The organism is Ferrimonas sp. (genome assembly GCF_048263965.1).
GTDB lineage: Bacteria > Pseudomonadota > Gammaproteobacteria > Enterobacterales > Shewanellaceae > Ferrimonas.
Genome location: NZ_JBLXDO010000008.1, coordinates 1 through 56,651, shown reverse-complemented (window position 1 = coordinate 56,651; position 56,651 = coordinate 1). Strand labels below are relative to the sequence as shown.

The window sequence follows — 56,651 nt, the reverse complement described above, 5'->3', positions numbered from 1 at the left end:
CACAGAGGCATAGTACGGCGACTTCTTCAGCTTGGCGTCGCCATACATGGCCGCCAGGGAGAAACCGTCATCGCCGTTTTTCTGGCTGGAGGACTCTTCAGCGACGTAGGTGGCGCCAAACTTGAAGCCGCCCATGGAGGGGGTCATGTAGGTGACGGTCTGCTCCATCCGGTTTTCACCTTTGAACAAGTTCTTAATATCACCCGCCAGGTCGCCGAACAGATCAACCTTACCCTGGGACTTCTTCAGCATGGTGTCGTTACGACCCACGGAGATGGCACCGAAACCGCCACGCAGACCGACGAACTGGTTACGCGCCTTGAAGTTCTCTTTCACGTCATCACCGGTATCGACTTCGTACTCGATGGTGTAGAAAGCTTCCAGAGAGGGGCTCAGTTCAAAAGCACCCTTAACACCCAGGCGAGACGCGTTGGAATGAACGCCTGTGGTGCTCTCACCATCTACGTCGAAGCTGTCAACAGTGACGTTCATCTTACCGTATACAGTCACGGCATCAGCGGCAGCAGTCATGGGCAGAACGGCAGCCACCAGGGCGGCAATCAGGGTGGGTTTGGTCAGGTTCATCTCAGGTTTCCTTGTCAACAAATTGGGCTGTCTTGTTTTTTGATGGACGCAGTGTACGAGCCGGGTGTGACAGTTTTATTGCGTATTTACAGGGGCATATGACAGTTTTGTTGCACTGAAGCATCTGCTCTAAGCCTATAGGGAACCCTGTTCAGCCCCACTGATGCAGCACGCCTCTCTTTCTGTCCTTTGCTATCCCTTGCCCGAGAGGGGCGTTGCCAATACACTGGCGGGCCATTCCCATCCCATAGTCAGGACAACGCCATGTGGTTTAAGAATTTGCTGCTCTACCGTCTCACCAAACCCACCCAGTGGGATGCCGATGAGCTGGAACAGCAGCTGGAACCCTTCGTGTTCAAACCCGCCGGCAGCCAGGACATCAGCAAGCTGGGGTTCGTCAAGCCCCTGGGCAAGGTCGGTGACAGCCTGGTGCACAGTGCCCAGGGCAACCTGTTGCTGGCCATTGAGAAGGAGGAGAAGATGCTCCCGGCTGCGGTTATCCGCGAAGAGCTGGAGCAGAAAGTCAGCCTGATCGAGGATGAACAGGGCCGTAAGGTCACCAAGAAGGAGAAGGACAGCATCAAGGATGAGATCGTCCATACCCTGCTGCCCCGCGCCTTCAGCCGTAAAAGCCGCACCCGAGCGCTGATTCTGGCCCCGCTGCAGCTGGTGCTGGTGGAAGCCACCAGCCACACCAAGGCTGAAGAGCTGCTGAGCCTGATCCGCAAGGCGATCGGCTCTCTGCCCATCGCTCCGGTGAGCATGACCCGCCTGCCCGAGGAATCCATGACCGAATGGGTCACTCGTGGCCACGTCGGCGAAGGGTTCACCATGCTGGATGAAGCCACCCTCAAGAGCCCTCTGGAAGATGGCGGCAGCGTTGCCGTAAAACAGATGGCTCTCAACAGTGATGAGGTGACCGCCCACATCGAACAGGGGCTGGAAGTCACCAAGATCGCCCTGGAGTACCGGGATATCCTCTCCCTGGTGCTGGGTGCGGACCTGTCGGTGAAGCGCCTGAAGTTCAGCGAAGAGATCCGCGATCAGAACAGTGAATTCGACAAGGAGGAGTTGGCCGCTCGTCTGGATGCCGACTTCGCCCTGATGTGCGGAGAACTCACCGGCTTCCTGCCCGACCTGTTTGCCGCCCTGGGAGGGGTGGAGCAGGAGAAGGTGTAATACCACTGTCCGAGCCTTCACATGGTGAAGCTCTAAGGCAGAATCAGAAAGGGCGGGGATATCCCCGCCCTTTCTCTTTTTACTGCTCCTCTTTCGAGTCGAAAGGCCACTTTACGCCGGCCCAGGCTTCGAAGGCCCGCCTCTGGGCCTCACTGGCGTCAATCATCGGCTGCAGCTTCAGTTTACCCGCCTGCTGAGTGCCGGGTTTAATCGCCAGCTCCATCAATCGGTCACGACGGAACAGGGTCAGGGTCACCGGGGTATCCAGGGGCAACTCCGACAGGCGATCCTGCCACTGGCTGGGCAGCAGACGCATGCCGTTGATGGCCACCAGTTGATCCCCTGTGGTGACCCCGCCTTGCCAGGCCGCGCCCTCGCGCCTCACATGGGTGACCTTGGCCAGCCCTTTCTCCTCTGTGATCTCCAGCCCCAGATCCACCTGCTCGGGCTTCTCCTGAGGAGCTCGCTCCAATCCCAGCTGAGTCAGCATGGCATCGAAATCGGGCTGGAAGGGGGAATCTATGGTCTGTTGCCACCAATCACTGAAATCACTGCCGGTCACCGCCTTCAGCCCAGCCAGCACATCCTGCTCGGAGAAGGATTTTGGCAAACGGTGGTGCTCATACAGATAGCGGTGCAACTGACGGTAGTGGTGCTTGGCGTCACTGCGGCGAATCATCTCCAGATCCAGGGAGAGGGAAGCCAGGTAGCCCTCGGAATAGATGTTGACGCTGTGGTTGCGGGCGTAGTCACCGCCGGTGGCGATCCAGTTATCGACGCTGGCCTGGGCCACACTCTGCACCTGGGCGCCGGGTTTGGTCTCACTGCGCTCGATGCGTTTCGCCAGATCTTCGAGAAACTCCTGTGGGCTGATCAACCCGGCACTGAGAAGCAGCTGCTTCTGAAAATAGCTGGTAGAACCCTCCGCCAGCCACAGCAACCGGGTGTAGTTCTCACTCTGGTAGTCGTAGGGCACCAGCCCCTGAGGCCGGTAGGCCTTTACATTCCAGGTGTGGATAAACTCATGGGAGGCCAGACTGAGGAAACCCACATAGTCTTTGCGCTTGTGGAAACGGTATCTGGGCCGCTGGATCACCGTGGAGTTGAGGTGTTCGGTGGCACCACTGGCACCGCTGGTGGCGTGCACCATGAACACATAACGTTCGAAGGGGTAACCTCCCCAAAGCTTGCCCCCTTCGGCCACCAGCTTCTGCAGATCCTCGATGATCTGCTGCTGGTCGTAGTTGCCCTCACCCCAGAACACCACCTCATAATCGCGACCATCCTGCCGGAAACTCTGACTACTGTGCTCACCGGTCTCGATGGGACTGTCCACCAATACGTCGTAGTTGTCAGCGGTGAAACGGTGAGGCTCGGGGGACACCATGCCGGACACACTGCGCCAGCTGCCGGGAACAGACAGCGACACAGACACCGGCTGGTCACGCAACTCCGGGCTGTAAACGAAGGTGGCCGAGGCGTCCAGGTAGGCATGGCTGTCATCAATATGACGAGTGCGATCACCCAGTTCATTAGCATAGAGCTGATAGCGAACACTCACTTTGGTTGCCTCTGTCAAGGTGACAGCCCAGCGGCTGCGATTAACCTTGATGACGGGCAAGGGGTGGCCATCGGCGTCGGTGACCTCGAGACGGCGAATGCCATCGGCCAGGGGCAGCAACTGGTAACGCCCGGTTCGCCAGTCCGGCAATTGAAACTCGAAGTTGCCGGCTTGCTGCCGGGGAAACTCGGCAGTAATGGTGGCCAGATGGTGTTGAGGCTGGGTCAGTTCAACCCCGTACTGGACCTGTGCCTGGGCCGAAAGGGTCGCCAGTGCCAGGGTGCCAAGAACAAAACGCATTGATAATCCTTTTTTAACCGATTCTCTTCCTGGTGGGCGCCGGAGTATATCAGCGGCCCGGTGCTGAGGTGGAGACCTCAACTGTCAATCTTTGTGTCAAACTGGGAAACTTGCTGCATATTTATGCAGACATCATCCCTGACCCGGTGCAGCTCAGCCCTAAGCATAGAAGCTCATTTTTGCAGTTAGCGTTCCCTCGCTAAAACTGAGTTGTCATCTTTCCTTAACATTAGAATCGCCTGTAAATCACAGTCACACCCGACGAAATGTAGCGAAAATGTTATTCGATGAGCGGTTTTTCCTGACTTTGGCTCAACAAGAACGACACCGAATTCGCAATAACCAAATTTTAAAAAGTCTTTGGCAAAAGCCCTCTTGCACTTAAAAACAAAGCCGCTACGATACACACTGAGCCCTTCCAAAAACGAAACCACTTTTAAAACAATCACAGGGCTGGGCGGATTGAAGGTAGCAAACGCGAATGAATATGGTCACTGACGCCAAATCTCAGCTGGAGCATATGCAGAAAAAGCTAGATAAAGTACGCAAAGAGCAGCAGGATCTCGAAGACGTACGCGCCAAACAGCTTCAGGGACTGATTCAATTCTCCATGCGCCTGGGCCTGTGTTGCAAAGGGCAGAACCTGGAGCTGGACAACCGTCTGGCCAAAATCCGTCAACAACTTTCCGATCCCAATAATCTCGACAACGCCCTGCCCGAAATGGGTGAGCTGAGCCGGGCTCTTCAGACTCAGTACCAAAATACCCAACGGGAAATCGAGCATAACCAGCAATCGATTCAACAGCTGGCTCGCCAACTCTCCAGCCTGAGTGGCATCCCGGAAAAGCTCAAACGCGAAATCAAGTACTACCAGCAGGATATCCAGAAACCGATTCACACCGTGTGGGAGATCATTCCCCGGGTGGAACAGCTGGTTAAATACTATGAACAACTGCTGCAGGAGCGCCTCGCCAAAGAGGATCGCATCCCCACCACTCCCAAGCACCGCCAGCTGGCCCATGAACTGGCCCAGCTCCTGTCCGAGATCGAGTTCCCCAGCCAGTATGGCGAGGAGATCAACGCCATCAAGGCGATGCTCAGTGGTGACGTGCAGGTGGACCAGCTGCTGGAAGCCTACAGTCAGGTACTGAATATCCTGGTGGCCGAGATGGCCAAGGAGAAGAGTGCTTCCCAACAGTTCCTGGCCGCCATCACCGACTCCCTCTCCGTGGTTCGACAGGCCATGGGAGAGAATTGGCAGGCCACCAGCAACAGCTACAAGTCCAGCAAGGCGTTCAACCAGAAACTGAACAGCCACATGGGCCAGTTCAGCGACCAGGTCTCCGACGCCGGCGACCTGCAAACCCTGAAAGCCCAGGTGGTCAATGAGCTGACCTTTATCCGTCAGCAACTGGCCAAGCGCGATGCCCAGGAGCAGAACGAGTTCCTGGCAATGAAGCAGAGCATGCAGAAGATGCAGGCGGAGATAAACAGCCTCACCGCTGAAGCCGCCAGCTACAAGGACAAGCTGATTGAGCAGCAGCGCCTGAACCAGGTGGATGCCCTGACTCAGCTGCCCAACCGCGCCGCCCTGGATGAGCAGCTCAAGCGCGCCTACCGTCAGTTTAAGCGTTACGGCCATGACCTGTGGGTCACCGTGGCGGATATCGACCGTTTCAAGAGCATCAACGACAACTTTGGCCACACCACAGGGGACAAGACCCTGCAGGTGGTCTCCATGGCACTGAAGAACTCCCTGCGTAAAGAGGAGTTTGTCGCCCGTTACGGAGGCGAGGAGTTTGTGGTTTTGCTGCCCGGCATGGACAGGGAGCAGGTCCAGCAGGTACTGAACCGGATCCGCGAGCGAATCAAGGCGATACCCTTCAAATTCCGCGATGAAAGACTCTCCATCACCGTCTCCATCGGCGCCGCCAAAGTGGGGGCCAATGAGACCATTCAGGAGACCTTCGAGCGCGCCGATGCCGCCCTCTACCGGGCAAAACGTCAGGGTCGTGACAAGGTAGAGATGGACGACTAAGGGATAATAAATCCATAGCGCATTGAAAATTAAAGGCTATCCTAGTTAGACGGGTGGCCTTTTTTTATGGCCCCCTCCAGGACTTGGTGACCTTGGGTGGCAAGAGTTTGGCCAACCCCAAACTGCCCGCAGACACCGCCACCTTCAACACCCTCCAAGCACCTTGGTACCGCAGACGATAGACGTTGACGCCAAGCTAAGCAGCGAAGCTCAACGAACCCTAATAACAATAGGAGGTGCCCATGCAGGTACAGATCAGGCCCAGGGGAAGTCTGGTGCAGCTTTCACAGCTGGAAGTGGCGCGGTTGCAGGAGAGCGCCGCCTCGGACCTCTATCAGCTTTACCGCAACTGCTCCCTCGCCGTCCTGGCGTCCGGAGCCCACACCGACGACACCACCCAGCTGTTCGCCATGTTCAGCGAATTCAAGATCCGCATTCTTAGAAGAGAGCGCGGCATCAAACTGGAGCTGACCAACCCGCCCCCACAGGCCTTTGTCGACGGCCAGATCATCCGGGGGATCCAGGAGCACCTGTTTGCGGTGCTGCGGGACATCCTCTACATCGGTGACCGTCTGGACAGCATACGCCACATCAACCTGACCAACTCCTACCACATCACCAACGTGGTGTTCGAAACCCTGCGCAATGCCAAGGCCCTGCCCGCCGACGCGGCCCCGGACATGGTGGTGTGCTGGGGCGGCCACAGCATCAGCCGCAGTGAGTTCCAGTACACCCGGGAGGTGGGTTACGAGCTGGGCCTCAGAGAGCTGAATATCTGCACCGGCTGCGGCCCGGGCGCCATGGAGGGGCCCATGAAGGGGGCCGCCATCGCCCACGCCAAACAGCGAATCAAGGATGGTCGCTTCGTGGGACTGACCGAACCCTCCATCATCGCCGCGGAGCCGCCGAACCAGATCGTCAATGAGCTGGTGATCCTGCCTGACATCGAGAAGCGTCTGGAGGCCTTTGTCCGCCTCGGCCACGCCATCGTCATCTTTCCCGGCGGCGCCGGTACCATGGAGGAGCTGCTCTACCTCATCGGCATCCTGCTGCACCGGGACAACAACGATCAGCCCATGCCGCTGATCCTCACCGGTCCCGCTGAGAGCGCCGCCTACTTCGAGGAGATAGACCGCTTCATCGCCACCACCCTGGGGGAGGAGGCACAGAAGCTCTACCAGATCATCATCGACGATCCGGAAGAGGTGGCCAAACACCTCAAGCAGCAGATGCCGGTGGTCAAACAGCACAGGCGCCACATGGGCGATGCCTACACCTACAACTGGTCCCTGAAGATCGAGCCGGAGTTCCAGCTGCCTTTCGAACCGGACCATGAAAACATGGCCAACCTCAACCTGGTTCCTCAGAAAAACCCGGCCCTGCTGGCCGCGGATCTGCGTCGCGCCTTCTCCGGCATCGTCGCCGGCAACGTGAAGCCGGAGGGGATGGCCCAGATTCGGTCCAAGGGAGCATTCCAGCTCTATGGCGATCCCAACATCATGAAAAAGATGGATAAACTGCTCGCGGCCTTTGTCAGCCAAGGTAGAATGAAGCTCGAAGGGGAGTACACCCCATGCTACGAGATTCATAATGTCCGCCAAAGTCCTGCTCATTGACGCCCTCAACCTGGTCCGCCGCATCCATGCGGCGGTGCCCCAGGGAGACAGGGATGCCCTCTACGAGCGCACCCAGGCCGCCTGTCACAAGATGATTCGTTTCCATCGGGTCAGCCATGTGGTCATGGTGTGGGATGGGGAGAACAGCCACGCCTGGCGCCAGGGGATCCATCCTGAGTACAAGGCTCACCGGCCAGCCATGCCGGAGGAGCTGGCCCAGACCCTGACCAACCTAAGACAGGCACTGGACAAAATTGACATCCACTCCATCAGCGTCGAGGGCACCGAGGCGGACGACATCCTCGGCACCCTGGCCAGCAAGATACTCAGCGCCGGTGGCCAGGTGGTGCTGGCCTCCACCGATAAGGGCTTTTTCCAGCTGCATCCTATGGGGGTGACCCAGTGGAATCACTTCGATCAGTGTTGGCTCGATGGCGACTACTGCCTGGAGAGGTTCAACCTGCCGCCAGAGCGGATGCTGGAGTACTGGTCCCTGGCCGGTGACAGTGGCAACGGCATCCCGGGGATTGCCGGCATCGGCGCCAAGACCGCCAGCCGCCTGCTCAATGAGCACCCCATCGCGGAGCTGTTCAATGAGGGCGTCGTCTCCGGCAAGATTGGAGAGAAACTGCGGGCCGGCTACCCCATGGCCCAGCTAAGCTACAAGTTGGCAAAGCTCAGATGTGGGCTTAAGCTGGATACCAGCCTAAACCAATTCAGAATACCCAGAACGTTATCCGGATAAGGACTATCACATGGCCAACTTAACCCTGATCACCGGTGCCAACCGGGGCATCGGCCTCGAATTCTGCCGCCAGTATCTGGCCCATGGCGACACTGTCATCGCCTGCTGCCGGAACCCTGAGCACGCAGAGGATTTGCAGCTGCTGTCAGAGCAGTACCCCAACCAGCTGGAGCTGGTGGCCCTGGAGCTGGGTGACCCTGAACAGTTCCACTCACTGGCGGACTACCTGAACGGGCGCACCCTGGACAGGCTGATCCTCAACGCCGGCGTCTATGGTCCCAAGGGGGTACCCTTCGGCGACTACCAGCAGGAGCACTTCGAACAGGTGATGCGCATCAACGTCGCTGCTCCGATGCTGCTCACCCAGGCCCTGGTGACCAATCTGGGTCAGGGCAGCAAACTGGCCCTGCTCTCCTCCAAGATGGGCTCCATTACCGACAACGGCAGTGGCGGCAGTTACGTCTACCGCGCCTCCAAGTCAGCGGTCAATGCCATCGGCAAGAGCCTGGCCATCGATCTGCAGGACCGGGGCGTGGCCGTGGCGATCCTCCATCCGGGCTGGGTCCAGACCGACATGGGCGGCCCCAACGCCCTGATCACCACCGAAGTATCGGTGCGCGGCATGCGACATGTGGTCGAGCAACTGACCCTGGTGGACAGCGGCACCTTCTACAACTACGACGGCACCGCACTGCCCTGGTAAGACTCATTGTTAACAGAGTGTTTCCGAACGGTAGAAATAGCGCAACGAGCAGAGTAAAGTATTCCCGCTCTCTCTTTTAGGAAGTGACCATGGAACAGCGTCGTCCCAAATCCAGCAACATCCCCAAGATTATCGGGCTGATCCTCGGTGGCTATGCACTGTTTGCCGCCCTGGTGATCGCCTTCTACGACCCCGCCCCCGCCACAATAGCGGATATGGACTGGGATGATCGCCAGGTGTTTAACCAGAACACCATTGCCACCCTCTCTCTCGGGGATGGCAAGAAGCAGGTGATGGAGGCCCTGGGCGCCCCCAACTTCAACGACGCCCAGATCATCGACGGCGTGGAGATGCAACTGGTGCGTTATCGCACCCACCACGTCAAGAGCGATGGCGAAACCACCCCGGATGAGTGCACGCCGCTGCTGTTCGTTTCCGGCAAGCTGGTGGGCATTGGGGACCACGCCGTGGACACCTACATGAGCAATGGCCTTCCCAAGCTGCAGCAGGTCAGCGCCTCCAACTGATCGAATACCCCAAAGAAAAAGCGCACCCATGGGTGCGCTTTTTTGTGAACACTCAAGCCCGCTTTTTACTCTTCAGCCTTGCTCTTGAGGTAGGGCACGCCCTCGCTCCACCACTTGGGCGCCTCGGCCCCCTTGAGGTAGTGATCGAAGAACTGCTTCATCTTGACGCTGTAGTCCAACTTATTAGGGTACTTCTTCAGATGGTGGGGTTCCCCCTCATACTGCAGCATCACCACCGGCTTGGCGGCCCGGCGCATCGCCATATACAGCTCAATTCCCTGAGGATAAGGTACGGCGTCATCTTCGTCGCCGAACATGATCACCAGAGGAGTATCGATGCGATCCACGTGGAAGATGGGGCTGTTCTCGATGTAGAGATGGGGCGCCTCCATCAGGGTTTTACCAATACGGGACTGGCCGGACTCATACTGGAACTGGCGGGTCAGGCCGCTGCCCAGACGGATGCCGCCATAGGCACTGGTCATGTTGCTCACCGGTGCACCTGAAACCGCCGCGGCAAAGATGTCGGTCTGGGTGATCAGGTAGGCATCCTGATAGCCGGCCCAGGAGTGCCCCTGGATGCCGATGGCGTCCTCTTTGGCGATACCCAGGTCAATCACCTTTTGCACCCCGGGCAGCATGGAGGCCAGGGAGGACTGGCCTGGGTGACCCACCTCGAAGCGGATGTCCGGCAGGAACACCGCATAGCCGTCATTCACATACTGGGCGAAATTGGGCCTGTGGTTCAGGGCCATCTGCGGGAAGTTGTGCAGACGCTGGCTCATGAAGCGGTAGAAGTAGACCAGAGTCGGCAGAGGTTTCTCACCCTTATAGCCTGGAGGCGTGATCACCACCCCGGAGAGAGGCTTACCGTCATTGGAGCGCCAGTGCACCAGCTGCGCCTGTCCCCACGCCAACTCCTTGAGCTGGTCGCCGAGACGACTGACCGGCTTGAGGCTGTTCACCTGGCTGCTGGTGGCCAGCAGATCCGGATAAAGGTCATAGCGCTGCTTCTTGAACAGCAGGGTATCGGCATCCTCCGCCTTGGCGACGAAGCTCAGCTTATAGTCCCCCTGCTGTGCCGGCTTGAGGCTGACGTCAGCCAGGTTGAGGTGATACACCCCTTCCCGCTTGTCGAAGTCATTGTAACCGTGCACCAACACAGGCTTGGCGCCGTCCAGCAGATCGCTGCGCTCGTCGGTGTCGATCACCCGGTACTGCCATTTGTCCGCCCGCCCCTGGGTCAGGGCATTCAGCTTGCCGCTGCCATCCAGGCGCCAGATATCAAACTTGTCGTACACCAGCACACCGGAGCCATCCTTCAGCCAGGGACCAAAGCCGTAACCCGGTGCCGGCGAGGGATAATCATGATCCTCATTGGCAAACCCAAGTTTGGGACCACCGGCGACCTCCGAGGTATTGCCACTGGCGATATGGTGACGATAGAGCTGGCCGCGTACATACCAGGCCACCGCATCATCCAATGGCGACAGGCTGGGCTGATCATCGCTGCCGGACTGGGTCACCAGCAGGCGACGCTCGCCGCTGTCCATGTCCACCAGGTACCAGTCCTTGTAGAAACCGGCCCAGGAGATCATCTTCAGATAGGGTCTGTCACTGCTGGCCAGCAGGTAGCGGGCGTTGTCCGCCACCTCAACATCCGGCACCCTGGCGTCCGCCAGCTGCACGAAACGCTTGTCTTCCAGGTGCCACACCCCAACGTAGTTGTGCTTGCGGGCCTTGGCGTACTGCTTGATCTCATTGGTCTTGATGCGCGGGTCATCCCCATGCCAGACATTGAGCTCCACCCGGGAGAGCATCACCTCCATATCCTGGAGATCCCCATCCGCCTTAAGGTCACGGATCAAGCCCTCTTTGGCCAGGGGCAGCTGCCGGCCGACAAACAGACGCAAGCCATCACGGCTGAAGTGCAGCTTGCTGTGATCGGTGACCAGCATGCCATCTTCTGGCAGAGCCAGGGCATCGGCGGGTCTGGGCCCCTGGCTCAGCCACAGCTCATGAACCAGCTGATGTTCCTCTTCGGGCTTCAGGTAGGCGGTGGTAAAGGCCACGGCACCGCCAGACTCACTGATGGCCAGCTTGGCGGCGTGCCAATCCTGGCGCTGCCACAATACGGTGTCCTGACCTGTATCCAGGTACCTCTGGGTCACGCCATTGGCCACCCCATCCTGATGGCTGGTGGCATAGACCAGGACATTGGCGTCCCGGGCCAGGGCAAACTGGGTCACAGACTCCAACGCCAGTTCGGTGCCGCTTTTCAGATCCAGCAGCAGGGCGCGGCTGCCCAACTTGTCGGCGTCGATCGCCTCCTCGTCCGCTTTCTCATCCTTCTCCTTGTCGGCCTCTTCGGCCTTGAAGCTCAGCATCAGGAAACGGCCATCGGCAGAGAAGTCTGCCTTGGTGACCGATTCAAACACCCGCTGTTCGCCGGTGGCGGTGTTCACCAGGATGCGATCCACATCCATCTTGGCCGCCTTCTTCTTGCCGGCGTTCTCCCGCTTCCACAGGGGGGCTTTGCGCTCGAACAGGGCGTAGCCGCCGTCGGCACTGAGCAGGGGTTCTACCCCTCGCTCCACCTGCCACAGGCCACCGTCCAGGCCACGGACCAGCCCCCGGGGTTCTCCCCGATCTGGCTGAGCCACATAGGCCACCCACTGGCCATTATCGGCAATAACCGGATCTTTAAGGGTTTCAAAGTTCATGATCTGCTGCAGGGATAGGGGCGCCGCCGTAGCGGAGGCGCAGGCCAGCCCGACCAGGGCGGCAAGGGGATGCCAAATCCTCAAGAGTGACTCCTTAATAGTAATTATTCGCGCTTTCGACCTTTCTCTATCTGTAACCACAGCGTTAAAAAAGGTAAGATGGCGCCCGACTATGCTAACAAAGCCCCCGATAAGAGTCACAAAATAGAGGGGCAGGATCATTAAGACCTATGGAAGGATGTATCCATGTCTAAACGCAATATCACGGTAATTCCCGGTGACGGGATCGGTCCAGATATCATCGAAGCCACCCTGAAGGTTCTGGACAAGGCTGGGTGTGATTTCAACTATGAATTCGCCGATGCGGGCCTGATGGCCTTGGAAAAGCATGGCGAGTTGCTCCCCCAGAAAACCCTCAACCTGATTGAGAAAAACCGGGTCACCCTGAAAGGTCCTCTCACCACCCCTATCGGTGAAGGCTTTACCTCCATCAACGTTACCCTGCGTAAGAAGTTCAACCTCTACGCCAACGTACGTCCCGTACTGTCCCTCAAGGGCACCCAGGCACGCTACGACAACGTTGATATCATCACCATCCGCGAGAACACCGAAGGGATGTACTCAGGTGCCGGCCAGCGGGTCAGCAACGACGGTGAAACCGCCGAGGCGATGAGCATCATCACCCGCGAAGGCGCCGAGCGCATCTGCACCTTTGCCTACGAGCTGGCTCGTAAAGAGGGCCGCAAGAAGGTCACCGCGGTGCACAAGGCCAACATCATGAAGTCCACCTCAGGCCTGTTCCTGAAAGTGGCCCGTGAGGTGGGCGAGCGCTACCCGGACATCCAGTCTGACGAAATGATCGTTGACGCCACCTGCATGAAGTTGGTGATGGATCCCAGCCAGTTCGACGTCATTGTTACCACCAACCTCTTCGGTGACATCCTGTCGGATCTGTGCGCCGGTCTGGTTGGTGGTCTGGGTATGGCCCCAGGCGCCAACATCGGTAAAGATGCCGCCATTTTCGAGGCGGTTCACGGCAGTGCTCCCGACATCGCCGGCCAAAACCTGGCCAACCCCACCGCCCTGCTGCTGGGCGCGGTGCAGATGCTGGAGTACCTGGGCATGGCCGACAAGGCAGCCCGAATCCGCGACGCGGTTCGTGACACCATCGCCGCCGGCGAGCACGTCACCCGCGACCTGGGCGGAGAAGCAGGCACCACTGAGTTCACCGACGCCATCCTGGATCGTCTGTAATTCAGCGCAGTTGCTGGCGAACGCCATAAAAAAGGGGCCAACTGGCCCCTTTTTCATTGTCCATCCTCAGATGCGATACAGGTGGACGGTGATCTCTTCCCTGTCGTGGTAGAGATGCTTGGCCTGCAGGCCATAACGGACACCGGCCTTGCGCAGCATGGCGGTCATCTCAGCGAAACACTCCGCCACCGCCTGGTAGCGCTGTTTCATCGGCAGTTTCAGGTTGAAGATGGTCTCCTTGCACCAGCCCTCGATGATCCAGGTGGCCATCCGCGCCGCCACCTTATGGGGCTGATCCGCCATGTCACACACCATCCAGTGGATGCGTGGGTCTTCTGGGACAAACTTGAAGCCATCCTCGGGGAAGTGGGTCACCTGGCCGGTCTCCATCAGACTCTCTGCCATGGAACCGTTATCCACCGAAGAAACGAACATGCCGCGTCGAACCAACTGATAGGTCCAACCGCCTGGGCAAGCGCCCAGGTCCACCGCATACAGTCCGCCGTGCAGACGCTCCTCGGTCTCCTCCTCGTTGAGGAACACCAGGAAGGCCTCATCCAGCTTCAGGGTGGAGCGGCTTGGGGCATCGCCAGGGAACTTGAGCCTGGGGATCCCCATAAAGAAGGGGGAGCCGTTGTCGGAGCGGCTGTAACCCACATAGCCGTTCTGGTTATCGGTGAGGAACAGATGGATGCGTGGCATCTTCTCCCGCTCCTGGGCGGTCAGGATCCCCTGCTTGCGCAGCCCCTGACGCAGGGGCACGCTCAGCTTCTTACAAAACGGCAGCACCTGACGGTAGGCATCACCATCGGCGGACTCCACCCACAGCTTACCCGCCTTGGGCAGTGACTTGGCGTGAGCCAGTACCGCGCCGACGCGGTCACCCAGAGGCATGTCGGTGAGCTGCCCCACCACACAGAACCAGCTGCGGGCAAAGATCAGCCGGTGAAAGTCCAGTTCATGCATCAGCTTGTCGGCGTCACCATTTTGGTAACACTCAAACAGCACGAAGCCGGAGTCCTTCTCCAGACGGGGAAAGCCGTACACCTCCAGGGTAGCGGCGCTGTCCTGGATCTCTGCGGCGCACTCCTTCTCAAAGCCTGGGCGGCAATGCAGCAACAGGGTATTCATGACACTCTCTCCCAACGCCATACGGCGGCAAACAACAACATCCAGCCCACCATCAGCAGAATGCCGCCCATGGGGGTGATCAGCCCTATGCCCTTGGTACCGGCCAGCACCAGCGCATAGATGCTGCCGGAGAAGCCAAGCATCCCAAGCACCACCAGGCTGCCGGCCCAGACCAGCAGTCGGGAGCTGTTGCTGCGCATCCACAGGGCCACCGCCATCAGCAGCAGACAGTGGAAGAACTGGTACATCACCGCGGTATTAAAGCTCTCTACCAGGTGGGGCGGTGCCACCTTGGTGAGGCCATGGGCACCATAGGCTCCCAGGGCAGTGGCCATGGCACCACCAAAGGTCGCCAGGGCCATAAAGGCGCGTTTCATCATGGTTGTAATCCTAAAATAAAGGCCCGGCAGGCGGTGGCTGCGCTCTGGAGATTCTGCTCCTCGGTCACGCCACTGGCCTTCCTGGGTTTCAAACTGTGGTCACCATCGGTGACGTATTGCAGACGCACATGGTCTGGCAGGGCGATACCTTCAAGCTCACTCCGATTGCCAAAACTGTCCCGCTCCCCCTGGAGCACCAGAGTCGGCACCCGGCCCTCGGTCAGGGGCTCCAGTCGCCACTTGTCCGGCTTGCCCACAGGGTGAAAGGGGTATCCCAGGGCGATAACGCCCGCCACGGGGTTCTCCAGTGCCCAGGTGGCACTGACCCGGCCGCCGAGGGACTTGCCCCCCAGCACCAGGATGCGCTCTTCACGGCGGTACTCCTCGACCAGCTCGTCGAGGGCGTCCAGCAGGCGCGGCATTCTATCAGGGGGGCGGCGCTTGTTGGTAGCCCGAATGGTCTGCATATAGGGAAATTCGTAGCGCACCACGCAGAGATCCTCCCCGGCAATGCTCCTGGCCATGGTGTCCATAAAGGGATGATCCATGCCGGCGCCGCTGCCGTGGGCCAATAGCAGCCAATGGCGGGCGTCGCGGTTGCCATCGATTCTGACCATCACAACTCCTTAAATGTCGTAAGCCGGTGCCGGGATCGGGTCCGACTCGGTCTCCTGGCGGAAGGTCTCCACCATCCACTCACGGAACGCCGAGATCTTGCCGAGATCCGCCTGACTCTCCTGGCACACCAGGTAGTAGGCATTCTTGCTCGGCAGAACCTTATCGATGGGACACACCAGTCGGCCCGCCTCAATGTCCGGTCTGGCCAGCACCGAGTACCCCAGGGCCACACCATGACCGTGGATCGCCGCCTGCAGCACCAGGGAGGAGTGGCTGAAGATGGGGCCCTGACTCACATTGGGCAGTTCCACCCCGGCCATCTTGGACCAGGTCTTCCAGTCTCGGCGGGACATATCGTGCAGCAGGGTGTGGAGCTTCAGATCCTCAGCACTCTTGAGCGGTTTGGGGCCAGCGAGCAGCTGGGGGGAGCACACAGGCACCAGGGACTCTGCCCTGAGCATGTCCGCCCGAAGCCCTGGCCACTTGCCCCGGCCGTAGTAGATGGCCACATCCACATCGTCGGACAAGGATCCCTCATCCATATCCACCGCCTTAATCCGCACATCCACATCGGGATGAAGCTCGGAAAACTTGGCCAGACGGGGAACCAGCCACTGAATGGCGAAGCTGGGCGCCAGGCTGACGGTCAGGGAACCGCTGGCACTTCTGGCCAGCAGCCTTTCAGTGGCATCACTGAGTTGAGTAAAGAGATCCTTAATGTCCAGAAAATAGCTCTGGCCCTCTTCGGTGAGCAGTAAGGAGCGGTTTCTGCGCCTGAAAAGTTTTAATCCCAAAAACTCTTCCAGCGCCTTTATCTGGTGACTGATTGCGGCCTGGGTCACAAATAACTCTTCTGCTGCCCGCGTGAAGCTGAGGTTGCGGGCGGCCGCTTCAAAGGCCTTAACGGCGTTGAGCGGGGGCAGGCGGCGGGACATAGGGTTACCTCAAGGTTACCGGATAAGATTTTCTAATACCGAATATTATATTAAATCGTTTGTTATCACTATCCCACCCGGCTATTTTTCACCCCGTAGACGCACTGAATTTAACCTTCTTCCTGAAATCGATGAGGCCCGACATGACCACTTTAAGCCTGCTTATCCCCACCGTAGTTGCCGTTGCCATGCACAACCCCCTGGCCAAGCCTGAGGCGGTGGAGTTTAACCTCAACGACATTCATCAACAGATCGAACTACAGCTGGAGCAACAGGTTCAGCGGATGCAGGCCGAGCAGGCCACCATGGACGTGAGCGAGCCTATGGATGTAGCGACTCAGCCCGCTCCAAAAGCCACCCTGGCTGACTAAGACTCGCAAGGAAGAAGCCCTGTCGCCAAGGTCGGGCGACAGGGGCGACAGTGTCAGGAGATGGCCAGGTCAGGCTGAGACTTGATCAGGTCATCCAGGGCTTTCATCTGAGCCAGGAAGGGCTCCAGCACCGCCAGAGGCAGAGCGCTGGGACCATCGCAACGGGCCTTGTCGGGATCCGGGTGCGCTTCCAGGAACAACCCCGCCAAACCGGTAGCCATACCCGCCTTAGCCAGTTCCACCGTCTGATGACGACGTCCGCCGGAAGCCGCCCCCAGAGGGTCACGGCACTGCAGGGCGTGGGTCACATCGAAGATCACCGGCAAACCGCCGCTGCACTCCTTCATGGTGCGGAAGCCCAGCATGTCCACCACCAGGTTGTCATAACCAAAGTTGCTGCCGCGCTCGCACAGAATCACCTTGTCGTTGCCACACTCGTTGAATTTATCAACGATGTTCTTCATCTGCCCAGGGCTGAGGAACTGAGGCTTCTTGACGTTGATCACCGCACCGGTCTCGGCCATCGCCTGCACCAGATCGGTCTGACGGGCCAGGAAGGCGGGCAACTGGATCACGTCCGCCACTTCGGCCACCGGTGCACACTGATGGATCTCATGGACGTCGGTGATCACCGGTACCTGAAACTGCTCCTTGATCTCCTGGAAGATCTTCAGACCCTCTTCCATACCAGGCCCACGATAGGAGTGGATGGAACTGCGGTTGGCCTTATCGAAGGAGGCTTTGAATACATAGGGAATGCCCAGCTTGCTGGTCACCTCGACGTAATGCTCCGCCACCTGCATCGCCAGGTCACGGGACTCCAGCACGTTCATGCCGCCAAACAGCACGAACGGCTTGTCGTTGGCAACCTCCAGGTTACTCACTTCAATAGTGCGATTTTGCATAACAACTCTCTTTATGAATGGGGTGGTTTAACCACCCGCCAATACTTGCAATATCTGTCCGCTGAACCAGGCCATGTAAGTACCCACGGCGTAACCCAGCACCGCCAGCAGCACGCCCACAGGCGCCAGGCTGGGGTGGAAGGCACTGGCCACCACAGGGGCACTGGCCGCGCCGCCGACGTTGGCCTGACTGCCCACGGCCATATAGAACAGCGGGGCCTTAATCAGTTTGGCCATAAACAGCATCAGGCTGGCGTGCACCAGCATCCAGATGCCGCCCAGCAGGAAGTACACCGGCGAATCCAGGATCGCCTTGATGTCCATATGCATGCCGATGGTCGCCACCAGCACATAGATGAAGGCAGACCCCACCTTGGAGGCTCCCGCCTCCTCAAGCTTAGCCACTCGGGTCAGTGACAGGGCAATACCGACGGCGGTGGCGATCACGATCAGCCAGAAAAACTTGGAATGCAGGCTGTAGCGCTTCAGCTCCGGGAAGTTATCAGCAAACCAGGGGCTGAGGACGTCTGCACCCAGGTGCGCCAGGCCGGTCACACCGAAACCGATGGCCACGATGAAGATCAGGTCATTGAGGTGCGCCATACGGGCATTGTTGGCCTCCCAGTGGGACATCTTATCTTTGAGCGCCTCAATGGCGGAGGCATCGGCACCATTGGCGGCGTCGATCTCCTTGGCTTTACCCGCCATAAACAGCAGCACCGCCATCCATATGTTGGCGACAATCACATCCACGGCGATCATCGCCGAGAAGATGTTGTCCCCCACGCCATAGATCTCTTTCATGGCGGTCTGGTTGGCACCGCCGCCGATCCAGCTTCCCGCCACCGTGGTCATGCCGCGCCATACCGCTTCCGGGCCGTGTCCGCCCAGAAGCTCAGGGAACATGGCCGAGGTTACCAGTAGGGCGATGGGCGCGCCGATGACAATACCCAGGGTACCGGTGAAAAACATGATGATCGCCTTGGGTCCCAGACGGGCGATCGCACGCAGATCCAACTTCAGGGTCAGCAGCACCAGGGCTGTGGGCAGCAGGAAACGGGAGGCGACGTAGTAAAGGGTCTTATCATCACCGTCGATCACCCCAAAGCTGTTGAGCAGTGATGGGATGAAGTAACAGAGCAGCAAAGCGGGAACGAATCGGTAAAACCCCTGCCAGAAGGGGTGGCGGCTCTGGTGGGTGTAGAACACCGCCCCCAGCACCAGCATTAAAATACCCAGCACGGTGGCCGGGTTGGTGAACATTACCTGTTGCATAACTTCCTCGAATTATTTTTGTCACCGGTCTTAGCCGGCGTGTTTTTTATATCCTGGCCCCTGGGACCAGGAAAAAGATGGCGCCCCTGGGCGCCATCAAAATCAGCCCATCAGGATCGGAGTCTTGGTCATGGCCACCTTGGCGATCATGCCCAGCCACCCCAGAGCACCGAAGAAGGCAAGAACTCTCAATAGCTTACCCTTACTCTTCATGGCAAAGACGCCGAGAAGAATGTAGGCCACCAGACTCAGCAGCTTCTCGGTCAGCCAGGGGCTGGAACCTGGGTACTGGGCGATCAGGAAGCAGAGCGCTGCGCCGGAGAGCAGCAGCAGGGTATCCACAACATGGGGAAACACCTTAACCCAGCGACGGTTCATAAAGCGGGAGCCACTCATGCTCCAGATGAATCTCAGGGTCAACAGGGTCACGCTCATGCCGATCATCAGCATGTGGAAATGTTTGACTCCAGGGTAGAGTGCGTCCATTAAATCTCCTTGGTTGCCGCCATCAGGCGGCCAAAACTGAATCTTTCCCTTCCGGCCAGATCCTTGCCGGATCCGACCTCGGTGTAACCGAAATGTTCAAACAGGGCTCGAACCTGAGCAGCCTGATTGTAACCGTGTTCTAACACCATGGTGCCGCCATCATTGAGGAATTGGCGACCATTTTCAACAATATGGGTAATATCCACCAACCCATCCTCTCCGGAGGTGAGCGCGGACAGCGGCTCGAACCGCACGTCACCCTGGCTCAGGTGGGGATCGGCCTCTTCGATATAGGGCGGGTTGGAGATCACCAGATCGAAGCACCGCCCTTCGAGAGAGTCGAACCAACTGCTCTGGATAACCTCCACATCCAGCCCCAGGGCATCCCGGTTGGCCTGGGCCAGAGCCACCGCGTCCTCCTTGAGGTCGACGGCGGTGATGCGCCAATCCGGGCGCTCACTGGCCAGGGCCAGGGCGATGGCACCGGTACCTGTGCCCAGATCCACTACGGTGCTGCCCGGTTTCAGATCCCTTTCCAGGGCAAACTCCACCAGCGCCTCGGTATCCGGCCTGGGGATCAGGGTGCTGGGGTTGACCTTCAGCGGCAGGGACCAGAACTCCCTGCCCCCGGTGATGTGAGCTACAGGCTCGCCGGCTGCCCGGCGGCTCAGCAGGGCATCGAACTGAGTCTGCTGCTCCGGGGTCAGCTCCCGCTCAGGCCAGGTATAGAGGTAGGTTTTGGGGCGTTCCAGCACGAAGCAGAGCAGCAGCTGGGCGTCCAGTTGCGGCGACTCTCCCCCCTGCAGGCACCGTGCGCCATGGGCCAGTGCCTGATCCAGGCGCACCCTTACTCCTCCGCCAGAGCGGCCAGCATGTCCGCCTGGTGCTCCTGGAGAATGGGTTGTGCCAGGGCATCCAGATCCCCTTCGATCACCTCATTGAGGCGATACAGGGTCAGGTTGATGCGATGGTCGGTCACCCGCCCCTGAGGGTAGTTGTAGGTGCGGATGCGCTCACTGCGGTCACCGGAAGCCATCAGGTTGCGACGGGAGCTCTGCTCCTCATTGCGACGCTTCTCATCTTCCGCCGCCTGCAGGCGGGCAGCAAGGATGGACATGGCCCGGGCACGGTTCTTATGCTGGGAGCGCTCATCCTGACACTCCACCACCACCCCGGACGGGAGGTGGGTAATGCGGATGGCAGAGTCGGTTTTGTTCACGTGCTGACCACCGGCACCGGAGGCTCGGAAGGTGTCCACCTTCAGATCAGCGGGATTGATCTCAATCTGCTCCGCTTCCGGCAGCTCAGGCATCACGATAACGGTACAGGCGGAGGTGTGGATGCGTCCCTGGGACTCGGTGGCCGGTACCCGTTGAACCCGGTGACCGCCACTTTCAAACTTCATCACCCCATAGGCGCCGTCGCCGGACAGCTTGGCGATCACCTTGGAGAAGCCACCATGCTCGCCCTCGGCGGCGGACATCAGTTCGATGCGCCACCCCTTGGTTTCGGCATAACGGCTGTACATACGGAACAGATCACCGGCAAAGATGGAGGCTTCGTCGCCGCCAGCACCGGCACGAATCTCAATAAAGGCGTTGGAGTCGTCCTTGGGATCCCTGGGCAGCAGCAGGATCTGCAGCTCATCTTCCAGTCTCTCGCGGACCTCCTGGGCCTCCTTGAGCTCCTCTTCCGCCATCTCTTTCATGTCAGGATCGTCGAGCATCTCCTGGGCGGTCTCAATGTCTTCGCCAGCCTGGCGGTAGGACTGGAATGCCTTCACCACCTCTTCGAGCTGGGAGAACTCCTTGGAAAGAGCACGGAACCGATCTTGATCGGAGATCACATCGGGCTCGCCCAACAGCGCCTGAACCTCTTCATAACGCTCGAGCAAGCCCTCTAGTTTTGCAATAACGGAAGGCTTCATCTTTTCAACTTTAACAAATAACGCTGGCGCTAATTGTCGTTGATGCCAAGGGCCTTACGCAAGAGGTCTAGGGAATTCAGGTCGCCGGAGCGTGCTGCCTGGGACAATGCCTGAGTCGGGGAGTGGATCAATCTGTTGGTCAGCTTGTTGGCCAACTCGCTCAATACCTGCTCCGCAGAGGCTCCGGATTTCAGCTTGGCCAGGGAGCGCTCAAGCACCTCATCCTTGGTGGCCAGGCTCTGATCCCGGAACTGTTTCAGGGTGTCGATGGAGTCCAGGCTGCGCAGCCAGTCCATAAACTCTTCGGACTGCTCATCGGCGATCACCTCGGCCTGTTCGGCAGCCTCGAGGCGGGATTCCATGTTCTTCTGCACGATCCCCTGCAGGTCATCCACAGTGTACAGATAGGCATTTTCCAACTCACCCACCTCGGCTTCGATGTCGCGAGGCACTGCGATGTCTACCAGCAGCATCGGCTGTTGACGTCGCTGCTTCAGGGCGTTCTCCACCATCCCCTTACCCAGGATCGGCAGTGGCGAAGCGGTGGAGGAGATAACGATATCCGCCTGAGGCAGGCACTCGGGGATCTGAGGCAGGGTGACCACCCTGGCGCCAAACTCCTCGGCCATCCCTTCGGCGCGACTGACGGTACGGTTGGCCACAGTCATGGTGGTCACGCCCGCCTCCTTGAGGTGTCGAGCCACCAGCTCGATGGTCTCACCGGCGCCCACCAGCAATACATTGGACTTGGAGAGATCGTCGAAGATGTGTTTGGCCAGGTTCACCGCCGCAAAGGCCACAGAGACCGCCGAAGAGCCGATCTCGGTTTCGGTGCGGATCTTCTTGGCCACCTTGAAGGTGTGCTGGAACATACGGTCCAGAGTGTGGGACACGGTACCGTGCTGCTGGGCGTTGCCAAAGGCCTGCTTGATCTGTCCGAGGATCTGGGGCTCGCCCAGAACCAGGGAGTCCAGACCGGCGGAAACACGAAGCAGGTGTTTGACCGCTGCCTGGTTTTCGTGAAGATAGAGGCTGGCTCGCACCTCATCCTCTGGCAGGTTGTGGTACTCCACCAGCCAGTCCACCAGGGCTTCGCTGTCTACACGGTTGATGTAGAGTTCGGTGCGGTTGCAGGTAGACAGGATCACCGCTTCGCCAGTCGGCGTCAGCTTGGACACGCTTTTGAGGGCATCACCCAGGATATCCGGTCCAAATGCCAGTTTCTCCCGCAGAGAGACACTGGCGGTCTTGTGGTTGATCCCAATTGCTACTAACGTCATGGTTCTCCAGCTTAAACCCGAAATTTGAACATGGGTCGAGATTTGCGCAATTCTATGCGCAAACGCGCAACCTTGAAAGACGGTTGTCGACTCTAAACAATGGTTATGTTGCTGATTGTGGTACAGTGCACAAAACAGGTAATTTATGCTAAAACGCCGATATCACCCTTATTTCATACTCTTATTTTTAATGTGGTTGTCCGGCTGTGCCACTGCTCCCCCCGCATCCAGGGACTCCGCCTCACCATCAGATTTAACCCGTTGGCAACTCAAGGGAAAGCTGGCCATTATCCAGCCGGAAGAGCGACTTTCCGTCAATCTTCATTGGCAACATAACGGCAACCGCGACGATCTTAGACTGACCAACCTGTTTGGCTCAACCCTGATCACCCTTCAAGCTTCGGAAAATGGGGCCAAGATCCGTTACCAGGACAAAACCTACTCAGGCAACAACGCTTCTGAGCTGTTAGGACGCCTAACTGGCTGGGCAGTTCCCCTCACTGATCTTTCTCGTTGGATTCTTGGGCAGGGATCACAGGATGAGGGACAAACCATACTGGATGACAACGGCTGGCCAGCTCAGGTCACCCTGGTGTTGGATCCCAATCAGCCCCCCTGGCAGATGAAATATCAAGGATGGCAACAAATTGAGGGTTATCGCATCCCCAGAATGGTCAGCTTGCGCCAGGGGGACAACAGGTTAAAATTGGCGCTTTCTGACTGGCAACCGGAGCTTCCAAGGTGATGCCAACCCCAAGCCGTAACTGGCCCGCCCCCGCCAAACTCAACCTATTCCTTCACATCAATGGTCGCCGGGAGGATGGCTACCACGAGTTGCAGACCCTGTTCCAGATTCTGGATTTCGGAGACACCCTGCATTTCACCATCACCGACACACCGGATGTCAGCCTGAGTCCGGCGGTCGAAGGGGTGGCCGATGAAGACAACCTGATCGTTCGCGCCGCCCGTCTGCTGCAGAGGCACACAGGTTGCACTCAGGGTGCTCAGATAGAGCTTGAGAAGCGACTGCCCATGGGCGGAGGGCTGGGTGGCGGCTCCTCAGACGCAGCCACCACCCTGGTGGCGCTGAATGCCCTGTGGGGTCTGAATCTGGATGAGGATACCCTGGCAGACCTGGGACTGAGCCTGGGGGCCGATGTCCCGGTGTTTGTCCGAGGGCGTGCCGCGGTTGCCGACGGCGTTGGAGAGAAACTGCGCCCGGTTGACGTTCAAGAGCCCTGGTATCTGGTGATCGCTCCCGGAGTGGAGGTCTCCACTGCCGAGATCTTCGGCCACCCCAGGCTGATCCGGGATACCCCCAAGTTGGCCCAGCCAGAGCGCCGCCCCAGTCAGTGGCACAATGACTGCACCCCCGTGGTGTTGCAAAGCCATGGTCAAGTTGCAAACGCCTTGGGCTGGTTGATACAATACGCGCCGTCTCAAATGACCGGCACCGGCAGCTGTGTTTTTGGCACCTTTTCCACCCAGGAGGAGGCGCTGAATGCCTATGCCGATCTGCCCAATGAGTGGCAAGGGTTCGTTGCTCGCGGCTGCAACCGCTCCCCCTTGATGGGACGGTGTCAACAGCCCCTATAAAGAGCAGCAACCGGCGACTCCACACCCAAAACAAAATAAGCCTAGCCTGAGGTTAATACTGTGCCCGACATCAAGCTCTTTGCCGGCAACGCGACTCCCGAACTGGCCCAGCGTATTGCCAACCGTCTCTACTGCTCCCTGGGCGAGGCCGACGTAGGTCGTTTCTCCGATGGCGAAATCAGCGTCCAGATCAACGAGAACGTTCGTGGTGCTGATGTCTTCATTATTCAGTCCACCTGTGCCCCTACCAATGACAACCTGATGGAACTGGTGGTGATGGTGGATGCCCTGCGCCGCGCCTCAGCTGGCCGAATCACTGCTGTGATCCCCTACTTCGGCTACGCCCGCCAGGACCGTCGTGTTCGCTCCGCCCGTGTGCCAATCACCGCCAAGGTCGTCGCTGACTTCCTGTCCAGTGTTGGTGTTGACCGCGTACTGACCTGTGACCTGCACGCCGAGCAGATTCAGGGCTTCTTCGACGTTCCCGTAGACAACGTATTCGGTAGCCCTGTGCTGCTGGAAGACATGCGCGCCAAGAACCTGGACAACCCCGTCGTGGTTTCCCCGGACATCGGTGGCGTAGTTCGCGCCCGTGCAGTAGCCAAGCTGCTGGACGACACCGACCTGGCGATCATCGACAAGCGTCGCCCCCGTGCCAACGTGTCTCAGGTGATGCACATCATCGGTGACGTTCAGGACCGTGACTGCATCATCGTCGATGACATGATCGATACCGGTGGCACCTTGTGTAAAGCCGCCGAAGCCCTGAAAGAGCGTGGTGCCCGTCGCGTATTCGCTTACGCCACCCACCCAGTTTTCTCCGGCAACGCCCCTCAGAACATCACCAACTCCGTGATCGACGAAGTGATCGTCACCGACACCATCCCTCTGTCCGAAGAGATGCGTGCCACCGGTAAAGTGACTCAACTGACCATGTCCTCAGTGATGGCCGAAGCCATCCGTCGCGTCAGCAACGAAGAGTCCATCTCCGCGATGTTCGAGCATTAATCCGCTCACAAATTTCTAATCCGAAAAGGCGTTCCTCAGGAACGCCTTTTTTATTGTTCCTACAAAAATATTATTTAATTACCTACCCCATTGCGATCTTATGCGCACATTTCGGCAAGTAATTCAGTTCAACAACCATGGCGAATGATTGTCACATTACTGTAATGATACATTAGTGTTTCGGAATTCTTGCGAGTGTGATCTGGATCACCCAAGCGCGAATGCCATTAGTGATACCTTCCCACCAGCCAAGGTGGCGGAAAACTCATAAAATAAATCAATCGAGTATCCAGTATGATGAAATTGCAAAAATCCCTGATCGCGGTCTCCCTGCTGGCAGCCCTGTCTGCCTGTTCTGACTCCGACAACGACAAACCGGCTCCCGAAGTCTGCGGCGCTGACAACTGCACCAAGTTCACCATCCTTCACACCAACGACAACCACGGTCGTTTCTGGGAAAACGGCAACGGCGAATACGGCATGGCTGCCCGTAAGACCCTGGTCGACCAGATCCGCGACGAAGTGGAACGTGATGGCGGTTACTCCCTGCTGCTGTCCGGCGGCGACATCAACACCGGTGTGCCAGAGTCCGACCTGCAAGACGCCAAGCCCGATTTCATCGGCATGAACATGATCGGCTATGACGCCATGGCCGTGGGTAACCACGAGTTCGATAACCCTCTGGATGTTCTGGAAAACCAGCGCGACTGGGCTGAATTCCCCATGCTGGCTGCCAACATCTATGACGCCGATGGCGAGCGTTACTTCCAGCCCTACAAGATCTTCACCCTGGGTGATCTGCGCATCGCCGTGGTGGGCCTGACCACCGAAGATACCGTTAAGATCGGTAACCCCAACTACATCTCTAAGCTGACCTTCACCGACCCTAAAGAGGAGCTGAAGAAGGTTATCGCCGAGATCGAAGAGAACAAGAGCGCTGACCTGGTGTTCGCCACCACCCACATGGGCCACTACGCCAATGGCGACCACGCCTCCAACGCGCCTGGTGATGTCGCCCTGGCTCGCGCCATGGAAGAGGGCAAGCTGGCCGCAGTTATCGGCGGTCACTCCCAGAACCCAGTGTGCATGAGCGCCGATGGCAACAGCTACGACGCAGACTTTGCTCCTGGCAGCGACTGTAAGCCAGACCAGCAGAACGGCACCTGGATCATGCAGGCCCACGAATGGGGCAAGTACGTTGGCCGTGCTGACTTCGAATACTACGGCGGCCAACTGCACCTGGCCAGCTACAAGCTGCTTCCAGTGAACCTGGCCAAATACGAAGGCTGGAGCGTTGCGAAAGACGAACAGGGCAACATCATTCGTATCGCCGAAGAGATCAAACCTGACGCCTTCGTAAAAGAGACCCTGCGTCCTTATCAGGAAGCTGGCCAGGCTCAGCTGGACGTGGAAATTGGCTCCACTGACCTGACCTTCGTCGGCGGTGACCGCGATGTGGTCCGTGCCCGTCAGGCGGCCATCGGTCAGCTGCTGATCTCCGCTCAGCGCACCCATCCTCAAATCAACGCTGACTTCGGCATCATGAACGGCGGTGGTATCCGCGCCGACATCGAAGCCGGTGCCATCAGCTACCGTGACGTACTGACCGTACAGCCTTTCGGTAACGTGGTTTCCCGCGCCGCCATGAAGGGCACCGAACTGTCCACCTACCTGGCCTCTCTGGCCACCATCGAGGGTGCAGGCAAGAACGGCGGTTACGCTCACTTCAGCAACATCGAAATGACCGTAGACTGTGGTGAGAAGACCGTAGAGATCGAGAAGATCAACGGTGAAACCTACGATGCCACCAAAGAGTACACCTTCTCCATCCCAGACTTCAGCGCCGCAGGCGGTGACGGCTACCCGGTCATCGACGTGATCAACACCGGTCTGGTAGACGCAGACATCCTGAGAAGCTACGTGGAAACCAACTCTCCTCTGAGCTGGGCCGACTACGAGCCTCAAGGCGAGATCAAGTACGTGAACAACGACAGCGGTTACACCGGTGGTTGTGGTGCGGCTCCTGCAGCTGACTAACCTCCGCGGATAACGCGCACAGATTAAGGCGGCTCCTCGAGCCGCCTTTTTTGTTGCCTGTGGCGATAAATTGAGAACACCGGGGTCAAAGTGGTACACTGCGCTGCCTTTGCCCCCAGGCCGCGGCCCGGTAGGGTCATCGGCTGAAGGTGGAAGGGTTCGTTTCCCTTATCCAGGCACCTCCCAAGGTTTAATAGTTAAAAGAGTCCCAAAGACAGTGAGTAACGACATTAAGTTGATCGTCGGCCTGGCCAATCCAGGACCGGAATACAGCAAAACCCGTCACAACGCCGGCGCCTGGCTGGTGGAGGAGTTGGCCCGCATGCACGGCGTCACCCTGAAGGCGGAGAGCAAGTTCTTTGGGCTCACAGGCCGAATTCAACAGGGAAGCGCCGATCTGCGCCTGCTGATCCCGACCACCTTTATGAACCTATCCGGCAAAGCGATCGGGGCCATGGCCAACTTCTATGGCCTGGCGCCAGAGCAAATCCTGGTGGTTCACGATGAGCTGGACCTTCCCCCCGGCGTTGCCCGCCTGAAAAAGGGCGGCGGCCACGGCGGTCACAATGGCCTGAAAGACACCATCAGCAAACTGGGCAACAACAAAGAGTTCTACCGCTTGCGCATCGGCATCGGCCATCCGGGCGATAGAAACAGAGTAAGTGGTTACGTACTGGGCAAGGCGCCCGCTGCCGAGCAGCGCGCCATGGATGAGGCAGTAGACGAAGCGTCCCGCTGCATCGACATCCTGCTCAAGGACGGCATCACCAAAGCAATGAATCGACTCCATACATTCAAGGCCGAGCCGGCCTGAGCGTAAACAGAAAGGTTTTCCATCATGGGTTTTAAATGCGGAATCGTCGGCCTGCCTAACGTGGGCAAGTCCACCCTCTTCAATGCACTGACTAAAGCCGGTATCGAAGCGGCCAACTTCCCCTTCTGTACCATTGAGCCGAACACCGGCGTGGTGCCTGTGCCGGACAGCCGCCTGGATGCCCTGGCCAAGATCGTCAACCCCCAGCGGGTACTGCCCACCACCATGGAGTTCGTCGACATCGCCGGCCTGGTGAAGGGCGCCTCCACAGGCGAAGGCCTGGGTAACAAGTTCCTGGCCAACATCCGTGAAACCGATGCCATCGGTCACGTAGTGCGCTGCTTCGAGAACGACAACATCGTCCACGTGGCTGGCGGCGTAGACCCGGGTGCCGACATCGAGGTGATCAACACCGAGCTGGCCCTGGCCGACCTAGACGCGGTTGAGCGCGCCCTGCTGCGTCTGGGCAAGCGCGCCAAGGGCGGTGACAAGGACGCCAAGTTCGAGATCACCGTACTGGAAAAGGTGAAGCCCACTCTGGAAGAGGGTGGCATGGCCCGCTCCGTAGAGCTGGACGCCAATGAGAAGAAGGCGATCGACTACATGGGTCTGCTGACGCTCAAGCCCACCATGTACATCGCCAACGTCAATGATGACGGCTTCGAGAACAACCCCTACCTGGATCAGGTACGTGAAATCGCCACCAAAGAGAATGCCGTGGTCGTCGCAGTTTGCGCCGAGATCGAATCTGAGATCGCCGAACTGGATGACGAAGAGCGTGATGAGTTCATGGCGGATCTGGGCATCGAAGAGCCCGGCCTGAACCGTGTGATTCGCTCCGGTTACGAGCTGCTGGATCTGCAGACCTACTTCACCGCCGGTGTCAAAGAGGTACGTGCCTGGACCATCCCTGTTGGCGCCACCGGCCCTCAGGCTGCGGGTAAGATCCACACCGACTTCGAACGTGGCTACATCCGCGCCGAAGTGATCGCCTACGACGACTACGTCGAACTGGGTGGCGAAAACGCCGCCAAGGAAGCGGGTAAGAAGCGTTCCGAAGGTAAAGACTACATTGTAAAAGACGGCGACGTTATCCACTTCCTGTTTAACGTCTAATCACCCCGTCTGGCACAGACCGATTGAACGCCCCGCAACTGCGGGGCGTTTCTTTTTCCCGGCAAACCTCAGCTACACTTTCCCTCTGTTTCGGTCACCAGTCTGGTTAAGGAGCATTCGCTACCCGGCCAGTGGAAAACCGAATCGCTCATTTTGCAGTCGAACGATGCTTGCGGGCCCAAATCCGTGGAAAAAAGCGGTTGACCCAATCCGCGGTTCTACGCATAATACGCCCCGCTTCCCACGATGGGGAGAGAAAACAAAACGATGGCTACGTAGCTCAGCTGGTTAGAGCACAGCACTCATAATGCTGGGGTCGCAGGTTCAAGTCCCGCCGTAGCTACCATCTCCTCTTGAGATGGATAGAGACATCTCTTAAGGTTTGTTTTCATCTGTTGGGCTATCGCCAAGCGGTAAGGCAGCGGGTTTTGATCCCGCCATTCCCAGGTTCGAATCCTGGTAGCCCAGCCATTTTTCGTGGCTATGTAGCTCAGCTGGTTAGAGCACAGCACTCATAATGCTGGGGTCGCAGGTTCAAGTCCCGCCATAGCCACCATTATTTCGTTGCCCGCAACGACATAACTCCTGTGCGGGAGTGGCGGAATTGGTAGACGCGCCAGATTTAGGTTCTGGTATCGCAAGGTGTGAGAGTTCAAGTCTCTCCTCCCGCACCATTTAATTCAGTTGGGCTATCGCCAAGCGGTAAGGCAGCGGGTTTTGATCCCGCCATTCCCAGGTTCGAATCCTGGTAGCCCAGCCATATTAATAAAATGGCTAGAGATAATGGGTTTCCCCCATGAGATTCATGTCATTTTAAAGTGGTTGCCTCAGGCACCCATGACACAATTTGTTGGGCTATCGCCAAGCGGTAAGGCAGCGGGTTTTGATCCCGCCATTCCCAGGTTCGAATCCTGGTAGCCCAGCCATCTTTCAAAGAACCAGCCGAGTGCTGGTTTTTTTGATTCCGGCATCTACCCCAGGTTCGAACCGGGTAGCCCAGCCATCTTCATTAAAACCTGCTCTTCAGCAGGTTTTTTTGATCCCGGCGTCTACCCCCAGGTCTGAACCCAAGGGCGTATTGCCCCCACCAAAGACCAATACGCCCTGCTGCCCAACCATCTTTCAAAGAACCAGCCGAGTGCTGGTCTTTTTGATTCCGGCGCTCCCCTGCTTCACACCAGCAGGAAGCAGTGGACTTTGCTGTCAGCGGTCTAAGCGCAAAAGATCTCAGCCTTTGCCAATAAAAAGGCCCGCTTCTGTGCGGGCCCTTTCTGAACTTTAGTGTTTATCCGGCGCCGGCCTGGCGGCAATGGCCAGCATCTGCTGGTAGCGTTCGGCAATCAGGTTGAGCTGATAGAGCACGAAGCCGGTCCTGTCCACCCGGCCCTCCTCCACCAAGCGGTACAGCCTCTGACGCTCCTGCTCAACAGACTCAGGCCACTGACCACTGCCCTGCCCCTCCAACGCGCGCTCCAGGGCGGCCACCGCCCCGGTCAGCACCTGATGGGCGCTCTGTGACTGCTCCTCGGTCAACTGAGTCCCACGTCGTGCAGCGGGGGCCAGGGCGTTGAGGTGGGATTGAGTCTCCTTGTAGAGACGAATCAATTCAGCAGAGTCACGGTGCCGGCTGTAGCTGGGCTCCTGACGCATCTGTTCGAAGCTGCTGGTCAGGGCCACGCCCTGTTCATAAGTGTGACGCCGGGCCCGAGCCAGAGACAGGGAGGAGACCTGCTCCCCCTCAAACACCGACAGCACCAGCAACAGATAGTGATTCAGTCGCCCTATCGCCTGTCGCCTCAGCTCAGCCTGACGACCGCCCTGCCACTGCGGCCAGAGATATCGATACCCCAGCAGCACCACGGCACAGCCAATCACAGTCTCCAACAGACGCAGGGGCATGACCGTCATCCCCTGCCCGGCGATGTATTCAAACACCATGATCAGAATGATGGTGCCCAGGGTACAGGAGTAGCCGTGGTGCACTGGGATCAGGGAGAGGGTTGGCGGTACCAGCACCAGTCCCAGGGCCAACGCCCAGTTACCGGTCAGTCCCAATGACAGGGCACTGGCCGCCAGACCCAGACCGACCAGGGTGCCCCAGATCCTCTGCCAGGCCCGCTGACGGGTATCCACTATGCCGCCGCGGACCACCAGCAGGACCGAGAGCAGCGCCCAGTATCCCTTATCCAGGTCAAAGTACTGGATGATCCCCATGGTCGTTGCCAGCAGCAACCCCTGACGCACCGCACCGCGGAAAATGGGCGAGGACCAGCGCAAGTGTTGGCGCCAGCGTTGCCAGTGGTCCATGACCGGCTCCCGACCGATCATCGGCCGGCGGTAGAGTGGTGCCACCCGCTGGGCCAAGCGACTTATCCGTCTGGCATTGGAAACAAAATAGGGGGCAATGCTGCCAAAGCGTCCCCTCTGCAATGGGGTCAGGGCGGTCAGCAACTGCTGCTCCACATCCGCCAACCTGGGGTCCTCCCCTATGGGTTGGACCGTCATCAGGTTATCCGCCACCTGTCGCAGGCGCCGGCTGGTCACCGCCACCCACAGGCGATAGGCGGGCAGCACACCAGGCTGGGCAAACAGGGCGCGACTGAGTTGTGGGTTGGGAATTGCCTGCAGTCTCTCCTGCAAGTCCACCGCCGCCACAAACGCCTGGTACAGCTCCGGGGTCAAACGATTGCGGGACTTGGCCACCGCCACATAGCGCCTGACCAGGGCCAGCTGCTCGGCCAGGGGCAGGTCGAATCTGGCCCCCAGGGACGGGTCCTCCAGCCAACGCAGCCGGCTGGCCAGGATCACCGCCAGCCGTCGATAACTCAGGGAGAGCGCCTGGCGCAACGGGTATTCCCTCTGAGCACGAAACCACCAATCGGAAAACAGCACCACCCACAGGGCCGCCAGAGTGGTACCCAGGGCAAATTGCCAGGCCGGGATCACCCCAGCCGACACCTGGGACATGGCCGCCATCACCAGGGCGGCAAGCCCGGTCCTGCCCGACAGCTCACCAAAGGCGGACAGGGTCGTCAGCAGCACGCCGGCCACCAGTAGGGCAGGTATCAACGAGGGGGGCCACCAGGCGCCCAGGGCACCAAACACCAGCGCCACGCCACCGAGCAGGGGAATGGACCAGGCCAGGCGCTTGCCCCAGCCCGGAGAGGGTTGATCTATACCGGAGATAAATACGCAGGGCAGGGCCAGCAGCGACAGCAACCCCAGCAGAAACAGGTCCAGAGTCCAGGCAAGCGCCAGCCACAGCATGACCGCGGTACTGAGGCGCAGCGCCAGATTGATGTGGCCGTTGAACCACCAGCGCCGAAACGAGAGCAGCACTGCTACAGACCCATGGCGTACTGCATCACCTTACGCTTGATGGGGCCAGAGTGTTCCGCCAGCGTCAGGCCCAGGTTTCGCACCAGCTTCAGTGGCAGGTGGTCATTGCTGAACATCAGGTAGAAGACATCCATGGCCGATTGCATCGCCAGGTTGTCCGGATGACGACGGCGCTGGTAGCGCTTGAGGACAGACTCGCTGTGAATTGGCTCATCCCGCTCCATCGCCTCACGCAGCACGTCAGCCAGCACGGCCACATCTTTAAAGCCCAGGTTGACCCCCTGCCCAGCCAGGGGATTGATGGTGTGGGCCGCATCACCCAGCAACACCATGCGCCCCTTGAAGTAGGCCTTGGCGTGCTGCCGGGTCAGGGGGAAGCTGGCCAGTTGCTCAATCTCAAACTCCCCCAGTCGGTCGGGGAAGGCGGCTACGATGGCCCGCTTAAGCTCGGAGGGACTCAACCGCTTGAGCTCGGCGATGGTCTGAGGGGCGTCATACCACACCAGGGAGGCGTGATTGCCCGCCAGGGGCAACAGCGCCCTGGGCCCGGTCGGGGTGAACTCCTGCCAGGTACCCTGTTGCTGCGGCTCCTGGGTGCGGATATTGATGGCCAGGCAGTGCTGACGATAGTTCCAGCCACTGACTCCGATTCCCGCCTGGCGACGCACCTGGGACTGGGCACCGTCGCACCCCAGCAGCAGTTGCCCCTGATAGAAGGTACCGTCGGCCTCGAGCCAGGCGCCCTGCTCATCCTGCCAGAAGCGCTCAGGGCGGATACCGGTGATCAGACGGATGCGGCTGTGACGACGCACCGCCTGCCAGAGAGAGAGCTGAAGAATGCGATTTTCAACGATGTGCCCCAGGTGAGACAGTCCGAGTTCATCGGCATCGAAACAGATGCGCGCCCCCTGCCACTCCCAGGTTTCCAGGGTCCGATAGGGGGCACTGCGCATGCTCTCCACGCCAGTCCATCCCCCCAGGCTCTCCAGCAACCGCTCTGACGCCTGGCTGATGGCACTGACCCTAAGGTCCATGGGCTGCTCAGCGTCGTAGTCCTCAGGCTCCCTGGCTTCAAACAGAGTGACCTCCAGGCCCAGATCCGCCAGGGCCAGGGCACTGGCCGCTCCCACCATGCCGCCACCGGCAATCAAAATATCGCTCTGCTCCATCCCATCCTTCCGGGCTCCAACGAAGATGGGGCCATCATATCATGACCAATTCTTACCGGCTGTAACTGAGTGTGTGTTTCCCGGCCATTCCACACACTCATTTACAACCCTTCCCTGGCGGTCTCGGAGCAGCTCCTACACTTAGCTTGCGAAAGCCACTTAGGACCTGTGAGGTGAGATATGAAGGCCCCAACGACAATGCTGATGTTTGCCCTGGCCCCCCTGCTGTTAACGGCGGCCCCGAGAGCCGATTACACCATGGAGGTGTATGCCCCCCTGCCCATAGTGGCCCAGGCCCAGTATGAGATGGAGGAACAGCTTAAAGACGATATTCTGGCTCAGTCACGTCAGGCTCTGATGGCCAGCGGACTGGAGCTTAGCGAACAGTTTGCCCAAGCAGAAGAAACAGATACCCAGCGCTCGGCGCCCATCAAAGCCACTGCCGGGCCCCAGACCCTCAGCCCCCAATGATGGTTAACACTGTGCAGCAACTAGCCAGATGGAGTTTTCAGGTTTAGAATAGCCCGCTATTTTTTCATTAGGTAATACGAGCGGCACAGTTTGATGAGCAAAAAACTGCACATTAAAACCTGGGGTTGCCAGATGAATGAGTATGACTCCGACAAGATGGCGGGTCTGCTCGAATCCTTTGGCAACTACTCCCTGACCGAGGACGCGGCTGAAGCCGACGTGCTCCTTCTGAACACCTGTTCCATCCGTGAAAAGGCGCAGGAGAAGGTGTTCCATCAGCTGGGTCGCTGGAAGCCTCTCAAGGAGGCGAACCCCAATCTGGTGATCGGTGTTGGCGGTTGTGTGGCCTCCCAGGAGGGGGACGCCATTCGCGAGCGCGCCTCCTTCGTGGACATCGTGTTCGGTCCCCAGACTCTGCATCGCCTGCCGGAGATGATCACCCGCATCCAGCAGGGTGAACATGGTGTGGTGGATGTCTCCTTCCCCGAGATCGAGAAATTTGACCGTCTACCCGAGCCCCGCGCCGAGGGTGCCACCGCCTTTGTCTCCATCATGGAAGGGTGCAACAAGTACTGCAGCTTCTGTGTGGTGCCCTACACCCGAGGGGAAGAGGTAAGCCGCCCCCTGGACGACGTCCTCTACGAAGTCGCCCAACTGGCGGAGCAGGGGGTTCGTGAGATCAACCTGCTGGGCCAGAACGTCAACGCCTACCGCGGTGCCACCCATGATGACGAGATCTGCAGCTTCGCGGATCTGCTGCGCTACGTGGCAGCCATCGACGGCATCGACCGTCTGCGCTTTACCACCAGCCACCCTGTGGAGTTCACCCAGGACATCATCGACGCCTACGCCGATGTGCCTGAGCTGGTGGACTTCCTGCACCTGCCGGTCCAGAGCGGCTCCGATCGCATCCTGACCCAGATGAAGCGCAACCACACCGCGCTGGAGTTCAAATCGATCATCCGTCGCCTGCGCAAGGTGCGTCCCGACATCCACATCAGCTCCGACTTCATCGTGGGTTTCCCCAATGAGACCGATGACGACTTCGAGCAGACCATGAAGCTGATCCAGGAGATCGACTTCGATCAGAGCTTCTCCTTCATCTACAGCCCCCGCCCAGGTACGCCTGCGGCGGATCTGCCCGATGATGTGACCGAAGAGGCCAAGAAGCAGCGCCTCTATATCCTGCAGGAGCGCATCAACCAGCAGGCGATGCAGTACAGCCGCCGCATGCTGGGCAGCGTTCAGCGTATCCTGGTGGAGGGCACCTCCAAGAAAAACGTGATGGAGCTTCGCGGCAAGACCGAGAACAACCGCACGGTCAACTTCGAAGGCGCCCCGGAGATGATTGGCAGCTTCGTGGATGTGGAGATCACTGAGGTTATGCCTAACTCATTACGTGGTATAGTGGTAAGGACCGAAGATCAGATGGATCTGCGCCGTCAGCTGCGCCCCTCTGAGATTCTAGCCAAGCGTCCCGCCGGCGAACCAGACGAGCTGGGCGTTGCCACTTTTCAGCCGTAATCGGAGACCGGCTTGACCAACAAATTAGTGACACACGATGTGTACCTCGAGCCGGCTGAGAGCAGCCGGCTTGCCGCCCTGTGCGGTCCCTTCGACGATAACCTGAAACAACTGGAGCGCCGACTCGGCGTCGAGATCAGCTACCGCAACAACCACTTCCAGGTGGTGGGTCAGCTTCAGTTTGTTCACGGCACCATCGGCATCCTCAAAGATCTCTATGTGCAGACCGCCCCAGTGCGCGGTGCCATGCCGGATCTGGAGCCCGACCAGGTGCACCTGGCCATTCAGGAGTTCGTTGCCCTCGAAGCGGAGCAGGATGAGAGCGCCCTGGGCAAAGAGGTGTTCTTCAAGACCAAGCGCGGCATCTTAAAGCCCCGTAACCCCAACCAGGCCCAGTATATCCGCAACATCATCAGCCACGACATCACCTTCGGTGTTGGACCGGCGGGTACGGGTAAAACCTACCTGGCGGTGGCGGCCGCGGTGGATGCCCTGGAGCGCCAGGAGGTGCGGCGCATCCTGCTGACCCGCCCTGCGGTGGAAGCGGGCGAGAAGCTGGGCTTTTTGCCTGGCGATCTGTCCCAGAAGGTGGACCCCTACCTGCGCCCCCTGTACGACGCCCTGTTTGAGATGCTGGGCTTCGAACGGGTGGAGCGGCTGATTGAGCGCAACGTCATCGAAGTGGCCCCTCTGGCTTACATGCGTGGCCGCACCCTCAATGATGCCTTCGTCATCCTGGATGAGAGCCAGAACACCACCACGGAGCAGATGAAGATGTTCCTGACCCGTATCGGCTTCAACAGCCGGGCGGTGATCACCGGCGACATCACCCAGGTGGATCTGCCGCGCAATGTCCGTTCCGGCCTGCGCCACGCCATCGAGGTGCTGCGCGACGTGGAGTCCATCAGCTTCAACTTCTTCCAGAGCGGCGACGTGGTCCGTCACCCCGTGGTGGCACGCATCGTCGACGCCTATGAGAAACATGACCAGGAGCAGCACAAGCTCAAGGTAGAGCGGGAGAAAGCCCGCCAGCAGGAGGAGGCCAAAGAGGATGGAACTGATTCTTGATCTTCAGCCTGTGGTTGAAGGCTTTGATCTGCCTAGCGAAGCCCAGTTTCAAAGCTGGGCCGAGGCCGCCCTGGCTCAGGAGCGTGACATTGCGGAGCTGAGCATCCGCATCGTCAGCGCCGAAGAGAGCCAGGAGCTCAACCGTGACTACCGGGGCAAGGACAAACCCACCAATGTGCTCTCCTTCCCTTTTGAAGCGCCGCCGATGATCCCCACCGACCTGATCGGTGACCTGGTAATTTGTGCAGAAGTTGTTGAAAAAGAGGCAAAAGAGCAACAAAAAACTGCCAGGGACCACTGGGCCCACATGGTTGTACACGGTTGCCTGCATCTGATAGGTTATGATCATCTGGAGGATGAGGAAGCGGAGCAGATGGAAGCTCTGGAAACCCGCGTTCTCCATGGACTGGGCATCAGCGATCCTTACACGGAGCGTTGAGCCTGTTTTTGCTGTTTTAACGACGAGAAGTTATGAACGAAGACAACCCTCCGTCGAGCCAGGGCTCTCCTAAAAAGAGCTGGCTTGAGCGTATTTCCCAGCTGTTTGGCGGTGAGCCGAAAAACCGCAAAGAGCTGGTCGACGTGATCCAGGACGCCGAAGAGCGGGATCTGATTGACCAGGACACCAAAGAGATGATCAAAGGGGTGCTGGAGGTTTCCGACCTGCGCGTCCGCGACGTGATGATTCCACGCTCCCAGATTATCGCCATCGAGAAGAACCAGGATCTGGGCGCTTACCTGTCCACCATCATCGAATCCGGCCACTCCCGCTTCCCCGTTGTGGACAAGGACAAGGACCACATCGAAGGGATCCTCCTGGCCAAGGACCTGCTGCCCTACGGCTTCAGCGGCGCCCCCAGCGAGATGGAGCTGGAAACCATCATGCGCCCGGCGGTGGTGGTTCCCGAGAGCAAGCGGGTGGACGTGCTACTCAAGGAGTTTCGTCAGAAACGCTACCATATGGCCATCGTCGTCGATGAGTATGGCGGCGTGTCCGGCCTGGTCACCATCGAGGATATCCTCGAGGAGATCGTCGGCGACATCGGCGACGAATTCGACACCGACGAAGATCAGTCCCAGAACATCCGCAAGGTGGGCAAGCAGGTGTGGTCCGTGGCCGCCCTGACCCCGGTGGAAGAGTTCAATGAGCACTTTGGCTCCGAGTTTTCCGACGAGGAGTTCGATACCATCGGCGGCATCGTCAGCCACGCCTTCAACCACCTGCCCATGCGCGGCGAGAAGGTGGAGCTGGCAGGCTTCGAATTCAAAGTGGTCAATGCCGACACCCGTCGGCTGCTGCAACTGCAGGTACGCAACCTGGAGAAGCAGAACCCCCAGACCGAGGATGAGTCTGCCGCCTGATGTTGTCCCGGCCCTCTCCCAAACTCCGGTTAATGATGGCGCTGCTGTGCGGCGCCCTCTCCCCCTTCGCCTTTGCCCCCTACCACTTCAGTCCGGTATTGCTGCCTGCGCTGATGGGCCTGTTGTGGCTCAGTGAGGGGCAAACTCCCAGACGCAGTGCCCTGCTGGGCTGGAGCTTCGGCTTTGGCCTGTTTGCCCACGGCATCGCCTGGGTGCATGTGAGCATCGACAATTTCGGCGGCCTGCCGCTGCCGGTGTCCCTGCTGCTGATGGCCCTGCTGGCCGGTTATCTGGCCCTGTTTCCCACCCTGACCATGGGGCTGCTGGGTCGGTTCTGGCCGGACGCCGGCGGCCGCAGGGTACTGGCCTTCTCCGCCCTGTGGTTGATCACCGAATGGCTCAGGGGGAAACTGCTGACCGGCTTCCCCTGGCTGTGGCTGGGCTACAGTCAGGTGGAGGGGCCACTCTCTCCCTTGGCCAGTTCCCTGGGTGCCCTGGGGCTGGGCTGGCTTATCGCCCTGCTGGCCGGCGCCCTGCTGATGCTGTTGCGCCGCCGTTGGCTGTGGCTGCTGGCTCCGGCATCCACCGCCCTGGCCCTGGCGGTTCTGCCCTCCCTGAACACCATAGAGCGCAGTGGCGACACCCTCTCCGTGGCCCTGGTTCAGGGCAACATCCCCCAGAGCCTCAAATGGGAGCCCGAGCAACTGTGGCCCACCCTGCTCAAATATCAGGATCTCAGCCGCCCCCATATGGAGGCGGATCTGGTGGTGTGGCCGGAGGCGGCGGTGCCCGCCCCGGAGATGATGGTGGACGACTTCCTCAACAGCTTCGATCATGCGGCCGCCTTCCGGGGCACCCATGTGATCACCGGCATCATCAGCGCCGACAGCTTCACCCGCGAGTTCTTCAACTCCCTGCTGGTGCTTGGGGACGACGAGGGCCCAAGACGGCATCAGCCCGGTGACGACAACCGATACCACAAGAGCCATCTGCTGCCCATCGGCGAGTTCGTGCCTCTGGAGTCGGTACTTCGCCCCCTGGCCCCCCTGTTCAACCTGCCCATGTCCTCCTTCACCCGAGGCAACAGGGTGCAGCAGAACTTGCGAGCTGGAGAGGTGAGTCTGGCACCGGCCATCTGCTACGAAATCGCCTTCCCCGAGCAGCTCAGGGCCAACATCACCCCGGACACTGACCTGCTGCTGACCGTCTCCAACGACGCCTGGTTTGGTCACTCCACCGGCCCGCTGCAGCATATGGAGATTGCCAGGATGCGCTCCATGGAACTGGGTAAACCCCTGCTGAGGGTCACCAACAATGGCGTCACCGCCATTGTGGATGAGCAGGGAAGGATGCAGGCGCAGCTGCCTCAGTTTGAGGAGGGGGTACTCACCGGCGACGTGGCCCTGGTTCAGGGCAGCACGGTGTTTGGCCACTATGGCCAGAACAGCGCCTGGTTACTGGCGCTGCTGGCTCTGGTTGGGGCCTTTATCAGGGTGCCAGCATCTTCCGCGAGAAGAAGCGGTGATCACACTCAGGACAGGCCGGCAGAAGATCAGGCCGATTGAAGGTCATCTCATGGCCGCACTTGTCGCACACCAGGATACCCAGACCGACGACCTCACCGGCTTCGTAGGTTCCCTGGTGGCGCAGATCCTCACCCAGTTCGTGCCACTCCAGCTGGCTCTTGTCGGTGATCTCCGCCAACCACTGCCACAAGGTATTCTCCAGCCCCAGGGTAAACAGGCTTGAGGGCTGCTCCACTTCGTCTGCCGCGTGCAGGACAAATTCACCCAGGTCCCGCCGCAGAAACTGTTCCACCATCTCCAGCTCGCCCTGGGAGAGGCTCTCCTTGAGCTGAAGGTAGGCGCTGCTGTCCGTCAGCACCTGACTGAGCTGACTCAGAGTCAGGTCCGGATCCTCCTGATAACGGCGCTCCATCTCCCGTAGCAGCGCCTCGTAACGTTCAATCAACCGACTTTTTTCTTCCGCCATGGCCATCTCCATTGCAGCTTGGTCAGACAGTACCGGCGAAGCCGCCAGCACAATTCGTTGATATCTTTGGTATAACACATAATCCACTCCACCGACATCCCTTGTGGTCCGGGGTCCACACTGCTGATGAGACTGCCGGTCACCCGGCGGCGACACCCCAGATGCAGCCTGCGGATAATCGGGAAAAATCGGCCCTTCACATCATTGGTATTAGCCGCCCGCTGAGTTATTCTATGCAGATCTTTTTATGAGCCATAGTTGGCTCGAAATCAAAATATCAGTCGTGGATCCTATCGTGTCGATGCAAGAGCAATACAACCCCAGCGATATCGAACCCAATGTGCAGCGTCACTGGGAAGAGCAACAAACCTTCACCGCCGTTGAGCAAGAGGGCAAAGAGAAGTTCTACTGCCTCTCCATGTTCCCCTACCCCAGCGGCCGTCTACACATGGGCCACGTGCGCAACTACACCATTGGTGACGTGATCTCCCGTTACCAGCGGATGCAGGGCAAAAATGTGCTGCAGCCCATCGGCTGGGACGCCTTCGGCCTGCCTGCGGAAAACGCCGCCGTGAAGAACAAGGCGGCTCCGGCTCCCTGGACCTACGAGAACATCGATTACATGAAGGGCCAGCTGAAGATGCTGGGCTTCGGGTACGACTGGAACCGTGAACTGGCCACCTGCAAGCCCGACTACTACCGCTGGGAGCAGTGGTTCTTCACTGAGCTCTACAACAAAGGGCTGATCTACAAGAAGACCAGCTCAGTAAACTGGTGTGATAACGACCAGACCGTACTGGCCAACGAACAGGTTATCGACGGCTGCTGCTGGCGTTGTGACACTCCGGTTGTTCAGAAAGAGATCCCCCAGTGGTTCGTGAAGATCACCGACTACGCCGATCAGCTGCTGAGCGACATGGACCAGCTGGATGGTTGGCCCGAGATGGTGAAAACCATGCAGCGCAACTGGATCGGCCGTTCCGAAGGTATCGAGATGACCTTCGACGTGGATGGCACCAACGACAAAGTTGAAGTCTACACCACCCGCCCCGATACCGTGATGGGCGTGACCTATGTGGGCATCGCCGCCGGTCACCCCCTGGCCGCCATCGCCGCCGAGAGCAACCCAGAGCTGGCCGCCTTTATCGATGAGTGCAAGAACACCAAGGTAGCCGAAGCCGAGCTGGCCACCATGGAGAAGAAGGGGATGGCCACTGGCCTGTACGCCATCCACCCCCTAACTGGTGCCAAGGTGCCGGTGTTCGTAGCCAACTTTGTGCTGATGGATTTCGGCACCGGAGCCGTGATGGCGGTACCCGCCCACGACCAGCGTGACTATGAGTTTGCCTCCAAGTATGGCCTGGAGATCAAGCCGGTGATCAAGCCGGTCGACGGCGAGCTAGACATCAGCGAGCAGGCCTACACCGACAAGGGCATCCTGTTCAACTCCGGCGAATTTGACGGCCTTGACTTCGACGGCGCCCTGAACGCCATCGCCGCCAAGCTGGGCGAGCTGAGCAAGGGCCACAAGACCACCAACTTCCGCCTGCGTGACTGGGGTGTATCCCGTCAGCGCTACTGGGGCGCGCCTATCCCCATGGCAACCCTGGAAAATGGCGAGACCGTGCCTGTACCTGCCGAAGACCTGCCGGTGATCCTGCCTGAAGACGTAGTGATGGATGGCGTCACCAGCCCCATCAAGGCGGACAGGTCCTGGGCTCAGACCACCATCAATGGTGAGAAAGCCACCCGCGAAACCGACACCTTCGATACCTTTATGGAGTCCTCCTGGTACTACGCCCGCTACACCAGCGTAGGCACCGACGACGCCATGCTGGATCCAAGCAAGGCCAACTACTGGCTTCCCGTGGACCAGTACATCGGCGGTATCGAGCACGCCAACATGCACCTGCTCTACTTCCGCTTCTTCCACAAGCTGCTGCGTGACGCAGGCCTGGTGAACTCCGACGAGCCCGCCAAGCGCCTATTGTGTCAGGGCATGGTTCTGTGTGACGCCTTCTACTACACCGGCGACAACGGCCAGCGTGTCTGGGTAGCCCCCACCGAGGTGACTCTGGAACGTGATGGCAAAGGCGCCATCGTCAAGGCCACCGACGGCGAAGGCCGTGAGCTGGTGCACTCCGGCATGACCAAGATGTCCAAGTCCAAGAACAACGGCATCGACCCTCAGGAGATGGTGGACAAGTACGGCGCCGATACCGTGCGTCTGTTCATGATGTTTGCCGCCCCACCAGAGATGACCCTGGAGTGGCAGGAATCCGGCGTAGAAGGCGCCAACCGCTTCCTCAAGCGTCTGTGGAAACTGGCCTTCGAACACATCAACCTGGGAACGGCTCCGGCTCTGGATCTGACCGCACTGAGCGGCGATCAGAAAGCCCTGCGCCGTGACCTGCACAAGACCATCGCCAAAGTGGGTGATGATCTGGGTCGCCGCCAGACCTTCAACACCGCCATCGCCGCGGTGATGGAGCTGATGAACAAGCTGACCAAGGCACCCAAGGAATCCGACCAGGATCGCGCCCTGATGCAGGAAGCCCTGGAGGCCGTGGTTAAGATGCTGGCCCCCATCACCCCCCATGTGTGCTTCCACCTTTGGAACGCCTTGGGGCTGGAAGGGGACATCGACACCCAAACCTGGCCTGTGGCGGACAAAGACGCCATGGTCGAAGATGAGAAGCTGATTGTAGTCCAGGTGAACGGCAAGGTTCGCTCCCGCATCACCGTGGCCGCCGACGCCTCTCAGGAGCAGGTCCAGGAGCTGGCCCTCTCTGAGGAGAACGTCAGCAAGTTCACCGACGGCAAGACCCTGCGCAAGGTGATCTACGTGCCCGGCAAGCTGCTCAACATCGTAGCCAACTAAGGAGATCGGAGTGCTGAGACACGCTCTGACCGCCCTGCTGGCACTGACCCTTCTGGTCAGTGCCGGTTGCGGCTTTCATCTTAAGGGGGACTATCTGATCCCCGAACAGCTTCAGACTCTGCAACTGGAGAGCTCTGATGAGTATGGTGAGCTGCACCGCCTGGTGGGCGAGCGTCTGCGCCTCTCCGACATCAAGATGGTGGAGAACGACACCGCCCCCCGGCTCTGGCTGGGGGACGACAATCTGGAGCGCTCCACCCTCTCCCTGTTTCCCTCTGGACAGGTGGCGGAATATGAGCTGATCTACTCGGTGAAATTTGCCGTGGGTTTCCAGGGCAAGCCCTCCCAGAGCTTCGATCTTGAGATCCGCCGCGACTACCTGGACGATCCCCGTACCGCCCTGGCGAAAAACCGCGAGCTGGATCTGCTGCTCAAGGAGATGCGTGCCGAAGCGGCTGACCGCATCATCCGTACCCTCTCCAGCATCAAGGTTCAGTAGATGCGGATCTTTGTCAGCCAGCTGGGGCAGCACCTGACCCAGCTGCCTGCCATCGTCATGGTGTTTGGCGACGACCTGCTGCTGCGGGAAGAGGCCAGGGATCAGATTCGGGCCGCCGCCCGTGACCAGGGGTTCAGCGAACGCCTCTCGCTGGTGCAGGAGTCCCCCTTCAATTGGCAGGCGCTGGCACAGGAGTGCCAATCCCTCTCCCTGTTCGCCAGCCGCCGCATCATCGAGCTGGAGCTGCCCAACAGTAAACCCGGCGCCGACGGCAGCGCGGTACTGACCGAACTGGTCCCTGCGCTTCAGGACACCCTGCTGCTGCTCCATGGCCCCAAAATGGGCAAGGAGCAGACCAACAGCAAGTGGTTTAAAACCCTGGAGGCGGCCGGTCTCTACGTACAGGCCCTGACCCCGGAAGGCCCCCACTACCAGCGCTGGCTGCAGGGGCGGCTGCGCCATCATGGGGTCAATCTTCAACCCGATGCCCTGGCCCAGTTTGGCGAGATGTTCGAGGGCAACTTGCTGGCTGCCGACCAGGCGATGGCCCAACTGGCGCTGCTGGCTGGCAACCGCAGCATCGGCAGCGACGCCCTCTCCAAGTTGCTCTCCAATCAGTCCAGATACACGGTTTACCAACTGACGGACCTGCTGCTTCAGGGTCAGTGCGACAAGGCACTGACCGTGCTGGGCCAGCTCAAGCTGGAGGACACCGCACCCGTGCTGATCAACTGGGCCCTGATCCGGGAGCTGCAACTGTTGCTGGAACTGCAGCAGGGGATGAGCCAGGGGGAGAACCAGGCCGCCCTGTTCAAGAAGCTGAAGATCTGGCCCAAGCGTCAGCCCCTCTATCGAGGCTGCCTGCAAAGGCTGCCACTGCCACGGATCGCCGCCCTGTTGGGACGCTGCGGCCAACTGGAGCAGCGCATCAAGGGGGTGGCAGACTCTCCCTGGACCGAGCTCAGTGAAGTCTGCCTGGGTTTTGCCCAGCGCTATCAGGAGTTCACCCCATGTCGCTGAGACTGCTTGGCCTGTTGGGGGGCACCTTCGATCCCATCCACAATGGCCACCTGCAGATGGCCCTGGAGCTGCACCGGAAACTGGGGCTGGACGAATTGAGGCTGCTGCCCAACCGCCTGCCGCCCCACAAGCCCGGCGCCCACGCCGACAGCGAGCAGCGCCTGACCATGGTAAAGCTGGCCTGTGCCCCTCACCCTCAGCTCTCTGTGGACGACCGTGAGCTCAAGCGCCAACAGCCCTCCTACACGGTGGACACCCTTGAGCAGCTGAGGCAGGAGCACCCGAACGACGCCCTCTGCTTCATCATCGGCATGGACTCCCTGGCCAGTTTCAATCAATGGTATCTGCCGGAGAGAATTCTCGAACTGGCCAACCTGGTGGTCTGCCGCCGTCATGGCATTGCCGCCCCTGAACTGGGTGCGTTCAACAATGCGGTCACCACAGATCCACACACCCTGAGAGCGCACCCCAGTGGTCAGATCCTGCTGACCGAACTGGAACCGGTGGGGCTCTCCTCCACCGCCATTCGGGCGGCCCTGGCCTCAGGCCAACTGCCCCGAGACCACATTCCCGCCGCCGTTGCCGACTATATCGACCACAATGGCCTCTATGGCCATGGAGTCGCCCCCAGCGGCAGGGTATAATGGTCCGCTTTGCAATTTAACCTTGGGAGCCAACAGTGACCCCCGTAGAACTGAAAGACTTTGTAGTAGAGAAAGCTGAAGAGCTGAAGTGTCGTGACCTGGTGGTCCTGGACATCAGTGACAAATCCACCGTAGCCGAGTTCATGGTGGTATGCAGCGGTACCTCCAAGACCCACGTCCGCGCCATCGCCGAGAACGTGGCTCTGGAAGCCAAACGCATCGATCAGGCCCCTCTGGGCGTGGAAGGCAAAGAATCCGGCGAATGGGTTCTGGTTGACCTGGGTGACGTGATTCTGCACTCCATGCAGGAGCAGACCCGGGACTTCTACCAGCTGGAGAAGCTGTGGTCCGCTCATCCGGAGCAGAAGTAACCGATGAAGTTAAAGCTGATCGCTGTCGGCACCAAGATGCCCGACTGGGTTCAGAAGGGGTTCGCCGAGTATCAGCGGCGCTTCCCCCGGGATCTGCCCCTGGAGCTGATTGAGATACCAGCGGGCAAAAGAGGTAAGAACGCGGACATCCCTCGCATCCTGGAGAAGGAGGGGGAGGCGATGTTGGCGGTCTGCCAGGGGTGTCGTATCGTCACCCTGGATATCCCCGGCAAACCCTGGGATACCCCGCAACTGGCTAAGCAGCTGGAGCGCTGGCAGATGGACGGACGGGACGTCGCCATCCTCATTGGCGGCCCCGAAGGACTGGCCCCCGCCTGCAAGGCAGCGGCGGAACAAAGCTGGTCCCTCTCCAATCTGACCTTGCCTCACCCCCTGGTTCGGGTAATCATGGCGGAGAGCCTGTACCGGGCCTGGAGCATCAACAACAACCACCCGTATCACAGAGAGTAAATGCGTTTTTATCAGCGTACCAAGATCCGCGACAACGCCGCCGAGGCCGCCCTGTTCCGCAGACGGGCCGTGGTCTCACTCTTTGGCGTGCTGGCTCTGATCGGCATACTGCTGAGCAATCTCTACGTCATTCAGGTCGTCGACCACAGCGAATACCAGACCCGCTCCAATGACAATCGCATCCGGGTGGTGCCCGTCGCCCCCAACCGCGGTCTCATCTATGATCGCCATGGGGTGCTTCTGGCGGAAAACCAGCCGGTCTACTCCCTGGAGGTGATCCCTGAGCAGGCAAAAAACCTGGAGCAGAGCCTCGCCGAGCTGGCACAGATTTTCGCCATTCCTGAGAGTGACCAGCAGGAGTTTCTCGAACGGGTCAAGGCCCGCCGCAGCTTTAAGTCCACCACCTTGCTGAGCAAGCTCAGTGAAGATCAGGTGGCCAAGTTCAGCGTCAACCAGCACCGCTTCCCCGGGTTTCAAATCGGCGCTGGCCTGAAGCGCAACTACCCCTTTAAAGACAGCCTGACCCACGCTCTGGGCTATGTGGCCCGCATCAACAGCAATGATGTGGCCAACCTGGAAGTGGAGGGCAAAGCCGCCCTCTATGCCGCCACCAAGGATATCGGCAAACTGGGGGTGGAGCGCTTCTATGAGGAGGCGCTCCATGGGGTGCCCGGCCTGCAGGAGGTCGAGGTCAACAGCCGTGGACGGGTGGTGCGCACCCTGAACACCACCGCCCCCAGGGCGGGGGATGACCTCTACCTCAGCCTGGACCTGTCGCTGCAGCAGAAGGCCCAGGAGTTGCTGAAAGATCACCGGGGCGCCCTGGTGGCCATCGATCCTCGCGATGGTGGCATCCTGGCCATGGTCTCCAACCCCAGTTACGATCCCAACCTGTTCGTTCACGGCATCAGCGGCAAGGATTATCGGAGCCTGCTCAATGACCGCTCCCGACCGCTGATCAACCGGGCGACTCAGGGGCAGTACGCCCCCGCCTCCACCGTCAAGCCGATGCTGGCGCTGGTGGGCCTGGAGGAGGGCAAGATCTCGGTGAAGACCCGCATCTGGGATCCGGGCTGGTGGCAGATCCCCGGTGTGGAGCGCAAATACCGCAACTGGAAGCGCTGGGGACACGGCTGGGTGGACGTCTATGACGCCCTGATCAAATCCAACGACACCTACTTCTACCAGCTGGCCTATGACATGGGCATCGACACCATCAGCCGCTACATGCTGGAGTTTGGCTTCGGTCAGTATTCCGGGGTGGATCTGAAGGAGGAGTCCGCCGGCATCATGCCCTCACGGGATTGGAAGCAGATACGTTACAAGGAGCCCTGGTACATAGGTGACACCATCTCCGTGGGCATTGGCCAGGGCTACTGGACCACCACGCCACTGCAGCTCACCGAAGCCCTGACCGTACTGATCAACAAAGGCCGGCACTTCACCCCCCACCTGCTTCGCGCCAAGGGGCAGGAGGGTCAAATGGCGCTGACCGAACCCTCGGAGCGCCGCCCCCTGGTCCTGAAGAACGACAATGCCTGGCAGATCGTCCACGACGCCATGGTGAAAACCGCCGAGGGACGCTTCGCCGACGCCTCCTACACCGCCGCCATCAAGACAGGTACCGCCCAGGTATTTGGCCTGGCGGAAGATGCCAAGTATGAGAAGGACAAGATCGCCGAGCACCTGCGGGATAACGCCCTGATCGTCGGCTATGCCCCGGCAGAGAACCCCACCATCGCCCTGACTGTGGTACTGGAGAACGCCGGCTGGGGTGGCGCCAATGCCGGCCCCATCGCCCGGGCACTGCTGGACCACTACCTGGAACCCAAGCCTGACTCAACCAGCCAGGAGGTCGCCAAGACCAATGAACACTAGAGTTCGCAAAGGCCCCAACCTCTGGGTTCGCCTGCATATCGACCTGCCTCTGCTCATTGGCATCCTCACCCTGATGGGCTTCGGCCTGATGGTGCTCTACGCCGCCAGTGGCCAAAGTCCACTGATGCTGGAAAAACAGCTGGTGCGAATCGGCCTCTCCCTGACCGTGATGTTCGCCATCGCCCAGATCAATCCCGAGGTGTTCCGCCGCTGGGCCCTGCCCATCTTCCTCGTGGGCATCGCCCTGCTGGTGGCGGTGGAACTCTTCGGTGAGGTCAATAAGGGGGCGCAGCGCTGGCTCAATCTGGGCTTTATGGAGTTTCAGCCTTCGGAGCTGATGAAGCTGGCCTTCCCCATCACCATGGCCTGGTACATCAGCCGCTATCCCCTGCCACCGAAGAAACGCTACCTGGCCGGTGGTGCCGCCATCCTGCTGGTACCGACCCTGCTTATCGCCTCCCAGCCGGATCTCGGCACCTCCATCCTGGTGGCCGCCTCCGGCGTGTTCGTACTGTTCCTGGCAGGCATGAGCTGGGCGGTGGTGGCCGGCTGTGTCCTGAGTGTGCTGGCCTTCCTGCCGGTGCTGTGGTTCTACCTGATGAAGGACTATCAGCGTACCCGGGTACTGACCCTGCTGGATCCGGAAAAAGATCCCCTGGGAGCCGGTTACCACATCATCCAATCCAAGATCGCCATCGGCTCAGGCGGACTCTCCGGCAAGGGCTGGCTGGGAGGCACACAATCCCAGTTACAATTTCTTCCGGAGCGCCATACCGACTTTATCTTCGCGGTGTTGGGTGAGGAGTTTGGCCTGATCGGCGCCCTGGTACTGCTGGCCATCTACCTGTTTATCGTCGGCCGCGGCCTGGTGATCGCCTCCAGAGCCCAGACGCCCTTTGCCCGGCTGCTTGGCGGAAGCATCATCCTCACCTTCTTCGTCTACGTATTCGTCAACATCGGCATGGTCTCCGGCATCCTGCCGGTGGTCGGTGTTCCCCTGCCCCTGGTCTCCTATGGCGGCACATCCATGCTGACATTGATGGCGGGATTTGGCATGCTCATGGCTATTCATACCCACAGACGCTTTAACAGCAGATAGCCGGGAAGCAAATAATGACCAAATGGTTACTCCTTTCGGCACTGGGTCTCTCCAGTGCCGCCTTCGCCATGACTCCTCAGCAGCAGTTTGTCCAGGAGTGGACCGCCAAAGGCCTGGAACGCAGCTACATCGAGCGGGCCCTGGAGCAGGCCAGCAAGAACCAGAAAGTGCTGGACGCCATCTCCACCCCCTGGGAAGCCAAACCCTGGTACCAGTACCGTCAGCTGTTCCTGACCCAGGAGCGGGTCGAGGATGGCATCGCCTTCTGGCAGGCGCACAGGGAGACCCTTGAGCAGGCTGAGGCCCAGTTTGGCGTCGATGCCTCTATGATCGTCGCCATCATCGGCATCGAGACCCGATATGGCCGCCACACCGGCACCTACCCGGTACTGGATGCCCTCTACACTCTGGGGTTCTACTACCCCAAACGGGCCAAATTCTTCGCCTCTGAGCTGGGTCACTACCTGACCCTGGCCCAGCAGGAGGGCTGGACCCTGGGTGACACCAAGGGCTCCTATGCCGGCGCCATGGGCTGGGGCCAGTTCATCCCCTCCAGCTACCTGGCCTATTCGGTCGACTTCGATGGCGATGGCAAGCGGGACCTGCTGAACAACCCGGTGGACGCCATCGGCAGCGTGGCCAACTACTTCGCCGAACACAAGTGGTCCCACAAGGCCCCGGCCGCCGCCACCATCGATGCGCCCATGAATGAACCTGCCAAGGCGCTGATGTGGAACGGCAAGCCCCTGACCGCCACCGCCGGCCAGCTCAGGGCCGCCGGCACTCAGGCGCAGGGCAACGATTCCGACCGAGCCGCCCTGCTGGAACTGGAGAGCAGCGACACCAGCACCCAGTACTACCAGGTGTTCCCGAACTTCTACACCATCACCCGCTACAACCGCAGCCCGCTCTATGCCATGGCGGCGGTGGAATTTGCCAAGAGGCTTCAGGATGCCTATGACCAACCTTAAGCTCACCCTCGTCGGGCTGGTTGCCCTGGGGCTGCTGACCGGGTGCAGCAGCGGCCGCTACCAGATCTCCCAGGACAGGGCCCCAAGCAATGCCCCGGATGTGAGTCAGTTGGAGCAGCCCAGGCCCAGGTATGAATCCCCCAGCAAGCAGGGCAACAGGGACTACATGGTGTTTGGCCGCAACTACCAGGTGATGAAGAGCGCCTCAGGCTACGTTGAGGAGGGCACCGCTTCCTGGTACGGCGCCAAATTTCATGGCCACCTCACCTCCAATGGTGAGACCTACGACATGTATGGCTTCAGCGCCGCCCACAAGAGCCTGCCCCTGCCCACCTACCTGAAGGTGACCAACCTGGACAATGGACAGAGTGTGGTGGTTCGGGCCAATGATCGCGGCCCCTTCCACGGCAACCGGCTTATCGATCTCTCCTATGCCGCCGCCTTCCACCTCGGGATGCTGAAGCAGGGCACCGCCAAGGTGCGCATCGAAGCCCTGGCCACCGAGCCCAACCCCGCGCCTCTGCTGCCCCAGGCACAGGTGAACCAGTATCTGCAGTTGACCGCCTCCTCCAATGAACAGGCGCTGCAGCAGCTGGCCGTTAAACTGGAGCAGACTTATAGCGTCGGCAGCCGGTTGCTGCGGCAGGGAGGGCTGTACAAGCTGCAACTGGGCCCCATCGAGGACCCCTTTCGCAGCCGGGAGATGCTGGACACCATAAAAGCCGCCGGATACCCCGGTGCCTTTACGATTTATGAAAGTTCAGATGCGCCGGAAACTTTTGTCCGGTAAAGGGAACCAAGTGATATACTCCCCTTTCGGTGTTAAGGACACACGACTAACATCAAACGCACAGGATTCCAGTCTAGTCATTATGAAAAATCTGAAGCACTCGCTTTTGGGCCTGTCAGGCCTGCTGTTTGCCGCCTCCGCCACTGCCATCCCCGCCGTGGTGCCCAATCCGCCGTCGGTAAACGCCACCTCCTATGTATTGATGGACTTTCAGACCGGGCAGATCCTGGCTGAAGAGAACGCTTACGAGCGTCGGGCGCCAGCCAGCCTGACCAAGATGATGACCTCCTATGTTCTGGGCCAGGAGCTGGCTCAGGGCAACGTCAAACTGACAGACAAGGTCAAGATCAGCAAAAACGCCTGGTCCAAGAACTTCCCCGACTCCTCCAAGATGTTCATCGAAGTGGGCAAAGAGGTACTGCTGGAAGATCTGAACCGCGGCATGGTGATCCAGTCCGGTAACGACGCCTGTGTGGCCATCGCCGAGCACGTTGCCGGCAGCCAGGGCGCCTTCACCGACCTGATGAACGCCTGGAGCACCCAGTTGGGGATGATGGACACCCATTTCGCCAACGCCCACGGCCTGGACAACGACGAACACTTCACCACCGCCTATGACATGGCGCTGCTGGGTCAGTCCCTGATTCGGGACGTGCCAGAGGAGTATGCCCTCTACGCGGAGAAGGAGTTCACCTTCAACAAAATCCGTCAGCACAACCGTAACGGCCTGCTGTGGGATCGCAGCCTGGGCGTGGATGGCATCAAGACCGGCCACACCAGCAACGCCGGCTACAGCCTGGTGGCATCCGCCAAGCGCGGTGATATGCGCCTGGTGAGCGTGGTGATGGGTGCCAAGAGTTCCTCTTCCCGTGAAGCTGAAAGTAAGAAGCTGCTGAACTACGGTTTCCGCTTCTTCGAAACCGTTACTCCCTACAAGGCCGGTGATCAGTTTGTCAGCCACAAGATCTGGTACGGCAGCCAGCCCGAAGTGAGCCTGGGCGTGCTTGAAGACACCCCGGTTACCATCTATCGCGGTCAGGCGGAAAAGCTGGAAGCCAACTTTGAGCTGACTGAAGAGCTCAAAGCCCCTCTGTCCAAAGGCCAGGTGGTGGGCAAGCTCTACTTCCAGTTGGATGGCAAGGACATTGCCGAGTACAAGCTGGTAGCTCTGCAAGACGTAGAGGAAGGCTCCTGGTTCTCCAAGCTGATCGACTACATCAAGCTGCTGGTGATGAGCTGGTTTAACTAAGGGCAAGCGCCCTCCCCAGGGGGCCCCTGAACAGTGAAGGCCTGCGTTTGCAGGCCTTTTTCATTGGCGGTGATTGAAATTTGATACACTAATCCCCATAACGGCTGCAGCCGAACAAATCCTGTTGGAGTAATCATGGATACCAAATTTGACGAACTTCTGGAGTTCCCCTGCCGTTTTCCGTTTAAGGTAATCGGTCACGCCGATGAATCCCTGCCTGACAAGGTAGTGGCGGTGATCCAGACTCATGCCCCCGGGGACTACCAACCCTCCGTCCGCCCCAGCAGCAAAGGAAGCTACCACTCGGTGACCATCAATATCACCGCCACCAGCAAGGAGCAGCTGGAAGCTTTGTATACCGAGCTTGGCGCAATCGACGGCGTAATCCGGGTTCTATAATGTGATCTATCTGGCATTTATGCCTTGTGCAGGTATAATGCGGCCTATCTCTTCCCACATGGCGTGATAAAGGATTGGTCGCAAAAACTCTTATCGTGCGTCGCCTGGGGCTACAGCCCTATGAGCCCGTCTGGCAGGCGATGCAGCACTTCACCGACACCCGAACTCAGGACGATGCCGACGAGCTTTGGCTGCTTGAGCACGCCCCGGTCTTTACCCAGGGCCAGGCAGGCAAAGAGGAGCACCTGCTCAACACCGGCGACATTCCTGTGGTTCAGGTAGACAGAGGCGGCCAGGTTACCTATCACGGCCCGGGACAGCTGGTGGCCTACCCACTGCTGAACATCAAACGACTGGGCATCGGGGTTCGCCAACTGGTGACCCACATCGAAGAGAGCCTGATTGAACTGCTGGCTCCCTACGACATCACCGCCTACGCCAAAGCCGATGCCCCTGGCGTCTATGTGGATGACCGCAAGGTGGCCTCCCTGGGCCTGAGAATTCGCAAAGGCTGCTCATTCCACGGACTGGCCCTGAACGTTGACATGGACATCAGCCCCTTTCTGAGAATCAATCCCTGTGGTTACGCGGGGATGGAGATGGTCCAGACCTCCCACCTGGGTGGCCCCAGGAACGTCTCCCAGGCAGCCGATGAGCTGGCACAGATATTCTATAACAAGCTGGGCTACACCCAGCTGACCCTGAGTGAAGGATTGCCCCATGAGTGAACGCCCACAGCGTCTGGTTCCCGGCGTCAAACTGCGTGATGCCGAGAAGGTCGCCCGCATCCCCGTGAAAGTGGTACCCACAGATCGGCAAGAGATGCTCCGCAAGCCCGACTGGCTGAGGGTTAAGCTGCCCGCTTCCAGTCAGAAGATCGATGAAGTTAAGAGCGCCATGCGCAAGCATGGACTGCACTCAGTCTGTGAAGAGGCCTCCTGCCCCAACCTGTCCGAGTGCTTCAACCACGGCACCGCCACCTTTATGATATTGGGGGCGATCTGCACCCGTCGCTGCCCCTTCTGCGATGTGGCCCATGGCCGTCCGCTGAAGCCGGATACTGAGGAACCGCTAAAGCTGGCCAGAACCATCCGCGACATGAAGCTCAAGTATGTGGTGATCACCTCGGTAGATCGGGATGACCTGCGTGACGGCGGCGCTCAGCACTTTGCCGACTGCATTCGCGAGATCCGCGCCCTGTCACCTCACATAAAAATTGAGATTTTGGTGCCCGATTTCCGAGGCCGCATCGACCGCGCCCTGGAGATCCTGGCCACCGAGCCGCCGGATGTGTTCAACCACAACCTGGAAACCGCGCCTCGCCTCTATCGTAAGGCTCGCCCGGGCGCCAACTACCAGTGGTCACTGGATCTGCTTAAGAAGTTCAAGGAGATTCACCCACAAGTGCCCACCAAGTCCGGACTGATGATGGGACTGGGTGAGACCAACGAGGAGATCCAGGAAGTGCTGAGGGATCTGCGTGCTCACAATGTTGAGATGCTGACCCTGGGGCAGTACCTGCAACCGAGCAGACACCACCTCGCTGTGGAGCGTTACGTGCCGCCCGCGGAGTTCGACGCACTGAGAGACTACTCTCTGGAATTGGGTTTCACTCAGTCCGCCTGTGGTCCTCTCGTCAGGTCCAGTTATCACGCGGACCTCCAGGCCCAGGGCAAAGAGGTGAAATAGAAAAAAGGAGCCGTCAGGCTCCTTTTTTACGTGTAATAGATTATTCGCTCAGGGTCAGCTTCATGATCACCGCGTCTTCGCGGCCGCCCTCTCCCTGATAATAGCCTTTACGAACCGCCAGGGGCTCAAAGCCGATTCGCCTGTACAGACCCAGGGCGGGAGTGTTGCCCGCCCTAACCTCCAGGAAGCAGCAATCTGCCTGCTCACTGCTGAGCTGCTGCAGACAGCGATGCAGAAGATGTCTTCCCAGCCCCTGCCCCCGAAGCTCCGGCAGAATGCAGATGTTCATCAGGGTCGCCTCACCCACCACAGTCTGGGTGATGTAGTAACCCACGGCTCGGCCCCGCCACATCAGCACCTCACCTTGATAACCGGCTCCAATACAGCTGGCCAGTGTCGTGCGGCTCCAGGGAAAATCATGGCACGACTGCTCGATGGCGAACAGTTCATCCAGTTCAACCGAGTCCATAGGCACAAAGCGATGACTCACGCTACCTCCCTCAGCGCCGACCACAGGCGGCGCTTGCCTTGGGGAGACCCGAGTTCATCCGACGTCAGAGCAAGATGCACCTCACCATCCTGGCGCACCACCAGCTTGCGCTCCTGATCTTCCTCAACCAGGCACTCCTCCAAGCCCAGCTCCTGAAGCGCCAGCCTGATATCCTCACCCAGCGCCACTGAGAGGCCCGGCAAGCTGATGGTCACCCCATTATGTTTATGTCCACCCTCAGAGACAGCAGAGTCGCTCTGGAGGCCTTGTGAGTACTCTTCCCTCAGCTTCCACTGGGTAAATCCCAGGGTCGCCAGAAAGCACGCCCTTTTCCCGGTGTCGTCCTGCATCACTCCACTCCCTCATACCTTGCCATCAGGATCGCATCTTCCAACTGTCCATTGCGATACGCAAACCCTTTCATTCTTCCCTCTTCCCGAAAGCCAAGATTACGATAAAGGGCCACCGCTCCCTCATTGGACGCAAAGACTTCAAGTTCGATGCGGGTTATCCCCAGCCAGTTGTCGCAGGTGTCGATCAGCTCCCGCAGCAAGCTGGAGGCCACTCCCTGTCGTCGGTGTTCCGAGTGAACTACGACCCCAACACTGGCGGCATGACGGCGCCGCGGCTCAGCACCAAAGGTTATCAAGCAGGCATGGCCCAACGCCTTTCCCTCCCGAACCGCGACCAGGCATTGAAGATCGCGCCCCATCTGCTGCAACCTTGCTCGCCACTCATCTTCTGACATAAAGGGCGTATGCAGCGAGTTCTCGACGCAACTGCGTTGGCGATAGATCTCCGCTACGGCAAATAGGTCACTCGTCACCATGGGGCGTATGGAAAAGGTAGACATCAACAAACTGTCCAATGAATTTGATGGCTCAGTGTATACCAGCAGTAAAGAGCGTGGGAGGGCATAAACGCAAAACGGCCCGCAGATTTCTCTGCGGGCCGTCTGGAATGTGGCAGGGGTGGCAGGACTCGAACCCGCAACCATCGGTTTTGGAGACCGCTGTTCTACCAATTGGAACTACACCCCTAGCGAACGAGGTGAATTATACGTCCCCAGGTTGAAAGGTAAAGACCTTTTTCATTGAAAAATAACCGACTGACCAACTAACCAGCAATGACCGGTAATTTTAGACAGTTTTAGCCTCTTGCCACCTCAGCACAGTGCTTCTGCAGGGAATCGCCATCAACTTCTGAACCATAGGAATCTTCGAGTACCGCGACCAGTTGCCGACCCAGGTTACCGGAACGCCAGTTCTCACGCTCATTAAAGCCTTCGGTACCATTCTCAGGAGTCTTATCAAATTCGTTCATACTCTACCTCATTCCGTTGTCTGTTCTGGGATACTGCGAGTCAGTGATTGAAGGTATATCACTTCCTCTCAGCTTAGACTATTTGACCAAAGTCTAACTCCACCCCTATCTCTGTTTGAGCCTGATCACCGAGCGAAGTTCACCCTATTGAAAGCACACAGGCGTTTAGATCAGAAGCTGCTGATATAGCTGCACTTATCATGTTAATGTCGTCCGCAGACAGTCCATCAAAGGAAGTATGATTGGAATAACACAGTACGACAGGGAATAAGATTCGGTCAGATGCAGCAAGATAACAACCGATTTCAATCATCCTCGATAAGCGCTTCACCGATTAACAGCCACAGGGTCCTAGTGTTCTTCTGAACAACCACTGTGCGCTTGGCTCAGTAAGTGATCCTTTACCTTGCTGAAGCTGTCAGAGACCACGTAGCCCAATCAAGACCATGAAGCCTCGGCTAACACAGTCATGCCGGTGCTGGCCGGTATCCAGTGTCTGCGGTTTTGTTGCCTAGCGTAGGAAAGCCACTGGACCCTGGCGTGCGCCAGGGAGACGATTGTGCATGAGGGGCGGGAAGCGCTTCGTCGCTGCTGCAGGAAGGATTAGCTAGTAAAGTCCTCCCTCAGCCCTAAGGCTCTCTGCCTGAACCGTCAGCACGCTCGGTGCTTATTCATTACGACGCGGCCTCCCCCAGCACCGTCAGGCCGGCGAACGCCGGTATCCAGAGTCTTTGGTTTTGTTGCCTTTACGGGAACTCTGTGAGAAAAGACATATATGGACGCCCCTGCAGTTGCAAGACATTGATGAGATCGGTTTGCGGACGTATATCCGGCGTCTGTAT

Annotated in this window: 54 protein-coding genes and 7 tRNA genes (1 of these 61 running past the window's edge); 40 read left to right on the top strand and 21 right to left on the bottom strand. The window is 59.1% G+C overall.

All coding sequences use genetic code 11. The annotated features are described in order from the left end of the window. Positions 1-585: the 5' portion of a porin gene (locus tag ACN0RV_RS09235; protein WP_417347333.1), read on the bottom strand. Its footprint begins 339 nt before the window's first position; 585 of the gene's 924 nt are visible here — the first part of the coding sequence; its start codon is at positions 583-585; its stop codon lies off the left edge, out of view. Between the two features lie 264 nt (positions 586-849). Here ACN0RV_RS09235 and rdgC point away from each other — a divergent pair, with 264 nt between their 5' ends. After that, positions 850-1,764, top strand: coding sequence for a recombination-associated protein RdgC (gene rdgC, locus ACN0RV_RS09230; RefSeq protein WP_417347332.1), 915 nt, complete (start codon positions 850-852; stop codon positions 1,762-1,764). Positions 1,765-1,843: 79 nt separating this feature from the next. On the opposite strand, the gene ACN0RV_RS09225 is transcribed toward rdgC, so the two are convergent. Then, positions 1,844-3,625, bottom strand: coding sequence for a M61 family metallopeptidase (locus ACN0RV_RS09225; RefSeq protein ID WP_417347331.1), 1,782 nt, complete (start codon positions 3,623-3,625; stop codon positions 1,844-1,846). Between the two features lie 481 nt (positions 3,626-4,106). On the opposite strand from ACN0RV_RS09225, the gene ACN0RV_RS09220 reads away from it, so the two are divergent. The 5 genes from ACN0RV_RS09220 (at position 4,107) to ACN0RV_RS09200 (ending at position 9,254) form a co-directional block, all read left to right on the top strand. Continuing rightward, positions 4,107-5,663, top strand: a complete 1,557-nt coding sequence (locus ACN0RV_RS09220) for a diguanylate cyclase (protein ID WP_417347330.1) — start codon at positions 4,107-4,109, stop codon at positions 5,661-5,663. 242 nt (positions 5,664-5,905) lie between these two features. Beyond that, a complete protein-coding gene (gene ppnN, locus ACN0RV_RS09215; protein WP_417347329.1) occupies positions 5,906-7,279 on the top strand; it encodes a nucleotide 5'-monophosphate nucleosidase PpnN in 1,374 nt (457 codons plus the stop codon). Further along, positions 7,254-8,024, top strand: a complete 771-nt coding sequence (xni, locus tag ACN0RV_RS09210; RefSeq protein ID WP_417347328.1) for a flap endonuclease Xni — start codon at positions 7,254-7,256, stop codon at positions 8,022-8,024. Before ppnN ends, xni begins: the two co-directional genes overlap by 26 nt. Positions 8,025-8,034: 10 nt before the next feature. Beyond that, a complete protein-coding gene (locus ACN0RV_RS09205) occupies positions 8,035-8,727 on the top strand; it encodes an SDR family oxidoreductase (RefSeq protein WP_417347327.1) in 693 nt (230 codons plus the stop codon). 89 nt (positions 8,728-8,816) lie between these two features. Further along, complete coding sequence (locus ACN0RV_RS09200) at positions 8,817-9,254, top strand: DUF3192 domain-containing protein (RefSeq protein ID WP_417347326.1); 438 nt, start codon at positions 8,817-8,819, stop codon at positions 9,252-9,254. Between the two features lie 65 nt (positions 9,255-9,319). On the opposite strand, the gene ACN0RV_RS09195 is transcribed toward ACN0RV_RS09200, so the two are convergent. Next, positions 9,320-12,061 (bottom strand): S9 family peptidase, encoded by a 2,742-nt coding sequence (locus ACN0RV_RS09195; protein ID WP_417347325.1) that lies wholly within the window; start codon positions 12,059-12,061, stop codon positions 9,320-9,322. A 162-nt stretch (positions 12,062-12,223) separates the two neighbouring features. Here ACN0RV_RS09195 and ACN0RV_RS09190 point away from each other — a divergent pair, with 162 nt between their 5' ends. After that, positions 12,224-13,231, top strand: coding sequence for an isocitrate dehydrogenase (locus ACN0RV_RS09190; RefSeq protein WP_417347324.1), 1,008 nt, complete (start codon positions 12,224-12,226; stop codon positions 13,229-13,231). Between the two features lie 66 nt (positions 13,232-13,297). Here ACN0RV_RS09190 and rlmM read toward each other — a convergent pair whose 3' ends face one another. From rlmM to ACN0RV_RS09170, 4 genes are read right to left on the bottom strand one after another with little or no spacing between them, the layout of a single operon-like run. After that, the gene (gene rlmM / locus ACN0RV_RS09185; protein ID WP_417347323.1) at positions 13,298-14,362 is read right to left on the bottom strand and encodes a 23S rRNA (cytidine(2498)-2'-O)-methyltransferase RlmM; all 1,065 of its coding nucleotides are present in this window, start codon (positions 14,360-14,362) and stop codon (positions 13,298-13,300) included. After that, a complete protein-coding gene (locus ACN0RV_RS09180; RefSeq protein WP_417347322.1) occupies positions 14,359-14,742 on the bottom strand; it encodes a DUF423 domain-containing protein in 384 nt (127 codons plus the stop codon). The genes rlmM and ACN0RV_RS09180 overlap by 4 nt, the downstream gene beginning before the upstream one ends. Beyond that, entirely contained in the window at positions 14,739-15,359 is a 621-nt protein-coding gene (locus tag ACN0RV_RS09175; RefSeq protein WP_417347321.1) for an alpha/beta family hydrolase, read from the bottom strand. The genes ACN0RV_RS09180 and ACN0RV_RS09175 overlap by 4 nt, the downstream gene beginning before the upstream one ends. A gap of 9 nt (positions 15,360-15,368) precedes the next feature. Then, positions 15,369-16,295 (bottom strand): transcriptional regulator GcvA, encoded by a 927-nt coding sequence (locus ACN0RV_RS09170; RefSeq protein ID WP_417347320.1) that lies wholly within the window; start codon positions 16,293-16,295, stop codon positions 15,369-15,371. A 143-nt stretch (positions 16,296-16,438) separates the two neighbouring features. Between ACN0RV_RS09170 and ACN0RV_RS09165 the strand changes: the two genes are divergently transcribed. Next, positions 16,439-16,666: a hypothetical protein gene (locus ACN0RV_RS09165; protein WP_417347319.1), complete on the top strand. Its 228-nt coding sequence runs from the start codon at positions 16,439-16,441 to the stop codon at positions 16,664-16,666. Positions 16,667-16,719: 53 nt separating this feature from the next. Here ACN0RV_RS09165 and kdsA read toward each other — a convergent pair whose 3' ends face one another. The 6 genes from kdsA to hemA form a co-directional block, all read right to left on the bottom strand. Beyond that, on the bottom strand, positions 16,720-17,571 hold the full coding sequence (gene kdsA / locus ACN0RV_RS09160) for a 3-deoxy-8-phosphooctulonate synthase (protein ID WP_417347318.1): 852 nt from the start codon (positions 17,569-17,571) through the stop codon (positions 16,720-16,722). Between the two features lie 27 nt (positions 17,572-17,598). Further along, entirely contained in the window at positions 17,599-18,846 is a 1,248-nt protein-coding gene (locus tag ACN0RV_RS09155; protein WP_417347317.1) for a DUF819 domain-containing protein, read from the bottom strand. Positions 18,847-18,948: 102 nt separating this feature from the next. After that, entirely contained in the window at positions 18,949-19,332 is a 384-nt protein-coding gene (locus ACN0RV_RS09150) for a SirB2 family protein (protein ID WP_028110455.1), read from the bottom strand. Continuing rightward, positions 19,332-20,177 (bottom strand): peptide chain release factor N(5)-glutamine methyltransferase, encoded by an 846-nt coding sequence (prmC, locus tag ACN0RV_RS09145; RefSeq protein WP_417347316.1) that lies wholly within the window; start codon positions 20,175-20,177, stop codon positions 19,332-19,334. The genes ACN0RV_RS09150 and prmC overlap by 1 nt, the downstream gene beginning before the upstream one ends. 2 nt (positions 20,178-20,179) lie before the next feature. After that, complete coding sequence (gene prfA, locus ACN0RV_RS09140) at positions 20,180-21,259, bottom strand: peptide chain release factor 1 (protein WP_417347315.1); 1,080 nt, start codon at positions 21,257-21,259, stop codon at positions 20,180-20,182. 29 nt (positions 21,260-21,288) lie between these two features. Continuing rightward, complete coding sequence (gene hemA, locus ACN0RV_RS09135; protein ID WP_417347314.1) at positions 21,289-22,539, bottom strand: glutamyl-tRNA reductase; 1,251 nt, start codon at positions 22,537-22,539, stop codon at positions 21,289-21,291. A 145-nt stretch (positions 22,540-22,684) separates the two neighbouring features. Between hemA and lolB the strand changes: the two genes are divergently transcribed. From lolB to ACN0RV_RS09075, 12 genes are all read left to right on the top strand, one after another. Further along, the gene (lolB, locus tag ACN0RV_RS09130) at positions 22,685-23,284 is read left to right on the top strand and encodes a lipoprotein insertase outer membrane protein LolB (RefSeq protein WP_417347313.1); all 600 of its coding nucleotides are present in this window, start codon (positions 22,685-22,687) and stop codon (positions 23,282-23,284) included. Next, positions 23,284-24,135, top strand: a complete 852-nt coding sequence (gene ispE / locus ACN0RV_RS09125; RefSeq protein WP_417347431.1) for a 4-(cytidine 5'-diphospho)-2-C-methyl-D-erythritol kinase — start codon at positions 23,284-23,286, stop codon at positions 24,133-24,135. Before lolB ends, ispE begins: the two co-directional genes overlap by 1 nt. A 60-nt stretch (positions 24,136-24,195) precedes the next feature. Further along, positions 24,196-25,143, top strand: a complete 948-nt coding sequence (locus tag ACN0RV_RS09120) for a ribose-phosphate pyrophosphokinase (protein ID WP_417347312.1) — start codon at positions 24,196-24,198, stop codon at positions 25,141-25,143. A gap of 294 nt (positions 25,144-25,437) precedes the next feature. Further along, complete coding sequence (gene ushA, locus ACN0RV_RS09115) at positions 25,438-27,180, top strand: bifunctional UDP-sugar hydrolase/5'-nucleotidase UshA (RefSeq protein ID WP_417347311.1); 1,743 nt, start codon at positions 25,438-25,440, stop codon at positions 27,178-27,180. 217 nt (positions 27,181-27,397) lie between these two features. After that, positions 27,398-27,994 (top strand): aminoacyl-tRNA hydrolase, encoded by a 597-nt coding sequence (gene pth / locus ACN0RV_RS09110; RefSeq protein WP_417347310.1) that lies wholly within the window; start codon positions 27,398-27,400, stop codon positions 27,992-27,994. 24 nt (positions 27,995-28,018) lie between these two features. Then, positions 28,019-29,110 (top strand): redox-regulated ATPase YchF, encoded by a 1,092-nt coding sequence (ychF, locus tag ACN0RV_RS09105; protein ID WP_417347309.1) that lies wholly within the window; start codon positions 28,019-28,021, stop codon positions 29,108-29,110. Between the two features lie 269 nt (positions 29,111-29,379). Beyond that, positions 29,380-29,456, top strand: a tRNA-Met gene (locus tag ACN0RV_RS09100). A gap of 50 nt (positions 29,457-29,506) precedes the next feature. Continuing rightward, a tRNA-Gln gene (locus tag ACN0RV_RS09095) sits at positions 29,507-29,581 on the top strand. Positions 29,582-29,589: 8 nt separating this feature from the next. Next, positions 29,590-29,666, top strand: a tRNA-Met gene (locus tag ACN0RV_RS09090). 33 nt (positions 29,667-29,699) lie between these two features. Next, positions 29,700-29,784, top strand: a tRNA-Leu gene (locus ACN0RV_RS09085). Between the two features lie 11 nt (positions 29,785-29,795). Then, positions 29,796-29,870: transfer RNA gene (locus tag ACN0RV_RS09080), tRNA-Gln, on the top strand. A gap of 91 nt (positions 29,871-29,961) precedes the next feature. Then, positions 29,962-30,036: transfer RNA gene (locus ACN0RV_RS09075), tRNA-Gln, on the top strand. Between the two features lie 352 nt (positions 30,037-30,388). Here the strand turns inward: ACN0RV_RS09075 and ACN0RV_RS09070 are convergent. After that, on the bottom strand, positions 30,389-32,449 hold the full coding sequence (locus ACN0RV_RS09070; protein WP_417347308.1) for an FUSC family protein: 2,061 nt from the start codon (positions 32,447-32,449) through the stop codon (positions 30,389-30,391). A gap of 2 nt (positions 32,450-32,451) precedes the next feature. Next, a complete protein-coding gene (locus ACN0RV_RS09065) occupies positions 32,452-33,618 on the bottom strand; it encodes an FAD-dependent monooxygenase (RefSeq protein ID WP_417347307.1) in 1,167 nt (388 codons plus the stop codon). Positions 33,619-33,798: 180 nt separating this feature from the next. Here ACN0RV_RS09065 and ACN0RV_RS09060 point away from each other — a divergent pair, with 180 nt between their 5' ends. The 6 genes from ACN0RV_RS09060 (at position 33,799) to lnt (ending at position 39,608) form a co-directional block, all read left to right on the top strand. Continuing rightward, a complete protein-coding gene (locus tag ACN0RV_RS09060) occupies positions 33,799-34,089 on the top strand; it encodes a hypothetical protein (protein ID WP_417347306.1) in 291 nt (96 codons plus the stop codon). A gap of 93 nt (positions 34,090-34,182) precedes the next feature. Further along, positions 34,183-35,613, top strand: coding sequence for a tRNA (N6-isopentenyl adenosine(37)-C2)-methylthiotransferase MiaB (gene miaB / locus ACN0RV_RS09055; protein WP_286341558.1), 1,431 nt, complete (start codon positions 34,183-34,185; stop codon positions 35,611-35,613). Between the two features lie 12 nt (positions 35,614-35,625). Next, complete coding sequence (locus ACN0RV_RS09050; RefSeq protein WP_417347305.1) at positions 35,626-36,681, top strand: PhoH family protein; 1,056 nt, start codon at positions 35,626-35,628, stop codon at positions 36,679-36,681. Beyond that, on the top strand, positions 36,665-37,120 hold the full coding sequence (gene ybeY, locus ACN0RV_RS09045; protein ID WP_417347304.1) for an rRNA maturation RNase YbeY: 456 nt from the start codon (positions 36,665-36,667) through the stop codon (positions 37,118-37,120). Before ACN0RV_RS09050 ends, ybeY begins: the two co-directional genes overlap by 17 nt. Before the next feature lie 32 nt (positions 37,121-37,152). Beyond that, positions 37,153-38,043, top strand: coding sequence for a CNNM family magnesium/cobalt transport protein CorC (gene corC / locus ACN0RV_RS09040; protein WP_417347303.1), 891 nt, complete (start codon positions 37,153-37,155; stop codon positions 38,041-38,043). Between the two features lie 35 nt (positions 38,044-38,078). Next, complete coding sequence (gene lnt, locus ACN0RV_RS09035; RefSeq protein WP_417347302.1) at positions 38,079-39,608, top strand: apolipoprotein N-acyltransferase; 1,530 nt, start codon at positions 38,079-38,081, stop codon at positions 39,606-39,608. On the opposite strand, the gene ACN0RV_RS09030 is transcribed toward lnt, so the two are convergent. After that, positions 39,532-40,035: a zinc ribbon-containing protein gene (locus ACN0RV_RS09030; protein WP_417347301.1), complete on the bottom strand. Its 504-nt coding sequence runs from the start codon at positions 40,033-40,035 to the stop codon at positions 39,532-39,534. The genes lnt and ACN0RV_RS09030 overlap by 77 nt on opposite strands. 301 nt (positions 40,036-40,336) lie before the next feature. Between ACN0RV_RS09030 and leuS the strand changes: the two genes are divergently transcribed. The 14 genes from leuS to lipA all read left to right on the top strand — a co-directional run bounded on the left by leuS (position 40,337) and on the right by lipA (position 53,996). Next, positions 40,337-42,916, top strand: coding sequence for a leucine--tRNA ligase (gene leuS, locus ACN0RV_RS09025; protein ID WP_417347430.1), 2,580 nt, complete (start codon positions 40,337-40,339; stop codon positions 42,914-42,916). A 10-nt stretch (positions 42,917-42,926) separates the two neighbouring features. Further along, positions 42,927-43,415, top strand: coding sequence for an LPS assembly lipoprotein LptE (lptE, locus tag ACN0RV_RS09020; RefSeq protein WP_417347300.1), 489 nt, complete (start codon positions 42,927-42,929; stop codon positions 43,413-43,415). Then, positions 43,416-44,435 (top strand): DNA polymerase III subunit delta, encoded by a 1,020-nt coding sequence (gene holA / locus ACN0RV_RS09015; RefSeq protein ID WP_417347299.1) that lies wholly within the window; start codon positions 43,416-43,418, stop codon positions 44,433-44,435. Further along, the gene (nadD, locus tag ACN0RV_RS09010; protein ID WP_417347298.1) at positions 44,426-45,079 is read left to right on the top strand and encodes a nicotinate-nucleotide adenylyltransferase; all 654 of its coding nucleotides are present in this window, start codon (positions 44,426-44,428) and stop codon (positions 45,077-45,079) included. Before holA ends, nadD begins: the two co-directional genes overlap by 10 nt. A gap of 35 nt (positions 45,080-45,114) precedes the next feature. After that, positions 45,115-45,450, top strand: a complete 336-nt coding sequence (rsfS, locus tag ACN0RV_RS09005) for a ribosome silencing factor (RefSeq protein WP_028110475.1) — start codon at positions 45,115-45,117, stop codon at positions 45,448-45,450. 3 nt (positions 45,451-45,453) lie between these two features. Next, positions 45,454-45,921 carry a 23S rRNA (pseudouridine(1915)-N(3))-methyltransferase RlmH gene (rlmH, locus tag ACN0RV_RS09000; protein ID WP_286341549.1) on the top strand — a complete coding sequence of 156 codons (468 nt, stop codon included), beginning with the start codon at positions 45,454-45,456 and terminating at the stop codon, positions 45,919-45,921. Further along, positions 45,922-47,799: a penicillin-binding protein 2 gene (mrdA, locus tag ACN0RV_RS08995; protein WP_417347297.1), complete on the top strand. Its 1,878-nt coding sequence runs from the start codon at positions 45,922-45,924 to the stop codon at positions 47,797-47,799. Further along, positions 47,789-48,898, top strand: a complete 1,110-nt coding sequence (rodA, locus tag ACN0RV_RS08990; protein WP_417347296.1) for a rod shape-determining protein RodA — start codon at positions 47,789-47,791, stop codon at positions 48,896-48,898. The genes mrdA and rodA overlap by 11 nt, the downstream gene beginning before the upstream one ends. 14 nt (positions 48,899-48,912) lie before the next feature. Beyond that, a complete protein-coding gene (mltB, locus tag ACN0RV_RS08985) occupies positions 48,913-49,869 on the top strand; it encodes a lytic murein transglycosylase B (RefSeq protein ID WP_417347295.1) in 957 nt (318 codons plus the stop codon). Continuing rightward, complete coding sequence (locus ACN0RV_RS08980) at positions 49,856-50,659, top strand: septal ring lytic transglycosylase RlpA family protein (protein ID WP_417347294.1); 804 nt, start codon at positions 49,856-49,858, stop codon at positions 50,657-50,659. The genes mltB and ACN0RV_RS08980 overlap by 14 nt, the downstream gene beginning before the upstream one ends. 82 nt (positions 50,660-50,741) lie before the next feature. Next, positions 50,742-51,908, top strand: coding sequence for a serine hydrolase (locus ACN0RV_RS08975; RefSeq protein WP_417347293.1), 1,167 nt, complete (start codon positions 50,742-50,744; stop codon positions 51,906-51,908). 132 nt (positions 51,909-52,040) lie between these two features. Beyond that, positions 52,041-52,307, top strand: coding sequence for a DUF493 family protein YbeD (gene ybeD / locus ACN0RV_RS08970; RefSeq protein WP_417347429.1), 267 nt, complete (start codon positions 52,041-52,043; stop codon positions 52,305-52,307). Between the two features lie 74 nt (positions 52,308-52,381). Further along, positions 52,382-53,035: a lipoyl(octanoyl) transferase LipB gene (gene lipB, locus ACN0RV_RS08965; RefSeq protein WP_417347292.1), complete on the top strand. Its 654-nt coding sequence runs from the start codon at positions 52,382-52,384 to the stop codon at positions 53,033-53,035. After that, positions 53,028-53,996 (top strand): lipoyl synthase, encoded by a 969-nt coding sequence (gene lipA, locus ACN0RV_RS08960; RefSeq protein ID WP_417347291.1) that lies wholly within the window; start codon positions 53,028-53,030, stop codon positions 53,994-53,996. Before lipB ends, lipA begins: the two co-directional genes overlap by 8 nt. A gap of 40 nt (positions 53,997-54,036) precedes the next feature. On the opposite strand, the gene rimI is transcribed toward lipA, so the two are convergent. The 5 genes from rimI to ACN0RV_RS08935 all read right to left on the bottom strand — a co-directional run bounded on the left by rimI (position 54,037) and on the right by ACN0RV_RS08935 (position 55,809). After that, positions 54,037-54,486, bottom strand: coding sequence for a ribosomal protein S18-alanine N-acetyltransferase (rimI, locus tag ACN0RV_RS08955; RefSeq protein WP_417347290.1), 450 nt, complete (start codon positions 54,484-54,486; stop codon positions 54,037-54,039). Beyond that, positions 54,483-54,836: a hypothetical protein gene (locus ACN0RV_RS08950; protein ID WP_417347289.1), complete on the bottom strand. Its 354-nt coding sequence runs from the start codon at positions 54,834-54,836 to the stop codon at positions 54,483-54,485. The genes rimI and ACN0RV_RS08950 overlap by 4 nt, the downstream gene beginning before the upstream one ends. After that, the gene (locus ACN0RV_RS08945; RefSeq protein ID WP_417347288.1) at positions 54,836-55,339 is read right to left on the bottom strand and encodes a GNAT family N-acetyltransferase; all 504 of its coding nucleotides are present in this window, start codon (positions 55,337-55,339) and stop codon (positions 54,836-54,838) included. Before ACN0RV_RS08945 ends, ACN0RV_RS08950 begins: the two co-directional genes overlap by 1 nt. A 110-nt stretch (positions 55,340-55,449) precedes the next feature. Further along, positions 55,450-55,526 (bottom strand) — tRNA-Trp (locus ACN0RV_RS08940). A gap of 109 nt (positions 55,527-55,635) precedes the next feature. Continuing rightward, positions 55,636-55,809 carry a hypothetical protein gene (locus ACN0RV_RS08935; RefSeq protein ID WP_417347287.1) on the bottom strand — a complete coding sequence of 58 codons (174 nt, stop codon included), beginning with the start codon at positions 55,807-55,809 and terminating at the stop codon, positions 55,636-55,638. Positions 55,810-56,651: the final 842 nt, after the last annotated feature.

Coding starts and splice junctions, on each gene's coding strand:
- rdgC (WP_417347332.1), top strand. CDS start 850: ATGTGGTTTAAGAATTTGCTGCTCTACCGTCTCACCAAACCCACCCAG.
- ACN0RV_RS09225 (WP_417347331.1), bottom strand. CDS start 3,625: ATGCGTTTTGTTCTTGGCACCCTGGCACTGGCGACCCTTTCGGCCCAG.
- ACN0RV_RS09220 (WP_417347330.1), top strand. CDS start 4,107: ATGAATATGGTCACTGACGCCAAATCTCAGCTGGAGCATATGCAGAAA.
- ppnN (WP_417347329.1), top strand. CDS start 5,906: ATGCAGGTACAGATCAGGCCCAGGGGAAGTCTGGTGCAGCTTTCACAG.
- xni (WP_417347328.1), top strand. CDS start 7,254: ATGTCCGCCAAAGTCCTGCTCATTGACGCCCTCAACCTGGTCCGCCGC.
- ACN0RV_RS09205 (WP_417347327.1), top strand. CDS start 8,035: ATGGCCAACTTAACCCTGATCACCGGTGCCAACCGGGGCATCGGCCTC.
- ACN0RV_RS09200 (WP_417347326.1), top strand. CDS start 8,817: ATGGAACAGCGTCGTCCCAAATCCAGCAACATCCCCAAGATTATCGGG.
- ACN0RV_RS09190 (WP_417347324.1), top strand. CDS start 12,224: ATGTCTAAACGCAATATCACGGTAATTCCCGGTGACGGGATCGGTCCA.
- rlmM (WP_417347323.1), bottom strand. CDS start 14,362: ATGAATACCCTGTTGCTGCATTGCCGCCCAGGCTTTGAGAAGGAGTGC.
- ACN0RV_RS09180 (WP_417347322.1), bottom strand. CDS start 14,742: ATGATGAAACGCGCCTTTATGGCCCTGGCGACCTTTGGTGGTGCCATG.
- ACN0RV_RS09175 (WP_417347321.1), bottom strand. CDS start 15,359: ATGGTCAGAATCGATGGCAACCGCGACGCCCGCCATTGGCTGCTATTG.
- ACN0RV_RS09170 (WP_417347320.1), bottom strand. CDS start 16,295: ATGTCCCGCCGCCTGCCCCCGCTCAACGCCGTTAAGGCCTTTGAAGCG.
- ACN0RV_RS09165 (WP_417347319.1), top strand. CDS start 16,439: ATGACCACTTTAAGCCTGCTTATCCCCACCGTAGTTGCCGTTGCCATG.
- kdsA (WP_417347318.1), bottom strand. CDS start 17,571: ATGCAAAATCGCACTATTGAAGTGAGTAACCTGGAGGTTGCCAACGAC.
- ACN0RV_RS09155 (WP_417347317.1), bottom strand. CDS start 18,846: ATGCAACAGGTAATGTTCACCAACCCGGCCACCGTGCTGGGTATTTTA.
- ACN0RV_RS09150 (WP_028110455.1), bottom strand. CDS start 19,332: ATGGACGCACTCTACCCTGGAGTCAAACATTTCCACATGCTGATGATC.
- prfA (WP_417347315.1), bottom strand. CDS start 21,259: ATGAAGCCTTCCGTTATTGCAAAACTAGAGGGCTTGCTCGAGCGTTAT.
- hemA (WP_417347314.1), bottom strand. CDS start 22,539: ATGACGTTAGTAGCAATTGGGATCAACCACAAGACCGCCAGTGTCTCT.
- lolB (WP_417347313.1), top strand. CDS start 22,685: ATGCTAAAACGCCGATATCACCCTTATTTCATACTCTTATTTTTAATG.
- ispE (WP_417347431.1), top strand. CDS start 23,284: ATGCCAACCCCAAGCCGTAACTGGCCCGCCCCCGCCAAACTCAACCTA.
- ushA (WP_417347311.1), top strand. CDS start 25,438: ATGATGAAATTGCAAAAATCCCTGATCGCGGTCTCCCTGCTGGCAGCC.
- ychF (WP_417347309.1), top strand. CDS start 28,019: ATGGGTTTTAAATGCGGAATCGTCGGCCTGCCTAACGTGGGCAAGTCC.
- ACN0RV_RS09065 (WP_417347307.1), bottom strand. CDS start 33,618: ATGGAGCAGAGCGATATTTTGATTGCCGGTGGCGGCATGGTGGGAGCG.
- ACN0RV_RS09060 (WP_417347306.1), top strand. CDS start 33,799: ATGAAGGCCCCAACGACAATGCTGATGTTTGCCCTGGCCCCCCTGCTG.
- miaB (WP_286341558.1), top strand. CDS start 34,183: ATGAGCAAAAAACTGCACATTAAAACCTGGGGTTGCCAGATGAATGAG.
- ybeY (WP_417347304.1), top strand. CDS start 36,665: ATGGAACTGATTCTTGATCTTCAGCCTGTGGTTGAAGGCTTTGATCTG.
- corC (WP_417347303.1), top strand. CDS start 37,153: ATGAACGAAGACAACCCTCCGTCGAGCCAGGGCTCTCCTAAAAAGAGC.
- lnt (WP_417347302.1), top strand. CDS start 38,079: ATGGCGCTGCTGTGCGGCGCCCTCTCCCCCTTCGCCTTTGCCCCCTAC.
- ACN0RV_RS09030 (WP_417347301.1), bottom strand. CDS start 40,035: ATGGCGGAAGAAAAAAGTCGGTTGATTGAACGTTACGAGGCGCTGCTA.
- leuS (WP_417347430.1), top strand. CDS start 40,337: ATGCAAGAGCAATACAACCCCAGCGATATCGAACCCAATGTGCAGCGT.
- holA (WP_417347299.1), top strand. CDS start 43,416: ATGCGGATCTTTGTCAGCCAGCTGGGGCAGCACCTGACCCAGCTGCCT.
- nadD (WP_417347298.1), top strand. CDS start 44,426: ATGTCGCTGAGACTGCTTGGCCTGTTGGGGGGCACCTTCGATCCCATC.
- rlmH (WP_286341549.1), top strand. CDS start 45,454: ATGAAGTTAAAGCTGATCGCTGTCGGCACCAAGATGCCCGACTGGGTT.
- mrdA (WP_417347297.1), top strand. CDS start 45,922: ATGCGTTTTTATCAGCGTACCAAGATCCGCGACAACGCCGCCGAGGCC.
- rodA (WP_417347296.1), top strand. CDS start 47,789: ATGAACACTAGAGTTCGCAAAGGCCCCAACCTCTGGGTTCGCCTGCAT.
- mltB (WP_417347295.1), top strand. CDS start 48,913: ATGACCAAATGGTTACTCCTTTCGGCACTGGGTCTCTCCAGTGCCGCC.
- ACN0RV_RS08980 (WP_417347294.1), top strand. CDS start 49,856: ATGACCAACCTTAAGCTCACCCTCGTCGGGCTGGTTGCCCTGGGGCTG.
- ACN0RV_RS08975 (WP_417347293.1), top strand. CDS start 50,742: ATGAAAAATCTGAAGCACTCGCTTTTGGGCCTGTCAGGCCTGCTGTTT.
- lipA (WP_417347291.1), top strand. CDS start 53,028: ATGAGTGAACGCCCACAGCGTCTGGTTCCCGGCGTCAAACTGCGTGAT.
- ACN0RV_RS08950 (WP_417347289.1), bottom strand. CDS start 54,836: ATGCAGGACGACACCGGGAAAAGGGCGTGCTTTCTGGCGACCCTGGGA.
- ACN0RV_RS08945 (WP_417347288.1), bottom strand. CDS start 55,339: ATGTCTACCTTTTCCATACGCCCCATGGTGACGAGTGACCTATTTGCC.
- ACN0RV_RS08935 (WP_417347287.1), bottom strand. CDS start 55,809: ATGAACGAATTTGATAAGACTCCTGAGAATGGTACCGAAGGCTTTAAT.